Genomic DNA, 55,233 nt, shown 5'->3' with positions numbered 1-55,233 from the left:
GAACTACCGGGTCGTGTGGGTGCACCGGATCGGCGCCGTCGTCGTCGCGGTCATCATCGCGGTGTTCGGCGTCCTCGGCTTCGTCGGCGGCCTGTCCTTCTTCGATACCCAGGGCGCCCCGATCGCCGGCCTGTCCACGAACGGCGCCCTCTCGACGGTCTCCGTGGTCACCGCGGTCGTCCTGATCGCCGCGGCCATCCGCGGCGGGCGGTTGTCGTCGACGGTGATGATCGTGGTCGGGACGCTGTTCCTGGTCTCGGCGTTCGTCAACCTCTGGCTCATCGGCACGCCGTACAACCTGCTGGCCTTCCGCCTGCCCAACGTCTTCTTCTCGATCGGCGCGGGCCTGGTCCTGCTGTTCACCGGCGCCTACGGACGGATCTCGGCGAAGCTGCCGAGCGACAACCCGTACAAGCAGGAGCGGCGTCCCCACGACCCCGAGGACCACGGCGACGCCGCCGAGGCCCCCCAGGACTCCCATCGCCAGCCGCGCCCGTCGTCGCCCGCCGAGGCCGACGCCGACCTGGCCATGGCGCAGGCCGAGCGCGCACTCGTGCAGGGTGCCGCCACCGAGGACCAGCGCCGGCGCCTGGCCGCGGTCGAGCGTGCGCGGACCCACGAGGAGCGCCGCGAGATCTGGATGGGGTTCGACCGGTCCGAGGAGCGTACCGATCGGCGTCCGGGCGACCGCGGCACGACCATGGCGTGATCACCCCGACCTTGACCCGACCTGGCCGCCCGGCCCCTGGTCCCGCCGTCGCGTGACTGATAGACGTGGACGCATGACCGTGAGTGCGCCCGCCGCCGTCCGCGTCGAGGTCGAGGGTTCGACCGCGGTGCTCACCCTCGACAACCCGCAGCGTCGCAACGCCCTGTCGGTGGCGACGATGACGGAGCTGACCGCCGCGCTGCGCGAGGCGTCCGCCCGCGACGGCGTGCGCGCGATCGTCCTGCGCGCCGAGGGCCCCGCGTTCTCCGCCGGGCACGACCTGTCGGAGATGGTCGACCGCACGCTCTCCCAGGAGCGCGAGGTCTTCGCGGTCTGCACCGAGCTCATGACCACGCTGCACGCGGTGCCCCAGCCCGTGATCGCCGCGGTGCAGGGGGTCGCGGTCGCCGCGGGGTGCCAGCTGGTCGCCGCCTGCGACCTCGCCGTCGCCGCCGACGTCGCCGTCTTCGGGACGCCGGGCGTGAAGATCGGGCTGTTCTGCTCGACGCCGATGGTCGCGGTGACCCGCGCGATCGGGCGCAAGCGCGCGATGCAGCTGCTGCTCACCGGCGAGACCATCGACGCCGCGACGGCCGCGGAGTGGGGCCTGGTCAACCAGGTCGTCGCGCCCGACGCGCTCGACGGGGCGGTGCGCGAGCTCGCGGCGAAGGTCGCCGACGCCAGCGCCGTCACCCTGCGCATCGGCAAGGAGGCGTTCTACCGCCAGGTCGACCTGCCCGAGGACGAGGCCTACGAGCAGATGCAGGAGACGATGGCGACGAACGCGATGACCTGCGACGCGCAGGAGGGCATGTCCGCCTTCCTCGCCAAGCGGGCCCCCGTCTGGGCGCACCACGAGTAACCCCACCCCCGAGGCAAAGGAGCCCCGTCATGGCCTTCCCCGGCCTGCAGCACGTCGCGATCACGGTGTCCGACCTGGATCGCAGCACCGAGTGGTACAACCGCCTCCTCGGTGCCGAGCCGGTGCTCACCGAGGACGAGGAGGGCGGGGAGTTCCGCCACGTGGTCTACGCCCTCGACGGCGGGACGCTCTTCGGGCTGCACACGCACATGGGCAAGGAGTCGAAGGACCGCGCCGACGAGCGGCGTACCGGGCTGGACCACGTCAGCTTCGGCCTGTCGGGAACCGCCGAGCTCGAGCAGTGGCGCGACAGGCTCGACGAGCTGGGTATCGAGCACGGCGGCATCAAGAAGGCGCACTACGGCTCGGGCGTCTCGTTCCGCGACCCCGACAACATCGCCCTCGAGTTCTTCATCGCCCCGGGCACCTGAGCCGGCGTGGCCCGCAGCGAACGCGCTGTTCGCTGCTTCTAGGCGCCGGAAGTCCCCGTTGATCACCGAGGGGTGCGCGCGCCCCGAGCGCACGAACGCGCTGTTCGCTGCTTCTAGCGCAGCGAACAGCGCGTTCGTTCCGTGAGGGCCGGTCGTCAGGCCGCGGCGAGCTCCTCGCGGCGGACGCGGGCCGAGCCGCGCCGGACGAGCCGGAGGCCGACGACGATCATCGGCGCGGTCGAGACGAACATGCCGACGATCAGCGCGGCCGGCAGCGGCACGAGGAACGCCGCGAAGCCGAGGACCGACGCCGCGAGCAGCCACCAGCTGACGACGCCGGCGCGGGCCAGGGCCGCGACGACCAGGGGCACGCCGAGGAAGCCCACGAAGCGCCCGGTCACCAGCCACGTCGACACCCACGGGTCGCCGGTCGCTGTCTCGAAGATCGTCGTGGCCTGGTCGAGCGGCACGGTGTTCGCGGCGGCGCTGATGAACCAGTCGTAGAGCAGCAGGCCGGAGAGCTGCATTGCCGAGAACGACGCGAGCACGGCGGCGACGGGCACGGACACCCGGCCGCGGCGCCCGCGCACCAGTCCGATCACCCCGAGCACGCCGAGGGCGAAGGCCACCCACGAGTAGCAAGGGCGTGCTCGACCCGTCCGTCGTCCCGCGCGTGGTCGCCGCCGTGGCGCGCGGCCGCCCGCGTCCCGAGCCGCCGCGGGCGCTCGCGACGCTGACCGCCCGCGAGGCGGAGGTGCTCGCCGAGGTGGCCCGGGGACTGTCGAACGCCGAGGTCGCCGCGCGGCTGCACCTGGGGGAGACGACGGTGAAGACCCACCTCGGCCGCGTGCTCGACAAGCTGGGCCAGCCCGACCGCCCGCGCCTCATCGCCTGGGCGTGGGAGCACGGCGTCGTCGCGGCCGAGCCGTGACGACGTTGGTCCTACGGAACAACTTCCCAGGTCGGTAGACGTATCCGATGGTAAGGTGCGGCTATGGCTGCACGACGGGACTACTTCGACGGCTGCGGCGCCGCCCACGCGCTCGACCTCGTCGGGGAGCGGTGGGCGCTGCTGGTGGTGCGCGAGCTGGTGCTCGGGCCCAAGCGGTTCACCGACCTGCGCGCAGGTCTCCCGCACGCCAGCCCCAACGTCCTCTCCCAGCGCCTGCGCGAGCTGGAGGACGCGGGCGTGCTGCGCCGGCGCCGCCTGCCCCCGCCCGCCGCGTCCGCGGTGTACGAGCTCACCGAGTGGGGCCAGGAGCTCGAGCCCGTGCTCCAGGCCCTCGGGCGCTGGGCCGCGCGCTCGCTCCCGGAGTCCGACAGCATCAAGGTCGACTCGTTCGTCCTGTCCCTGCGCACGATGTTCGACCCGGCCCGCGCGCCCGACGCCGACGTCACCCTGGCGCTCGTGCTCGACGAGCAGCCCTTCCGCACGCGGCTCGCGCACGGGGTGCTCGACATCGAGCGGGGCGAGGTGTCCGGCGCCGACGCGACGGTGCGGTGCTCGCCGACCGTCCTCGCCGGCGTCGTCTACCAGGGCCTGTCGGTGGACGACCTGCGCGCCGACGGCGCCCTCGAGCTCACCGGCGACCCCGCGGCGCTGCAGGCGCTGGTCGACGCCGTGCACCTGCCGGAGCCGCTGCCCGCCTGATCACGGGGTCCGCGGCCATTCCGGCACGAGGTCGGTGTGGTCGCGGGTGCGGCGCAGCGGGAACCGCGGCGGCCGCTTCTCGAGGAAGGCCGTGACGCCCTCAGCGGCGTCGGCGTCGCGGCCGAGCTCGCCGATCGCGCGCGAGTCGAGGACGTGCGCCTCCCACGGCGAGGCGGCCGAGAGCATCGACCACATCATCCGCCGGGTGACCGCCACCGACACCGGCGAGGTGTTCTCGGCGACCTCCCGCGCGAGGCCGTAGGCCGCGGCGAGCAGCTCCTCGTCGGGCACGACGCGCGAGACGAGCCCGCCCTCGAGGGCCTCGCGTGCGGCGAACACGCGGCCCGTCATCGCCCACTCCATGGCCTGCGAGATCCCCACGACCCGCGGCAGGAACCAGCTCGACGCGGCCTCCGGCACGATCCCGCGGCGCGCGAACACGAAGCCGAAGCGGGCCGAGGCGCCCGCGAGCCGCACGTCCATCGGCAGGGTCATGGTGGCCCCGACGCCGACGGCCGCGCCGTTGATCGCGCCGATCACCGGGACCTGCAGCGCGGCGAAGCGCAGCGCCACCACCCCGCCGCGGTCGCGCCCGACGCCGCCCACCTCGCCGTAGCGGGCGGCCTTCGTCTCGGAGGGGTCCCGGCCGCGGTCGTCGAACGTGCTGCCGCCCTCGCCGAGGTCCGCGCCGGCGCAGAACGCCCGGCCCCGCCCGGTGACGACCAGCGCGCGCACCGCGTCGTCGGCGTCGATCGCGTCGCACGCGGCCACCAGCTCGTCGCACATCCGCCCGGTGAACGCGTTCATCCGGTCCGGCCGGTCGAGCACGATGGTGGCGATCCCGTCGGTGACCGAGTACTCGATCTCCGTGCCGTCCTGCACACGACCTCCTCGCCTCGCTGCCTCGGCGCAGCCTCCCGTCGGCGCGCGGAACGGTCAACCCTGACCGGAGACGGCGAGCGCTCGTCCGGGCAACGAGGAGGTCTCGGGCGCCGGGCAGCGTGGACATGACCCGATCGGGGTACAACAGTGAGGAGTCCGGGTCGACGGTGCGGTCGCCCGTTCCCGACCGGCGCTCCGAGCGCCCGAGGAGGGCCCGTGACCACTGCACTGCCGAGGTCGAGCGAGTCGGCCGACATGCCCGAGCACACCGAGCCCACCGAGGTCGTCGTCGCGGTCCCCGACGACGCGGCCACCCTGAGCTGCCGCCTCCACGGCGTCATCGCCGGGGCGGGCGAGGGCGCGGTGCTGACGATCGTCGTCGACGCCGGCGACCGCATCCACGACCCCGATCTCGCGCGCGTGCTCGCGTGCGCCCGCGACGCCGCGGTCGGCCGCGGCCTGGGGTTCGTCGTCCGCTAGCAGGGGCACCTGTCGGACCCCCGTGCTTTCCTGGAGCCATGTCGTTCGTCCACGGCCACCCGCGCGAGTCGGGCTGGGTGGTGAGCCACTACCGGCGTCCCCAGCACGCCGGGGTCGACCAGCTCGATCTCGCCCTCCCGGCGCCGCGTCGCCGCGAGGACGACGCGGCACCGGCTCAGGACGACGGGACCGACGACGCCGAGGGCGCTGCGGGTGCCGAGGGCGCCGAGGGCGCCGACGACGCGGACGACGCCGACCTGGACGAGCGGGCCAGCGTCCGCTCCATCCCGCGCCGCACCGCGTCCACGAGGTAGGGCCGCAGCCGCTCGGGCTCGACGATCGCGTGCACCGAGCCCATCTCCCGGGCCCGGGCCACCGAGTGCTTCGTGTCGAACTCGTCGGCCACCTCGCCGAGCTTCTCCGACCGCACGACGGCCCGGACGTCCGCGAGCTCGGCACGCAGCTCGGCGACGTCCTCGCCGCGCTCGAGGCCCTCGCTGATGCGGCTCTCGAGGTCGGCGACGCGCGGGTCGGCGGCGGTGCGCTTGGCGACCTCGCCGGAGAACACCACCGCCGCGGCGGGCGCCCCGCCGATCACCGAGGCGTAGGAGCCCTCGACCGCGGCGATCTCCATGTCGTCGTTGAGCGTCCCGGAGAACACCACGAAAGCGCCGCCGTGGTAGCGGGAGACGACGCAGAAGACGATCGGGCCGTCGAAGTTCACCACCGCCCGGCCGATCTCCGCGCCGTACTCGAGCTGCAGGCCGCGCAGCGACTCGGGCGAGCCGTCGAAGCCCGACAGGTTGGCGAGCACGACCAGCGGCCGGTTGCCGCTCGCGGCGTTGATGGCCCGCGCGGTCTTCTTCGACGAGCGCGGGAAGAGCGTGCCCGCGGTCCACTGCGCGGGCCCGTCGACCGGGGGCGGCCCGCGGCGGGGGATCGGCTTGGACTCGATGCCGATGAGGGCCACCGGGTGCCCGCCGAGGTGGGCGTCGAACACGACGACCGACTCGGCGGCCTGCATGTCCGCCCACCGCTCGAGCGTCGCGTGGTCGGCGTCGGCGACGCCGTCCATGAGCGAGCGGATGTCGAACGGCTTCTTGCGCTCGGCGTTGACGGCCGGGTCGAAGATCTCGCCGAGCCGGTCGAAACCATCGCCGTGGTGGGGCGCGCCCCGCACGTCGCGGTCCACCGGGTCGTCGGTGGGCGCCGGGCGGGGGAAGCGCTCGCCGGGCACGACGTAGGTGTGCCGGTAGTGGGCGAGCAGGACGTCGACCGCGCCCGAGAGGTCCGGCGCCCAGTACTGGGCCTCGCCGTTCGGGCCCATGATCCGGTCGTAGCCGCCGATGCCGTAGTTGTCCTCGGCCGAGACGCCGCCGGAGTAGTCCAGCGACTGCTTGCCGGTGAGCACCATCGCCGAGTCCGGGGTCATGACGAGGATGCCGCGGGTGTGCATGAGCATCGTGGCCTCGGCGTTCCAGTAGGGCTGGGCGCCGACGTTGATCCCGGTGACGACGACGTTGATCTCGCCGCCGTCCTGGGTGAAGTCGATGATCGCCCGGAGCACCCGGGAGATCCAGTCCATGTTCTCCGTGCCGGAGTCCATGGCGATCTTCGCGCCGGCCGACACCGCGTACCACTCGATGGGCACGCCGTGCTCGCGCGCGAGGTCGATGGCCGCGAGCACCCGACGGCACTCGGGCTCGGCGATCGCCCCGAGCGCGCGGGTCGGGTCGCCGAGCAGCACGACGCGGGTGAGCCCCTCGGGCTGGCGGCGGGTCGGCGTCGACACCATGCCGAGCACGAAGTTGGCCGTGTTGGCGCCGTGGGGACGGTCGACGGGGACGGGCGCCAGGGTGTCCGGGTCGAGGTCGTACTCGGTGAAGGTGCCCGGCTCGCCGTCGGCGTCGGGGCTGCGCGTCATCAGCGGGACGAGCTCGTAGGGGTAGAGCGCGCCGCGCCGCGCCGCCTTGATGACCTTCTGGGTGTAGGCGTCGAGCTCGCCCATCGGGTGGCTCGGCGGGTCGGTGACGCGCAGCGTGAGCCCGGCTCCCGGCGGGCGGCTCATGCGCAGGACCAGCTCCCGCTCCGGGGTGCGGAACCGCACCATGACCTGCTCGATCCCCAGCGATTCGGTGCGCGGCGCCAGCGTGCGCACGATGCCGTCGAGCTCGGCGAGCGGCACCTCGACCACGGGCCAGACGTAGAGCAGCACACGGTTCCACCGCAGCCCCGCGAGGTCGGCGTCGGCGGCGCGCGCCGAGCGCAGGCTGTCCAGCGCCGCGTCGAGGACGGCCTCGACCTGGGGCAGCGCGCGGATCGAGCCGTCGTCGTCGCGCAGGACCGTGAGGTCGCGGACGTCGCCGGTGACGATGAGCCGCTGGTCCTCGGGGACGTGGCGGCCGCGGGCGTGGAACAGGTGCACGTCGGTGGCCGACGGCAGGCGGGTGAGCTCGAAGTCGCGCAGCCGCCACAGGCCGAGCCGCTCGGCGACCATCGGGTGCAGGCCGCGCAGGGTGCGGTCCTCGACCGGCTCGCCGCGGTCGTCGCCGCGGAAGGTGAACCAGCTCGTCGCCGCCCCGCCGTGGTCGCCCTCGCGGACGGTGCCGCGGATGCCGACGGTCACGCGCCCGACGGCGCCGGGGACGGTGCCGATCGAGTCGCGGATCCGCGCCGCACGCTCGTCGGGGCCGTCCGGGGACTCCGGGCCCCGCGGGGAGGTCACGTAGAGGTCGACGAGCACGGTGTCGCCGGCCGGCAGGGCCTCGATGAGCCGGTGCAGGTCGGTCGAGACCGTCGCCGGCGCGGTGGCGCCCTCGGACTCGTCGACGGTGGCGACGGTCGCCAGGACGACGTGCGAGGCGCCGTCGTGGGTGTAGCGGGCGGTCAGCAGCGGGCGGCCGTCGTGCTCGTCGACCCGGACGTCGCCGAGGTCGCGGATGAGCCCGTAGTAGCGGCGGGTCATCACCTCGAGCATTGCCGCGTGGTGGCGGTCGCCGAACACCCCGAGGATCGGCTCGCCGGACGCCACGATGTCGTCGATCTGCGCCGACCGGGTCGCGGGGTCGTCGGACAGGGCGTCCAGCTCGGCCCGCACCCGCTCCTGGGTCTCCTCGCGCTCGCGCTCGATGAGCGGGGCGTCGAAGCAGCGGAACCGCACCTGGCGGGCGAGGTCGCCGATCTGCGGGTGGCGCACCTGCGTCGCGGCCACGAGGTGGTCGAGCTCGGCGCGGTAGGCCTCGCCGCCCCCGTCGCGGTCCTGGCCGACCGATTCGGGGTGGCGCAGCCGCGCGCCCAGCAGCGCGGCGACGACGGGCAGGTGCGCCCCGGCGCGGCGGTGGGCGAGGAACATCCGGTAGAGCGCGGGGCCGAGCAGCTCGGGCGCCGCGGTGAGGTCCGGGACACCGTAGTGCGCGAGCGCGCGGCGCAGGCGCAGCCGGAACGACTCGGGGAGCACCTCGGCGTCGGCGTCGCGCGAGCGCAGGTAGGCGTAGAAGTACTCCTGCGGGTTGCGTGCCGACTCCTCGTCGACGGCGGTGTCGTCGAGCTCGCCCGGCCCGCCCTCCAGGCGGCGGTTGCGCGAGAGCGCGGAGAGGTCGGCGACGATGCGCAGGATGCCGATCTCGTCGTCGAGCAGGTCGGGGTCGTCGGCCGGGAGCTCCTCGCGGGCGCTGTCGAGCGCCTCGAGCAGCGGGCGGGCCTCGCGCTCGTCGACGTCGTAGCCCAGGACGAGCGCGCGCAGGGCCGCGAGCGCGTCGCGCGCCCGGGTGCGGGCGTCGCCCTGCTCGTCCTCGGGGCGGGGCGAGGCCAGGGCGGCCAGGCTGACCCGGCCCCCGCCGCCCGCCGGGGCGGTGTCGTCGGCGTCGGGCTCGAGGCGGACCAGGCGGGTGCCGCCCTCGACCTGGGTGTTCGCGTCCACCAGCACCTCGGCGACCCGTCCCGCGACCGGCGCCCGCAGCGCCGTCTCGAGCTTCATGCTCTCGACGACCGCGACCGTGTCGCCCTCCGCGACCGTGTCGCCCGGGGAGACGGGGATCGAGACGACCATCGCCGGCGCGGGGGCGCGCACCAGCCCGGCCTCGCCGCCCGCGATGCGGTGCACGGCGCCGTCGACCTCGACGAGGTAGTCCGGGCCCTGGGCCACCGAGAGCACGCCGAAGGTCTGCCCGCCCACGGTCAGCCGGCGCTCGAAGCGCCCGGAGCGCTCGACGACCACGTCCACCCCGTCGCCGTCCCCGTCCTGCACCACGCGGTAGTGCGACGGCCGCGTCCGAGCCACCCGCAGCCGGTAGGACTCGCCGACGACGCGGACGTCGACCTGGTGCCACACCTCGTGACCGACCTCGGGCCGGCCCCGCTCGGCGGAGAGGAACAGGCGCCCCTGCTGGCGGAACTCGTGGGCCTCGTGGGCCTCGACGGCCGCCGCGAGGAGCGCGACGTCGACCCGGCGCGGCGGCGTGTAACCCTCGGCCATCATCGTGTCGAGCCACGTCGTGTCCGCGGTGCCCTCGCGGACCTCGGGACGCGAGAGCAGGTCGAGCAGGAACGCCTTGTTGGTCGTGCCGCCCTCGACGACGACCGCGGTCTGGCGGATCGCGCGGGTGAGCCGGGCGCGGGCCTCGTCGCGGGTGCGGCCCCAGGCGATCACCTTGGCGATCATCGAGTCGTACTGCGGCGGGATGACGTCGCCGGTGGCCACGCCCGTGTCGACGCGGACGCCCGGCCCGGCGGGCAGCACGAGGTGGCGGATCGCGCCGGGTGCGGGGGCGAAGCCGTGCTCGGGGTCCTCGGCGGTCAGGCGGGCCTCGATGGCGTGCCCGGAGGCCGGGGGCGACAACGGGTCGGCCATCACCGCGTCACCGAGCACGTCGGCCAGCGAGCCGCCCATCGCGACGTGCAGCTGGAGCTTGACGACGTCGACGCCGGTGACCGTCTCGGTCACCGGGTGCTCGACCTGCAACCGGGTGTTGACCTCCATGAACGTGAGGACCTGCTGGCGCGGGTCGTAGAGGAACTCGACGGTGCCCGCGTTGACGTAGTCGGCCGCGCGGGCGAGGTCGGCGGCGCTGCGGCGCAGCAGCCGCTCCTGCTCCGCGTCGAGCGCGGTCGACGCGGACTCCTCGATGACCTTCTGGTTGCGGCGCTGGACGCTGCAGTCCCGGACCCCGAGCGTCACCACCCCGCCGTGGCCGTCGGCGACGACCTGCACCTCGACGTGCCGCCCGCCGCGCACCGCGCCCTCGAGGAACACCGTGCCGTCGCCGGCGGTGCGCTCGCCCTCGGCCGACGCGCGGGTGACGGCGTCGTCGAGGTCCTCGGCGCGCGCGACGAACCGGATGCCGCGGCCGCCGCCGCCCGCGGTCGCCTTGACCATGAGCGGGAAGCCGATCTTCTCCGCGGCCGCGCGGGCGGCCTTGGCGTCGGCGACCGGCCCGCCGCTCCACGGGGCCATCGGCACGCCGACGCTCTCCGCGATCCGCTTGGACTCGATCTTGTCGCCGAGCCGGCGCATCGTTTCCGAGCCCGGCCCGACGAAGGTGATCCCCAGCCGCTCGCACAGCGCCGCGAACTCCGCGCGCTCCGAGACGAAGCCCCAGCCCGGCCACACGGCGTCGACCCGGCGGGCGACGAGCGCCCGCTCCAGCTCGGCGAGGTCGAGGTAGGGGACCGGCCCCATGTCCTCGGGATCGTCGGGCCCGATGAGGACGGCCTCGTCGGCCTCGCGCACCGCCATCGCGTGCCGGTCGACCGCCGTGTGCACGGCGATGGTGCGGATCGGCGGGAGCTCGTCGGAGTGCTCGGCGTTCCACTCCCGGACGGCGTTGATCAACCGCATGGCGGGCTCGCCACGGTTGACGATCGCGAGACGCCGGAACGGACGAGGGGGCACGCTCACGGTCGCCGACCCTAACGGCGAGGAGCGGTCGCGCGAGTCCTCGCGACGGGCCGCTACGCCGGCAGGCGGAAGATCCGCGTCCCCGGGGCGGGCCGGACCGGTTCAGTCGCGGGCGGGCGTGTCCGGGAACGTGAGCAGACCGGGGACGTGCCCCACGCCCCGGCGCGGGACGACGACCCGCTCCCGCGGTGCCTCGTCGCGCAGCGCCCGCAGGAGATCGGTCACCGACCGGCCCTCGCCGTGGGTGCGGGAGCGGGCTCCGGACTCGGCGCCGGACCGGGCGGGCCCGGTCGCGGCGAGGTCGGTGAAGATCGGCGTGGGCTCCATCGCCGGCGACGCTAGCCGCGGGCCTCGTCCTCCGTCCGGACCTGACCACGATCGTGGGCGGGGTCGTCACCCGGCGGCGTGGCCGGTCGCCGCAGGACCCGGACCAGCCGCACGACGACACCCACCGCCCCGAGCCCGCCGAGCGCGACGAGCACCGCCTCGCCCCATCCGTCGAGCGCGCCCTGGATGATCACCGCGTGGCCCACGCCCAGCACGACGACGAGCCCGGCGAGGCTCCCGTGCACGAACCGCCAGGTGGCCGCGGACCAGGACAGGCGCCGCCGCAGCAGGCCGAGCAGCGTGACGGCGGCGAGCAGCACCGTCGCGAACAGCGCCATCCGCGCCCGCGTCGGTCCGTCCGGCGACATCGAGTAGAGCGCGTCGTCCGGGCTCTCGACGACCAGCGCGACGACGTGCACGGCGACGAGCGCGGCGACGATCCCGCCGACCCGGACGTGCGCGGCGACCCTCCGCCAGGTCAGCCAGGGCTGGACCGCGAGCGCGGCGACCGCGACGCACGCCGCCAGCGTCGACACCACGACCGCCGGCGAGGCCTGCGCGAGGTGCGGGGCGGCCAGCGCGAGGGCGACGAGCAGCGCACCACCGAGCGCGGACACCGCGACGAGGACCCTCACGACACCGGCGCCAGGGTCAGGTCGACGACGGCGAGGGTGTCGTCGGCGCGCAGCACGTGGCGCTGCCAGACCGAGCGCCACGGGCTGTCGTCGGGGTCGTGGGCGACGTGGACGTTGGGCTCCCCGAACTGGGCGACGGCCGGGTCGGTCGTGACGCGGTAGCGGCCGTCGGGTCCGGTGAGCACGGTCGTACGGTTCTCCCGCTCGCTGCCGAGCGCGGTCTGCAGCCACACCTGCACCGGCACGCCGGGCAGCGGGCGGCAGGCCGTGTCGCGGACGAGGCCCGTGATCACCAGCCCGCGCCCCAGGGGCGCGTCGAGCGGGGCGTCCTCGCGGTAGTTGTTGTCCCCGCCGGGGTTGGTGACGGTCGGGGCGCACGACGCGCCGGGCCCGGGCGCGGGGCGCGCGACGACCGGCGCGGCGGCCTCGCCTGCGGCCTCGCCGACCTGGCGCGCGCCGGTCCCGGACTCGTCGGAGTTCCACAGCGCGGCGGCGATCATCGCCACGAGCAGCACGACCGCGCCCACCGCGAGGGGGTGCGGGCCGGTCCGGGTGGTGGGCACGTGACCAGGGTGCCGTGCCCGCGTGTCAGGCGGGGACGCGGGCGAGCACCACGGAGTTGACGACGTCGGTGTGCGGGTGCACGACGGCCAGCGGCTCCAGCCCGCCGAGGCCGTCGTCGCCGTCGGCGACGTCGAGCACGGGGTAGAGCAGGCCGCGCAGGGAGTGCGCGCTGCGGGCCAGCACGGTGGCACCGGGGCGCATCCGCGCCCGCACGTGGGCCAGCGCGGTGGTCTTGGCGTCCGGGTCGAGGCCGACGAGGGCGGCGACGCAGACGAGGTCGTAGCCGGCGAGGTCGTCGAGCTCGAGGACGTCGCCCTCGCGGACGATGACGTCGTCGCCGAGCGCCCGGGCCACCGCGCCGCCGAGGGCGACCGCCTCCGCGTCGACGTCCACCGCGTCGACGGCGACGCCGTGCCGGGCGAGGAGGAGCGCGGAGAGCGGTAGCGGTCCGGCGCCCACGAACAGCGCGCGCCGCGGCGCGAGCGGGGCGTGGCCGGCGACGGCGTGGTACTCGATGCGGGTGAGGTCGCGGTAGTTCTGCAGGTAGGGGAAGCGCTCGAGGGCGGCGGCGGGGTCACCGGCGGCCAGGACACGGTGGGCCCAGGCGCGCTCGAGGGCGTACTCGCCGGCCGAGCACCGCGCGCGCAGGTCGGGGAGCCGCTCGGCGAGCTCCGGGTCGGCGAGGACGGCGTCGACGACGTGCGCCGGGCGCGGCACGACGGCCAGCCCGACGAGGCGGGTGAACAGCGCGTCGGTGCCGGGGCCGGGCTCGAGGGTCGGGGCGGCGACGAGGGCGTCGTGCAGAGCGAGGATCTCGGCGAGGAGGGCGGCGGGCCCGCCGGGTTCCGCCGCGGTGCGCTCGGGGGCGCAGGCGCGCACGGGCAGCCGGGCCGGGAGGTCGAGCGGGCGCTCGGCGCGGCCGCGGGCGGCGGGTCGGGCGGCGGGCCTGGCCGTGGGCCGGGCAGGGGACGGGGCAGCGGACGGGGCAGGGGCTGGGTCGGACGGGGTGCTCATCGGGGAGGACCTCCACCGGTCAGGGCGTCGTCGGCCGGTCACCCATGGAACTCGATCTGTCGCCCTGGCACGATACGTAAACGTGTACGCAACCGACAACCTCGACGAGACCCGGGCGTTCGCCCAGCTACCGGATCCGGCGCACGTCGACGTCGCCGTCGAGGGGCTGCGGATGCTCGCCGACCCGACCCGGTTGCGGATGTTGTGGCTGCTCTGCGGCGCGGAGCTGGACGTCTCGACGCTCGCCGAGCGGCTCGGGGCGACGCGGCCGGCCATCTCGCAGCACCTCGCGAAGCTCCGAATGGCGGGCCTCGTCACCCAGCGCCGTGCGGGACGTCACGTCCTCTCGCGTGCGCGGGACCACCACGTCGGCGAGCTCCTCGACGTGCTCGTGCACGACGCCGGACACCGTCGGGCGATGACCGCGCACCCGGTGGCGGGCGCGCCGTAGGGTCCGGCGCCGTGGGGGAGGCAGCACCGGACGCGCCGGACGCACCGGACGGGCGGCTCGGCGAGGTCGTCGCCGCGCTGGCCGCGGGGCGCACTGCCGCGCAGGTCGTCGACGCCGAGGGCCGCCTGGCGTGGGTGTCCGAACAGATGCAGCTCCTGGCCGGCCTCGACGGGACCGAACTCGGCCTCGGGCAGCACGTCGACGAGGTCCTCGAGCGCGACGTCTGGCACGACCTGCTGACCGCCGAGGCCGCCGAGACGCTGCGCCGCGAGCTGCACCCGCGCCTCGCCGACCCCGCGAGCACGCCGCTGTGGGTGCTCGCCCTGGACCTGCGGGTGGGCGGGCGTCAGCGGGGCGTCGGGATGCTCGGGGTGACGCTGCGCCATCCCGACGGCAGCCCGCTGGGCGCGGTGCTGATCTACGCCCCGCTGCTGCCGGCCCGGGTGCTGGCGCTGGTCAGCGAGGGCGACGAGGCGATGTTCGAGCGGATGGCGGACCTCTCCGCCCCCGCGCAGCGCCCGGCCGCCGTGGTGTTCGCCGACATCGACGGCTCGGGCCCGCTGTCGCGGCGGCTGCCGACGTCGGTCTACTTCGAGCTGGTCCGCGGCGTGACGACGGCGTTCGACGAGCTCGTCGGGCGCCACGGCGGCATCGTCGGCAAGCACGCGGGCGACGGCGCGAGCGCCTACTTCCTCAGCGACTCCCACGGCGGCGACGCCGCGGCGGCGAGCGCGGCGCTGCGGACGGTCCAGGAGCTGCCGGGGGTCGTCGCCGACGTCGTCGCGGACCTCGCGGAGAGCGGCGCGGAGATCCACCGCGAGGACTGCCTGATGAACATCGGCGCGCACTGGGGCGCCGACCTGTTCATCGGCCAGATCGTCACCGGGGGGCGTCTGGAGGTGACGGCGCTGGGCGACGAGGTCAACGAGTGCGCGCGGGTCGAGCAGGTCGCGACCGGGGGCCAGCGGCTGGTGACCAAGAACCTGGTGGAGCGCCTCGACCCCGACGCCGCGCACGCCCTCGGTCTGCGCCCGCGGAGCCTGATCTACCGGATGCTCGCCGAGCTCACCCGCGACGGCGACGCGGCGGGCGGGAAGGCCGAGCGCGACGCCGGGTCGCTCGCGGTCCACGATCTGGGCCCGAGCGGGCTACGGTGACCGTCGTGAGCGCCGCCGAGAAGTCGTCGTTGATCAGCGAGGAGGAGCGGCTGCGGCTGACCACCGCCCGCGACCGCATCCGCGAGGAGTTCCTGTTCTCCCGGGAGCACCGGCCGCCGTCGACCGGCAAGGGCATCCACCACACGGCCCTGATCTGCCGCGACGTGCGCACGACCGTGGAGTTCTACCAGAACGTGGCCGGCTTCCCGGTCACCGTGCTGTTCGAGAACCGCGACCTCGCGGGCTCGACGCACTTCTTCTTCGACGTGGGCAACGGCAACTGCCTGGCCTTCTTCGACCTGCCCGGCGTCGACCCCGGTCCCTACGACGAGGTGCTCGGCGGGCTGCACCACATCGCCATCTGCGTGCCCGGCACCCAGTGGTACGGGATCAAGAGCCGCCTCGACGAGCGCGGGATCGAGTACATGGTCGAGTCGCAGGTCTCGATCTACACGCGCGACCCCGACGGCGCCCGCATCGAGTTCATCATGGACCCGCTCGGCGAGATGTATGGCGAGGACACCGTCTGACCCACGGGTTGGTCGGCGTGGCGGCCACGCCGTCACCGGAAGCCAGGCAAGCCCCCCACGACCACGGGGTTCAGGAGCCTGACACCGCGCCGCCCGACAGGTCCTCGCGGGCGGCGGCGGTGCCGTCGCGCAGGCGGGCGAGGTGGTCGCCGACGAGCCGGGGGTCGGCGGGACGGGGCGGGCGCGTCCGCGCGGGCGGCCGGATGGTGCCGGGCGCGAGGCGGGCGGCGGGCTCGCGGATCGGGAGCCCGGCGGCCGTGAGGTCGGGCGTCGGCGCGTGCAGGGCGCTGCGCGCGGCGTCGTACCCGCCGTCGGCGGGGGAGCTCCAGGCCGGGTCGTCCGTCGCCGGCGTCGCGGCGACGTCGAGGAACCACGCGGAGAGCTCGTCGAAGATCGGCTCGTCGTCCGCCGCGCGGCGGTGGGCGCCCCGGGAGCCGTCCGGCGCCGCGCCCGGCGGTGGCGCCGCCGGACCGCCGTCGAACAGCGGCGACGCCCGTGGTGCCCGGGCGACCGGCTGCTCCGGGATCGTCGGCTGGTCGAAGGCCGCCGCCGGCTCGGGGACGACCGGGCCCGGGGCCTCGCGCGGCGGGGGCGGTGGCGGGACCGTCGGGATCTCGCCGGACGGGGGCGGGAGAGGGACGGCCACCTCGGGCCGGGGCGCCGCGTGTGGCCGGGCCTCGGGCTCCGCGGGCGTCTCGGGCCTTGCGGGCCTCTCGGGCGCCGTCGGTCCCGCCGTCGTGGTGGGACGCGAGGCGCCCCAGCGCGACATCAGCTCCTGCACCTCGGCGTCGTCGGCGGCCGGCACCCGCAGCACGGGGACGCCGTAGCGGCGCAGCCGCCGGCGGAACCTCTCGGGGAGCTGGGCGTGGCGCATCCCGTCGAGCTGCTCGAGGTACTCGCCCCCGGGTGTCGGCCGGCCGGCGAACGTCAGGTCGTCCTGGACGAACCGCCACAGCGCGCGCAGGCGCTCGCGGCCGTCGAGGACGACCTCGCGCTCCTCCCCGCCGGCGACGACGAGCGGGGGGATCGGCCAGTCCCGCACGACGGTGTCGACGAGGAGCTGCTGGCGGCGCGTGTCCCAGGTGCCCGTGTCGGACCAGCCCGGGTCGAGCTCCCCACGGGCGATCCGCGCGAGCAGCACCTCGAGCTCGACGACGGTGTGGTGGAGCTCCATGGCTGATCTCCGGGGCTGGCGGGTCCCGATCACGCGAGGTCCGACGCCCGGGAGGTCGAGCGTTCTCGCGCATCGTAGGAGGTCAGGTGCCCCGCGCGGGCGGGAAGGACACCACTGGGCCGTCCGCACGAAGGTCACCGGCGCGTCGCCCGGCGAGGATGTGGCGATCCTGGCGACTGACGCCAGGGATGCCGCATCGCTCGCACGGGGACCGGCGTCGGGGTCAGCGGCCCTGCCAGACCGGCGCGCGCTTCTCCGCGAAGGCCGCGGCGCCCTCGCGGGCGTCCTCGCTGTTCAGCACCGGGCCCAGGATCTCGCCCTGGCGCGCCCAGACCTCGTCCGCCGGCCAGGTCGGGGACTCGACGATGACCTGCTTGCTGGCCCGCACTGCGAGCGGCCCGTTCGCGCCGATCCGCCCGGCCAGCTCGCGGGCGCCGTCGAGCGCGCCGCCCGGGGCGGTCAGGTGGTTGACCAGGCCCCAGCGGTGGGCGTCCGCCGCCGACATCGGGTCGCCGGTGAGCGCGAGCTCCATCGCCACGGTGCGCGGGATCCGCGCCGGCAGGCGCAGCAGCCCGCCCGCGGCGGCCGCGAGCCCCCGCTTGACCTCCGGGATGCCGAAGCTCGCCTCCTCCGACGCGACGACGAGGTCGCACGAGAGCGCCAGCTCGCAGCCCCCGGCGAGCGCGGGGCCCTCGACGGCGGCGATCAGGGGCTTGACCGGCGGGCGCTGGGTGATGCCGGCGAAGCCCCGGTCCCCGATGTGCGGGCGCTCGCCGCGGAGGAACGCCTTGAGGTCCATGCCGGCGCTGAAGAACCCGCCCGCGCCGGTGAGGACGCCGGTGACCAGCGCGTCGTCGCCGTCGAGCTCGTCGAGGGCGTCGGCGATGCCCTGCGCGACCGCGGTGTTCACCGAGTTGCGGGCCCTTGGCCGGTCGATCGTGATGACCAGCGTCGTGCCCTCGCGCTCGGTCCGCAGGACGGTCTCCTCGTCGCCCGCCCCGCCCGCCCCGCTCATCGGGGTGCCATCCGGATCGCGCCGTCGAGCCGGATCGTCTCGCCGTTGAGCATCGGGTTCTGCAGCATCGAGACCGCCATCTGCCCGTACTCGGCCGGGTCGCCGAGGCGCCGCGGGTGGGGCACCGAGTCGCCGAGGGCCTTGCGCACGTCCTCGGACAGCGTCGCGAACAGCGGGGTGTCGAAGAGCCCCGGCGCGATCGTGTTGACGCGGATCAGCTTGGAGGCGAGGTCGCGCGCGGCGCACAGCGTCATCGACACGACGCCGCCCTTCGACGCCGAGTAGGCCATCTGCCCGATCTGGCCCTCGAACGCGGCCACGGACGCCGTCATGATCATCGCTCCGCGCTCGCCGTCCACCGGCTCGGTGCGGGCGATCGCCGCCCCGCCGAGGCGCAGGGCGTTGAACGACCCGAAGAGGTTGACGCGCACGACGCGCTCGAAGGCCTCCATGTCGCCGGGTTCCCCGTTCTTCTCGACGACCCGGGTGAGGCTGCCGATGCCGGCGCAGTGCACGAGCGCGCGGAACGGCCCGGCGGCCTCGGCCGCGGCGACCGCCTGGCCCAGGGCGTCGGCGTCGGTGACGTCGGCGGCCACGAACTCGCCGCCGAGGTCCGCGGCGACCTCCTTGCCGTTCGACGACGGCAGGTCGGCGACGACCACGCGCCCGCCAGCCGCGGTGATCGCCTTCGCGGTGGCCAGGCCGAGGCCGGACGCGCCGCCGGTGACGAGGGCCGAGACGCCCTGCAGGTCCATGATCGAAGTCCTCCCGTGGTCCCGTGGTGTGGGACCGCACCGTAACCAGTCAGGGCTGACCGTGTCACCGGGTCGGGCTGCCGGCCCGCGTCCCGGTCACCGCGGCCGCGACGCCCGCCACCACCAGCACGAGCAGCGACGCCCCGACGACCGCCGCCCCGGGCGCGACCGTCTCGATCAGCAGGCCCGCCAGGGGCGAGGCGATCGTCGCCCCGACCATGAGCGCCGAGCTGTGCAGGCCGGTCGCCACGCCGCGCGCCGCGTCCGGCGCGAGGCGCCCGACGGTCTCGGCGGCCGCGGCCAGGGCGGGCGCGCAGAAGGCGCCGGCGGGCACGAGCAGCAGCGTGATCGTCCACCACGGCCCGCCGAGGGCCACCGGCAGCGACCCGACCGCGAGCAGCCCCAGCAGCGCCGCCGTCGGCGGGGTCCGCCGCGCGGCCCCGTAGATCCAGCCGCCGAGCAGCGACGCCGCGCACCAGACGGTGTTGGCGAGCGCGAACCATGCGGTCTCGTCGCGGGCGGTGAGCATCGCGACGACGGCGAGCTCGGTGGCGGAGAGCATGAGGATGGCCGCGCCCGTGGACGCGAGCGCCACGAGCATCGGGCTGCGCAGCCACGTCCGCAGCCGCGGCGGCGTCCCGCCGTGGGCGACGCCGGGCGGGCGCACGGGCGGGTCCAACCGGGCCAGCGCCGCGGTGGCCAGCACGAACGCGGCGCCGACCACCCACGGCCCGGTGTCGGGCAACGTGAGCGCCACCAGCGTCCCGAGTGCCGGCCCGACCGCGTAGGTGACCTCCACCGACATCGCGTCGAGCGCGAACGCGGGCCGCTGGTGCCCGGCCGGCACCGACGCGGCCAGCGACTGGCGCACGATCGAGAACGCCGGCGGCATGAGCAGCCCGGCCACGAGGGCGGCGGGCACGAGCGCGGTCGCGCCGAGCAGCGGCACGAGCGCCCAGAACCCCGCCTGCACGACCCCGCACAGCGCCAGCACCGGGCGCAGCCCGTGGCGGTCGATCAGCCGGCCCAGGAGCGGCGCCCCGAGCGCCACGCCCGCGGTGACCGCGCCCCCGACGAGCCCCGCGGCCGCGAAGCCGCGGTCCATCCCGACCGCCACGTGCAGCGTGAGGAACACCCCGACCGCGGTGACGGGCAGCCGCGCCGCGAACCCGATCGCGACCAGCGGCGCGAGCCCGGGCAGGCGCAGCACCGCCCGGTAGGTGGCGAGGCTCCCGACCGCCGTGTCCACCACCCGTCCATCATCACCCGCGGACGCCGCCGCTCTCCCGGCGACGATCACCCCGGGCACGTCTGCCCGCCCCCGCGCGTGGGCACACTGCCGACCATGACCGACCCGACGACCGCCCCGACCGAACCGCCCGTCCTGCCCACCGCGAGCTACGCCGTCACCGCCGCCACCGGGCACCTCGGCCGCCTCGCGGTCGACGCCCTCCTGCGGCGCGGGGTGCCGGCGCGCAACGTCTTCGCGCTCGTGCGGCACCCGGACAAGGCGGGCGACCTCGCCGATCTCGGCGTCGGGGTGCGCGAGGCCGATTACGACCGCCCCGACACCCTCGGCCCGGCCCTCGAGGGCATCGAGCGCCTGCTGCTCGTCTCCAGCCCCACCGTCGGCAGCCGCCTCGAGCAGCACACGAACGTCCTGCGCGCCGCCGACGCCGCCGACGTCGGCTTCGTCGTCTACACGAGCGTGCTGCACGCCGACGACTCCGAGCTGGCGCTCGCCCCCGAGCACGCCGCGACCGAGGACGTCCTGCAGGGCTCGGGCGTGCCCTTCGCGGTGGCCCGCAACGGCTGGTACGTCGAGAACTACACCGGCCGGCTCGACGAGTACCTCGCGCGCGGGGAGATCGTCGGCGCCGCGGGCGAGGGCCGCGTCTCCGCCGCCACCCGCGCCGACTACGCCGAGGCCGCCGTCTCGCTGCTCACCGGCGACATCGCCGACCAGCAGGGCTACTGGGAGCTCGGCGGTCCCGCCTTCTCCATGACCGAGCTCGCCGCCGCGATCACCGAGGTCACCGGCACCGAGGTCACCTACCGCGACCTGCCCGCCGAGGAGTTCACCGACGTCCTGCGCAGCGCGGGGATGGACGAGGACACCGCCGCGTTCGTCACCGGACTCGAGCTCTCGACCGCCCGCGGCGAGCTGGAGACCGACAGCCCGGCCCTCGAGAACCTCCTCGGCCGCGCGCCGACGTCGCTGCGCGACGCGATCCGGGCGGCGCGGTTGTAGCTTCGCCGCTCATGGAGACCTTCCACGGACGCGAGGAGCTGGTCGCGTCGCTGGGTCGCGAGCTCGGGCCGGGGGAGTGGCTGGAGATCGGCCAGGACCGGATCGACGGGTTCGCCGACGTCACCGGCGACCACCAGTGGATCCACGTCGACCCCGAGCGCGCGGCCGGCGGGCCGTTCGGCGCGACGGTGGCGCACGGGTTCCTCACCCTGTCGCTGGTGCCGCTGCTCCTCGACGGCCTGCGCCGCGTGGAGGGCACGCGGATGGGGCTGAACTACGGTCTGGAGCGCGTGCGCTTCCCGTCCGCGGTGCGCTCGGGCACCCGGGTGCGGGCGCGCTCCACGCTCGTCGACGCCACCGACGTCGGCGAGGGCGGGCTCCAGCTCGTCACGCGGGTGACGATCGAGGTCGAGGGCTCGGCCAAGCCGGCGTGCGTCGCCGACCTCGTGACCCGGGCCTATTTCTGAACGCCCTCAGCCGGCGACGGGCCACGCGGGGCGCCCGGTGCGACGAACGGGCCCTGCGACGTGCCCGTTCGTGGCCCGTCGCCGGGGGCGGCGGCATGTGGCGCAGCGTCGCCGGGTAAACCTCCGTTCACACCGGCCCGCGTCGTGGCGGCCGGCGCGAGGAGGTGGTCGTCATGGAGGCCCCCACACCGATCTGGCGGTCGGCCGACCCCGGTGCCGACATGTTGCCGTTCCCTTCCTGGTGGCTCACGGCCACCGATCTCGCCCGAGCCTCGGTCGAGACGGCCGCGTGGCACACGGTGCGGCACGTGCTGCCGAAGGGCGGACGCGGCGACGGGCGCCCGGTGCTCGTCATCCCCGGGTTCTGCACCAGCGACATCGCCACCCGGGCCCTGCGCGCACACCTGCGCCGCCGGGGCTTCCACACCCACCGCTGGACTCTCGGGCTCAACCGCGGGTTCACCGACGACATCCTCGACGGCCTGCTCGAGCGCTTCGACGAGATCCACGCCCGTCACGGGCGGAAGATCGCGATCGTCGGCTGGAGCCTGGGCGGGCTCATGGCGCGCTGGCTCGCCCAGCTGCGTCCCGACGCCGTCGAGCGCATCATCTGCCTCGGCTCGCCGTGGCGCGCCGAGGCCGAGGAGAACCGGGTGTCCGGTGCCTTCCGGGCCGCCGAGCGTCACTGGGGCTTCTCGGTCGACACCGCCGCGGTCATCGACCTCATCCGCCGTCCCGTGCCCGTGCGCTCGATCGCCGTGTACTCGCCGTTCGACGGCCTGCTGCACGGCGCGGGCTGCCGGCAGGACGACGGCGACCTGTGCGAGAACGTCGTCGTCCCGGGCAGCCACTGCGGGCTGACCCACAACCCCGCGGCGGTCGTCGCCGTCGTCGACCGGCTCGAGGTGCCCCTGGACCGCTGGCGGCCCTTCCGCTGGACGGCGGCGGTGTCGCACGGGCTCGCGGGGGACGGCCGGACCCCCGAGCAGCGGGCGGCGGCCGTGCCCTCCGTCCCGGACGCCACCGCCGCCTGAACCGCCGCCTGAACGGCCGCCTGAGCGACCGACCCAACGGTCGCCCGAACCGGATCGGTTGCCCGCGTCCGACCGCCCCGACGCGGGCGGTCCGGGGAGACGGGGATCTCACAGCCGCTGATCGGCCGGAGGTGTACGACGGTCGGTAGGAGGTGAGCATCAATGGCTGATGTCTCCCGGCTGCCGTGGGCGATCACCGACCACTGGGACTGGCAGCGCCACGCCGCGTGCCGCGGCATGAACTCCGAGGTCTTCTTCCATCCCGACGGCGAGCGCGACCCCCGGCGCAGCCAGCGTGTCGAAGCAGCGGCGCGCGTCTGCGCGGGGTGCGCCGTCCGCGAGCCCTGCCGTGACTGGGCCCGGCGGGTCGCCGAGCCCTACGGCGTGTGGGGCGGCGAGAGCGAGCAGGAACGCCGCGAGCACCTCGCCCGCGTCCACCCCCACCGGAGCGCCTGAGCACCGCTGCTCCCGTCGCGGTGGCAGGCTGGTGACCATGGACGCGCCGACGGTGTGGGCCCGTGGTCACCTCGCCGACGGGGACGGGCGGGTGGTCCACGTCGACGTCAACGGACTGTCCGTCGCGTGCACCGTCCCCGCCGACGACGACGTGCCGGAAGGGGCCACCTCCTACGGCCTGCTCGCCGCCTCCCTGTCCTCCTGCACCGCGATGTCGGTGCGCACGTTCCTCCAGCGCTGGGAGTGCGACGGCAGCGCCGTCGAGGTGGAGGTGGCGTTCGAGTACGGGTCCCCGCCGGTGATGCACCGCTACGTCCACCTCACCGCGGACCTCGACGAGGACGTCCGCCGCCAGCTCGCGTCCGTCGTCGACAGCACGCCGGTGACGATCCTGCTGCGCGACGCCCTGGTGATCGTCACGCAGCTGGACGTGCGGGCGCCGTGAGAGGTCAGGCGCCGCCGTCCAGCAGCGTGTGGAGCCGGACGATGCGCCCGTCCTGCGTGAGCGCGATGTCGGTGCCGGTGACGACGGGCTCGCCGCCCTCGGGGCCGAGCGCCCAGGACAGGACGCCGAGGTCCCCGCTGACCCGCACGGGGGCGGTGGTGCGGAAGGCGAACGCCGGCGGCGCGTCCGCGAGCAGCGCGGACACCTTGGCGTCGATCGCGTCGCGCCCCCTCACCGCGCCCTCGGGGTCCTGGAACAGGACGTCCGCGTCGTAGAGCTCGTCGATCACGACACGGCGGCGCGCCTGGTCGCGCTCGCCGAACACCTCGAGCAGGTTGCGGGTCAGGATGTCCTCGACAGCGGCCATGGCGTGATCATGCCCCGTTCAGGACCGCGGGAGCACGCTGGTGAACGCGCGGTGCGCGGCGGCCTTGACCTGGTCGGGCAGCAGCCCGTTCACCGCGGCCTGGGCCTTCACCCACGGTGAGCCGCCGACGACCGCCGTCCGCCCCTTCATCATCGCCGCGTAGCCCTGCGCCGCGACCGTCGCGGGGTCGTCGACGGCCGAGCGGGCGAGCAGCGTGCCCTCGAGGCCCGCGCGGCGGAAGAAGTCGGTGTCGGTCGGGCCGGGCATCAGCGAGGTGACGGTGACGCCGGTGTCGCGCAGCTCGTCGGCGAGCGCCTCGGCGAGCGACTGCACGAACGACTTCGCGGCGTTGTAGACCGGCTGGCCCGGTCCCGGCATCGTCGAGGCGATCGACGACGTGATCAGCAGCTTGCCGTGGCCCCGCGCGGTCATGTCGGTGAGCAGCAGGTGGGCGAGGTGCACGACGCCGCGGACGTCGAGGTCGACCACGCGGAGCTGGTCGGCGACGGGCGCGTCGAGGAAGGCGCGTCCCTGACCGACGCCGGCGTTGAGCGCGGCGGCGGCGAGGGGCCGGGGGAGGGCCGCGTGGAGCGCGCGCACGCCGTCCTCGGTCGCGAGGTCGGCCTGCACGACGTGGACCTCGACGTCGTGCCCGCGCAGCTCCCGGGCGGCGTCGGAGATCGCGGCGTCCTCCGCGTCGACGACGAGGTCGTGGCCGTGGCGGGCGAACTCGTGGGCGAGCGCGAGACCGATCCCGCGCGAGGCGCCGGTGACGAGGGCGAGGGGGCGTGCCATGCGGGCAGGCCTACCCGCCGGGCCGCGCCGGCGCACGCGTCGGCGGCCGGGTGGAATACCCGTAGCCACTTCAACGCTTGTAGCAACTATCGAGCACGAGTGATGGGGTGACGAGATGACCGAGCTGCTGCTGGTCCCCGTCGACGACAACGTGGTCTTCCCGGGGATGACCGTGGTGGTACCGGCCGCCGAGGTGGGGCCGGTCGAGGCGGGCGAGCAGGTCCTGCTCGTCCCGCGTCACGAGGGGACGTTCGCCGCGGTCGGCACGGTCGCCGACGTCGGCGGGCGCACACGCCTGCCGAACGGGGTGACGGCGGTCCAGCTGACCGGCGTCCACCGCGGGCAGGCGGGCACGGGCCGGACCGACGACGAGGGCCGCCTCCGCGTGGAGGTGATCGCCCACCCGGACGCGGTGGAGCGCGACGGCCGGATCCGCGAGCTGGAGAGCACGTACCGCGCCGTGGTCGAGGAGGTCCTCGAGCTGCGCGGTGACGACGGACGGGTGTCGGCGGTGCTGCGCGGCATCGACGAGCCCGGGGCGCTGGCCGACACGTCCGGCTGGGCGCCGGAGATCCCGTACGACGACAAGGTGTCGCTGCTCGCGACCCTCGACGTCCGCGAGCGCCTGGAGCTCGCCCTGCGCCTGCAGCGCGAGCGGCTCGCCGAGCTGCAGGTGCGCAAGTCGCTGCGCGAGGACGTCGAGTCCGGCGCGGCCCGCCAGCAGCGCGAGTACGTGCTGCGCCGCCAGCTGGAGGCGATCCGCAAGGAGCTGGGGGAGTCCGACGCCGCCGACGGCGGCGACGACTACCGCGCGAAGATCGCCGAGGCCGGCATGCCCGACCACGTCCGCGAGCAGGCCGAGCGCGAGCTCGCCCGCCTCGAGCGCGCCGGCGACCAGTCCGGCGAGTCCTCGATGATCCGGACCTACCTCGACTGGCTGCTCGCCCTGCCGTGGGCGCAGCGGTCGGCCGAGCAGCTGGACCCGACCGCGGCCCGCACCGTGCTCGACGCCGACCACACCGGCCTCGAGGACGTGAAGGACCGCATCGTCGAGTACCTGGCCGTCCGCAAGCTGCGCCGCGACCGCGGCGTGGAGGACGAGAAGAAGGCAGGCACGATCCTGACGCTGGTCGGGCCCCCGGGCACCGGCAAGACCTCGATCGGCGAGTCCGTGGCCCGCGCGATGGGTCGCGAGTTCGTCCGGATGTCGCTCGGCGGCGTCCGCGACGAGGCCGAGATCCGCGGCCACCGGCGCACCTACGTCGGCGCCCTGCCCGGGCGTCTGGTGCGGGCGCTGCGCGACGCGGGCACGATGAACCCGGTGATCCTGCTCGACGAGGTGGACAAGGTCGGCGCCGACTGGCGCGGCGACCCGTCCGCCGCGCTGCTGGAGGTCCTGGACCCGGCGCAGAACCACGCGTTCCGCGACCACTACCTCGACGTCGAGATCGACCTCTCGCAGGTGGTGTTCCTGGCGACGGCCAACCAGCTCGACACGATCCCGGGCCCGCTGCTCGACCGCATGGAGGTCATCTCCTTCGACGGCTACACCGTCGAGGAGAAGGTCGCGATCGCGCGGGACCACCTGCTGCCGCGGCAGATCCGGTCCGCGGGGTTGACCGTGGACGACGTGACCGCCGACGAGTCGGCGCTGCGCCTCGTGGTGTCGGAGTACACCCGCGAGTCCGGCGTCCGCCAGCTCGACCGCGAGCTGGGCAAGCTGACCCGCAAGATCGCGACCGAGGTCGCGTCGGGCTCCGGCCCGGTCGTCGTCGACACCGAGGTCATCCGCCGGCACCTCGGCCGGCAGCGGGTCTTCACCGAGGCCGTCGAGCGGACCGCGGTCCCCGGCGTCGCGACCGGCATGGCCGTGACCGGTGCGGGCGGCGACGTCCTGTTCATCGAGGCGGCGAGCATGGCGGGTGACGAGGGCCTGGTCCTGACCGGGCAGCTCGGCGACGTCATGAAGGAGTCGGCCCGGATCGCCCTGTCGTGGGTGCGCTCGCACGCCGCGGAGCTGGGCATCGCCGAGGACGCGTTCACGGGGCGCTCGTTCCACGTGCACGTCCCCGCGGGCGCGATCCCGAAGGACGGGCCGTCGGCCGGCGTCACCATGGCGACGGCGCTGGTCTCGCTGCTCACCGGCCGCCCGGTGCGGCACACGGTGGCGATGACCGGCGAGCTGACGCTGCAGGGTCGCGTGCTGCCGATCGGCGGCGTGAAGCAGAAGGTGCTGGCCGCGCACGCGGCGGGCCTGACGCAGATCGTCGTCCCGGAGCGCAACCGCGCCGACCTCGACGACGTCCCCGCCGACGTCGCCGGGCAGCTGGAGTTCCACCCGTCGATGACGATCAGCGAGGTCCTCGACGTGGCCCTGGAGCCGGTGGCCCAGGGTCTCGAGGTGGCCGCCTGACATGTGCTCACGGGAGCCGGTACCGCCCGAGGTGCGCGCGCTGACCGCACTGCTGGAGCGACGCTGGTCGCTCTCGGTGCTCTACGCCGCGCACCTCGGTGCGGTCCGGTTCTCGGAGTTCGAGCAGGCCCTCGGCCAGGTGCCGCCCGCGACGCTCGCGGCGCGCCTGGCCGATCTCGAGGCGGCGGGGCTCCTCGAGCGGCGGGTGCTCGACACCCGCCCGCCCCGCACCGAGTACGCGCTCTCCGCGGAGGGCCGGCGCCTCGCCCCGCTGCTGGAGGCGCTCACCACCTGCAGCCGGGACCGCCGACCTCGCTGAGGGCGCGACGCATCGTCAGCTCCCCGGCGTCCGGTAGGCGCCCTGGACCGTGCCCGCCCTCTCGAGGACGGCGGGGATCTCGGTGGGCGCGATGAGCTCGTGGGTCGAGAGGTTCCGGACCGCTCCGCTGCTCGACACCGCGATCGAGATGGCGGCGGCGGAGGCGGAGTCGGGCATGTCGGCGATGACGAACCCGTCGTGCTCGCCGAACATGTAGTACACCGAGTCGACGTCGCCGCCGAGCGACTGCGCGGCGGCGCGGACGGCCGCCACCCGGTCACCCGGGTTCGCGATCATCTTCGCCCAGCTCTCCTCGGTGTAGTTGAAGAAGACGATGAACTTGGCCATGGCGCACCCCCGGCGGTCGCATCCCGGACGTCCGTGTCGGACGTCACGTCGGGTCACTGTCCCACCGGCGAGGTGGCGGCGTGCTGGGCCACACGGGTGGCCCGGGGCCGCAGTGTCGTCACGTGGATGTCACGACCTGCAGCCGGGACCGCTGTCCACGTTGACGCACGGGCCTACCCTTCACCCCGTGAAGGTGCTGCTCCTCGAGAACATCCATCCGGACGCCGCCGAGGCCTTCCGGTCCCGGGGCTTCGAGGTCGACGTGCGCTCGTCCTCCCTCAGCGGGCCCGAGCTCGCCGACGCCCTGCCCGGCGTGTCCCTGCTCGGAATCCGCTCCAACACCACGATCACCGCCGACGTCCTCGACGCCGGCAAGGACCTGCTGGCCGTCGGCTGCTTCTGCATCGGCACCAACCAGGTCGACCTCCCCGCCGCCGCCGAGCGCGGCGTCGCGGTCTTCAACGCGCCCTTCTCCAACACTCGCAGCGTCGTCGAGCTGGTGCTCGGCGAGATCATCGCGCTGGTGCGGCGGCTGCCGGAGAAGACCCAGCGCATGCACGAGGGCATCTGGGACAAGTCGGCGCGCGGCAGCCACGAGTTCCGCGGGCGCACCCTGGGCATCGTCGGCTACGGCAACATCGGCACCCAGCTGGGGAACATGGCCGAGGCCGTCGGGCTGCGCGTGATCTTCTACGACACCGCCGACCGCCTCACCCACGGCAACGCCCGCCGCGTCGACTCGCTCGAGGCGCTGCTGGCCGAGGCCGACATCGTGAGCCTGCACGTCGACGGCCGGCCCGGGAACGCCGGCCTCTTCGGCGCCGAGCAGTTCGCGCAGATGAAGCCGCGCTCGATCTTCATCAACGCCTCGCGCGGGATGGTGATCGACGACGCGTCGCTGCGCGAGCACATCCTGTCCGGCCACATCGCCGGCGCCGCGATCGACGTCTTCCCGATCGAGCCCAAGGCCCAGGGCGACGTCTTCGAGTCGCCGCTGCGCGGGCTCGACAACGTCATCCTGACCCCGCACGTCGGGGGCTCCACGCAGGAGGCGCAGGAGGAGATCGGGCGGTTCGTCTCCGGCAAGCTCATCGGGTTCGTCGACGGCGGCATCACCGCGCTGTCGGTGAACCTGCCCGAGGTCGCCCTGCCCGCCGCGCCGGGCGCCTTCCGCACCGGTTACCTGCACACCAACACCCCGGGCGTGCTGGCGGGGATGAACCAGGTCATCATCGACCACGGCGTCAACGTCGTCAGCCAGGCGCTGGCGACCCGCGGCGAGCGCGGCTACGTGCTCACCGACACCGAGAGCGCCATCCCGGACGAGGCGCTGTCGGACCTGCGCCGGTCGTCCCACACGGTGTGGTTGCGGTCCTGGGCGTCCTAGTACTTCGGTCCGACGACCTCGTCGAGCTTCGCGACGGCCTCCCGGCGTGCCACGGAGACGGAGTCCCAGCGGGAGCGCCGATGAGCGACGTCGAGTCGGTCCAGGGCCGCCTCGCAGATGGCGAGGACGTCGAGTGACTTGTTGGAGAAGAAGTAGCGGGGGTACTCGTAGCGGACCACCCCGGACGACGTCTTCTTCAGCGTCCAGTTGGTGACCCGGCAGCCGTCGGAGTGGATGAGCCCGCGGACGAGCGGGCCGGGGTGCTGCTCGGCGATGAGCTCTTGCCACGGCTCCAGCACGATCGCGCGGGTGTGCTTCATGCCCGGCCCGTACTGCGGGAAGAAGCAGAGCCAGTGGTTGGAGTAGCTCGTGACGACGTGGCAGCCGGTGCGACGAACGAGGTGTACCGACGACGCCGGCAGGGTGATCCGCATCGCCTCCTGCACCTCGGCGCGCACACCGGGCCAGACGTCGGCGCACGACACTCCCAAGGCCGCGACCGAGCGACGGGGCACGTTGATGTGGCCGTCTCCGAGGTACTGGCCGAGGAGGTACGCGTACCGGGGCTCGTCGAGCGGTAGACCGTGGCACCGGGGGCAGGACGAAGCCGGCACCCGGGCGAGAGCCCGTCGCCCTCCTCGACACCAGTACTGCACCGTGCTCTTGGCGACCCGCAGGCGTCGACCGATCTCCGTGGCGTCGAGGCCCTCCGCGTGGAGGTCCAGGGCAGCGTCGACCGTCTCGTCCGGATGCACAGCAACAGGGTGCCGGGGCCCCCCGACGTTCCTCCGGGCCGCGAGGTGCCGCCGGAACCGCGTCCTAGCCGGCGTCTATGCTCGGGTCAGCGGCGGGCCGTCCCGCGCCCTGTACGCCGAACAGACCACGCCCCCGTAGCCCAATCGGCAGAGGCCGCGGCTTCAAAATCCGTCCAGTGTGGGTTCGAGTCCCACCGGGGGCACCAACAGATCCGTTTCCACGCGCGTTACCCCGCGCTCGGGAGGCAAGCGTCACCGTCGGGGTGGGGCGATTCGGCAGGTACGCTCCTGAATCGACACGGCCTGCTCCGACGGTCGTCGCCGGCCCACCGGCCGCGGCCCGGACAGGCCGGCCGTTCCTCCCAGGTCTCACCGGGGCGGCCCGACGAGGGCGGCGCGACGAGGCGATCACCGAGGAGCCGCTCATGAGCCAGTCGGCCGACACCATCACCGAGACCGCGAGCGCTCCGGACCAGGCGGAGGACCAGGTCCCCGCCGGGCTGCGCGTCGTGGTCGCCGAGGACGAGGCGCTCATCCGGCTCGACCTCGTGGAGATGCTCCGCGAGGAGGGCTACGAGGTCGTCGGCGAGGCCGGCGACGGCGTGGAGGCCGTGCGCCTCGCCCGCGAGCTCCGCCCGAACCTGATCATGATGGACATCAAGATGCCCGGCACCGACGGGCTCGAGGCCGCACGCACGATCGCGGGGGAGCGGCTGGCGCCCGTCGTCATGCTCACCGCGTTCAGCCAGCGCGAGCTCGTCGAGTCCGCACGTGACGCGGGCGCGATGGCCTACCTGGTCAAGCCGTTCTCCAAGACCGACGTCGTGCCGGCCATCGAGCTCGCCGCCTCGCGGTTCGCCGAGGTCACCGCGCTGGAGGCCGAGGTCGCGGGGCTGACCGAGCGGCTCGAGACCCGCAAGGCCGTCGAGCGCGCCAAGGGCCTGCTCATGGCCAAGAAGAAGATGTCGGAGCCCGACGCCTTCCGCTGGATCCAGCGCACCGCCATGGACCGGCGCACGACGATGAAGGCCGTCGCGGACGCCGTCGTCGAGACGTTCGGCTGACAGTACGCAGCGTGAGTGCCCCGACCGGGTGACAGGCACTCGCCCAACCGTGCGCCAGGCCGCTGACCAGGACAGACGCGTCCCTACCGTCCCCTGCGCGGCCGTCACTCCGCCGTGACCTACCGTGGGCCCTCGCCACGCACCGGACGGCGAGGGGTTGAGGCGAGTGGGCGCGCGACGGCGACGTCGGTTCGGCACGGTCGCGGCGCTCACGGCCGCCGTCGTCCTCCTCGCCGGGTGCGGGGGTGCCGGCGGGTCGTCGGGCGACGGCGGCGACTGCGACACGAGCCGCGGCACGCTCGTCGTCGGCCTGGTGGCGCCGCTGTCCGGCGAGCTCGCCGCGGTGGGGCTCGGCATGAAGAACTCCGCCGACCTCGCCGTCAGCCAGGCCAACGCGCGCTGCGCGGTGCCCGGCTACCACCTCGCCGTGCAGAGCCAGGACGACCGCGCCGACCCGGCGACCGGCGCCGCGGCCGCCCGGACGCTCGCCCAGGACCCGTCGCTCCTGGGTGTGCTCGGCCCCTTCAACTCGTCGGTGGCCCAGGCGATCCAGCCCGTGCTCAGCGACGCGGGCATCGTGCAGATCTCGCCCGGTAGCACCGCGACGTCGCTGACCCGCGGCGCCAACGCCGTGACCGCCCCGCTGCGGCAGTACCGGACGTTCTTCCGCACCGTCGCGACCGACGCCGTGCAGGGACCGGCCGCCGCGACGTACCTGACGCGCGTCGAGGACCGGCGCCGCGTCGCCGTCGTCTCCGACGGCAAGACCTACGGCGAGGGCATCGCCGAGGAGTTCGCCAAGCAGCTCGTCACCGAGGGCGGCCAGGTCGCGGTCCGCGTCACCGCCCCGCCCGGGTCGGCGCGCGACGGGGTCGTCGCGCGCGTGGCCGCCGCGCGGCCGGACGCGGTCTTCTACGGCGGCGAGTACCCCGAAGGCGGTCCGCTGTCGGCGGCGCTCGCGGCGGGGGGCGTCACCGCGCCCGTGATGGGCGGGGACGGCATCGTGAACCCCGGCTACGTCACCTCCGGGGGCCGGGAGGGCGATCTCGGCACGTCGGTGGGCCCGCCGCCGGAGACGCTGCCGGCCGCGCGGGAGTTCGTCGACGCCTACCGCCGCGCCGGCTACCCCGAGAGCATCGGCTCGTACGGCGCCTTCACGTTCGACGCGGCGAACGTGGTCATCGACTCCGCCGTCCGAACCCTGGGCGACGACGGCGAGTGGACCCCGGCCGTGCGCCCGGAGATGGTCCGGGCGGTGCAGGGCTTCCACGGCGACGGCGTCACGGGGCCGCTGTCGTTCGACCGCTTCGGCGACGTCAGCCGCGACGCGGTCACGGTCTACCGGGTGCAGGCCGGCGGCTGGTCGGTCGTCGGCCCCGCCGACTGAGTCCGCTGACCGAGCCCGCCGACGGAGCCCGACCAGCGGATCTCCGTCCCGATCACGAGCGGGTCCGCGGCTGATCGGACGTCACGGTCCGACCACGAGGGCCTTCCGCTTGCGCGAGTGCCTTCACGCGCCCTATACCTTCCACACCCGACAGGGCGAGCGATCACGCGGACCCGACGTCGACATCTGACCGCAGGTGACGGAGGTGGACGTGATCCGACGACGGCTCGCAGCCGCGGGTGCGCTCGTGGCGGCGGTGGCCCTGGTCCTCAGCGGCTGCGCCAACCAGGGGGGCGGTGAGCAGCAGGGCGGGGGACCGGCGGCGGGTGCACCGAGCCAGCCGACCGACGCGGTGCTGCCGGCCGGTGACGGCCAGGGGCGCTGCGCGCCGGGCACGTCGATCGCCTACGCGGGCACCATCGCCGGGCAGAACGCGGCGCTCGGCATCGCCATCGTCAACGCGGTCCAGCTGGCGGTCGACCAGCACAACGCGGCGAACCCCAACTGCCAGGTCACCCTGGTGCGTGCCGACACCGGCGGCACGCCGGACACCGCCGTCGGCCCGGTCACCGCGGTGATCAACAACCCGCAGGTCCTCGGCGTCGTGGGCCTGCCGTTCTCCGGCGAGTCGCGTGCGGTCGGCCCGGCCCTCAACGCCGCCGGCCTCGTGAACATCACCCCGTCGGCCACCAACCCGGCGCTGACGACGAACGGCTGGACGAACTTCTTCCGGGGCCTCGGCAACGACGCGGTCCAGGGTCCGGCGGTCGCCCGCTACATCCAGCAGCGACTCAACGCGCAGAACGTCTGCGTCATCAAGGACGACTCCGACTACGGCATCGGGCTCGCCCAGCAGGTGACCCAGGCGCTCGGTCCGGCAGCCAGCTGCCAGGCGGACGTCCGCACCAACCAGCGCGAGTTCTCCGCGGTGATCGGCCAGGTCCAGCAGGCCAACCCGCAGGCGATCTTCTACTCGGGCTACTACCAGGAGGCCGCGCCGCTGGTCCAGCAGCTGCGGGACGCCGGTGTGCAGACCCCCTTCATCGGCCCCGACGGCGTGAAGGACGAGCAGTTCGTCGTCAACGCCGCCGGCGCCGCCGACGGCGCCCTGCTGTCCTGCCCGTGCGTGCCGCAGGAGGGCTTCACCGACTTCACCAACGCCTACACCCAGGCCTTCGGCGTCCCGCCGCAGACCTACTCGGCCGAGGGCTACGACGCCACCACGATCCTGCTCCAGGGCATCGACCGTGGCGCGGCCGACCGGGCGGCGCTGCTGAACTTCGTGCGCACCTACAACGGTCAGGGCCTCACCAAGCGGTTCCAGTGGAGCCCGACCGGCGAGCTCTCCCAGACCCCGGTCTACATGTACCGGGTGCAGGGCAACCAGATCGTCACCGACAGCCAGATCTGATCGACCCCGCCGGCCGCGCCTCCTCCGCACCGTCGCGGAAGGGGCGCGGCCGGCGGCCGTCGGCGCCCCGGCGCGCGCGCCCGGCACCGTCCCGCCACACCGAACACTCCCGCGCCCAGCGGCGCCCGACGCTCTCGGGGAGCGCGTCATCTCCTCCTTCGCGGTACTCGCACACGCGGCGCCGTTGGCCGCGAGCACCGAACCCTGGATCAACTTCGACGTCGGTCTGATGATCGACCGGTTCTGGGCCAACACGATCAACGGTCTGGCCTACGGCAGCATCTACGCGCTGGTCGCCCTCGGGTACACGCTGGTCTACGGCGTGCTCCAGCTGATCAACTTCGCGCACTCCGAGATCTTCATCCTCGGCGTGTTCGGGGTGTACCTGACGTTCCTGGCCCTCGGCTTCGAACCCGGAGCGATCCCGAACCTGCCGCTCGGGTTCATCATCGTGGACCTCGTCCTCGCCGGGCTGGTCGGCATGGCCGTCTCGGGGCTCGCCGCGATCCTGTTGGAACGCACGGCCTACCGGCCGCTGCGACGGCGCAACGCGCCCCGGCTCGCGTTCCTCATCACCGCGATCGGCGCCTCGTTCGTGCTCCAGCAGGTGATCCGGATCTGGCGGGGCTCGAACCCCGAGGGCACGATCCGGCTGCTCCCCCCGTCCCCGGTCTTCACGGTCTTCGGTGCCCCGGTGACGAACCTGCAGATCATCATCTTCGTGGCGTCGCTCGCGATGTTCTTCGTCGCGGACGCCTTCGTGAACCGCAGCCGCCTCGGCCGCGGCATCCGCGCGGTCGCGCAGGACCCGAACACCGCGACCCTCATGGGCGTCAACCGCGAGCGGGTCATCACGATCACGTTCCTGGTGGGTGGGGTGCTCGCCGGTGTCGCCGGGCTCTTCTACCTGATGACGATCCCGCAGGGCGCGGTCTACAACGGCGGCTTCCTGCTGGGCATCAAGGCGTTCACCGCCGCGGTCCTCGGCGGGATCGGCAACCTGCGCGGCGCGCTGCTCGGGGGGCTGATCCTGGGCGTGGCCGAGAACTACGGACAGAGCCTGTTCGGCGGCGACTGGCGTGACATCGTGGCCTTCGTGCTCCTGGTGGTCGTGCTGATGTTCCGCCCCACCGGCATCCTCGGCGAGTCGTTGGCGAGGTCGCGGGCATGAGGGAACGGATGTCGCAGGTCTCGACGTTCTGGAACGCGCGCAGCCGGTTCCAGCAGTGGGGTCTGCTGATCCCCGTCGTGGTGTTCCTGCTCTGGCTGCCGGTGCTCAACCCGCCGATCATCACGACCGAGCCGGCCACCGACTTCCCGATCGCGCTGTTCAACGCGGCCGTGCTCGCGCTGATCGCCATCGGGCTCAACGTGGTGATCGGGCAGGCGGGTCTGCTCGACCTCGGCTACGTGGGCTTCTTCGCGATCGGCGCCTACACCACGGCGCTGCTCTCCAGCCCCGACTCGATCCTCGGGGTGCGCTACCCGTGGCTGGTGATCGTCCCGATCGCCATGCTGGTCACGATGATCTCCGGGGTGATCCTGGGGACGCCGACGCTGCGGCTGCGCGGCGACTACCTCGCGATCGTGACGCTGGGTTTCGGCGAGATCGTGCGGCTGCTGGCGGACAACATCGACCCGCTGCGCGGCAACCGCGGCTTCCAGAACATCGCCCGCCCGGAGGCCTCGTACCCGGACGGGTCGCCGGTGTTCACGCAGACGGACGTCCTCGGCTTCTACTGGTTGGCGGTCTGCCTGATCGTCATCGTGCTGATGTTGATGGGGAACCTGGAACGCTCCCGGGTCGGCCGCGCCTGGATCGCGGTGCGCGAGGACGAGGACGCCGCCGAGCTCACCGGTGTCCCGACCTACCGTTTCAAGATCTGGGCCTTCGCCATCGGCGCCGCGGTCGGCGGCCTGTCGGGAGCGCTGTTCGCCGCGCAGGTCGGCTACGTGAACAACCAGCGCTTCGACGTGGCCACGTCGATCCTCTACCTCGCCGCCGTCGTGCTGGGGGGTGCGGGGAACAAGGTCGGCGTCATCGTCGGCGCGTTCCTCGTGTCCTACATCCCCGACCGGTTCCAGTTCGAGCCGCAGTACCGCTTCCTGGTGTTCGGGGTCGCGCTCATGGTCCTCATGGCCTTCCGCCCGCAGGGTCTGCTCGGGATGCGTCAGCACCTGCTGGCCTACGGCCGCGAGGCGTACCAGAAGCTGTTCGGCGCGCCCACCGGCGTCGCCCCCTCCGGGATGTCGGCCTCGAGCAGGGCCACCGGGGACCTGCCCGAGGTGACGCCCGACGACCACGCCGGCACCTCGCCGCGCGGGGGTGGTGAGTGATGACGGCCGGGGAGCCGACCAGGGAGGGCCTGCTCACCGACCTCGAGCACATGGACGCGACGACCCGGGCCGATCACGAGGCCGACGTGTCGAGCGCCGTCGCCCCGGCCCGCGAGATCACGGTCGGCATGGGCGAGACGCTGCTCGCCGTGGACGGGCTGACGGTCCGCTTCGGCGGTCTGACCGCGCTCGACGACGTGTCGTTCGACGTGCGGCGCGGTGAGATCCTCGGCCTGATCGGGCCGAACGGTGCCGGCAAGACCACCTGCTTCAACGTCATGACGGGGGTCTACCGGCCGTCCGAGGGCGACATCCGCCTGGAGGGCCGCTCGCTCGCGACGATGAAGCGCTACCGGATCATCCAGACAGGCATCGCGCGCACGTTCCAGAACATCCGGCTCTTCGGAGCCATGACGGCCCTGGAGAACGTCGTCGTCGGCACCGACGCGCGCCACCGGACGTCGATCCCCGGCGCGCTGCTGCGCCTGCCCCGGCACCGCCGCGAGGAGCGGGAGGGCATCGAGAAGGCCATGGCGCTGCTGGAGTTCGTCGGGATCGCCCACCGCGCGGCGGACAAGGCGACGGCGCTGCCCTACGGCGACCAGCGTCGTCTGGAGATCGCGCGGGCCCTGGCGACCGAGCCGAAGGTGCTCTGCCTCGACGAGCCGGCGGCGGGCTTCTCGGCCACGGAGAAGGACGCGCTCTCCGAGCTCATCCTGAAGATCCGCGACGACGGCTACACGGTGGTCATCGTCGAGCACGACATGCGCGTGGTGCTCGGCGTGACCGACCGCCTCGTCGTGCTCGACTTCGGCCGCAAGATCGCGGACGGCCTGCCCGACGAGGTCCGCCGCGACCCCGCGGTGATCGCGGCGTACCTGGGCGGCGCGGTCGACGAGGCCCCCGCCGGCACGCGGGAGGAGGACGCATGAGCATGCTCGAGCTGGAGGACGTGCACGTCGCCTACGGGCGGATCCAGGCCCTGCGCGGGATCTCCCTGCGCGTCGAGGAGGGCCAGATCGTCGCGCTCATCGGCGCGAACGGCGCCGGCAAGACGACGACGATGAAGGCGATCTCGGGGATCCTCGGCCTGCAGTCGGGGTCGATGCGCTTCGAGGGCGAGGATCTCACCGCGATCCGCGCCGACCGGCGGGTGGGCAAGGGCATCAGCCAGGTGCCCGAGGGTCGCGGGATCTTCCCGGGCATGACCGTGGCCGAGAACATCGACATGGGCGCCTACCTGCGCGACGACCGGCGCAGCCCGGAGTTCGCCGCCGACCTCGAGCGGGTCTACGAGCTCTTCCCGCGCCTGGCCGAGCGCCGCTCCCAGGCCGGCGGGACGCTGTCGGGCGGCGAGCAGCAGATGCTCGCCATGGGCCGCGCGCTCATGGCCCGCCCGCGCCTGCTGCTGCTCGACGAGCCGTCGATGGGGCTCGCGCCCCAGTTCATCGCGCAGATCTTCCGCGTCATCGAGGAGATCAACGCCCAGGGGACGACGGTGCTGCTCGTCGAGCAGAACGCCACCCAGGCGCTCGGGCTCGCGCACGAGGCCTACGTCATGGAGACCGGCGAGGTGACGCGCTCGGGCACCGGGGCGGAGCTCCTCGCCGACCCGACGATCCAGGACGCGTACCTCGGGGTGAGCTAGCCCGTCCCGCCCGGCGGGCGGGAGCGATAGACGCAGGTCAGCTTCGCGGTGCAGACGCGCCGGCCCTCGTCGTCGCTGATGACGATCTCGAAGGTGCCGATCGTGCGCCCGACCGACAGCGGCGTGCAGACGCCGGTGACCTTCCCGTCCAGCGCCGAGCGGTGGTGGGTGCAGCTGAGCTCGAGGCCGACGGGCGCGCGCTCGGGCCAGCCGTGCAGCGCGGCGGCGGTGGAGCCGAGGGTCTCGGCGAGCACGCCGTTGGCGCCGCCGTGCAGCAGGCCGAAGGGCTGCCGGTTGCCGGTCACGGGCATGGTCCCGACGACCCGGTCGGGGTCCCACGCCGTGATCTCGATGCCCATCCGCGCGGCGAGCTGCTCATCGGGGTACTGGACCTCGATGTCGGGCACCGCAGCGGACTCGGGGGCCGAGGAGCTGGTCATCCCCGCAGGGTAGGGCGGGCCCGGGACCGGGGCTGCCCGGGCGGCCGGGGTGTGTCGGGGGTCGCGCCTAGACTCGGCGTGTGGCTCCGACCAGCACGGCAGCGCCGACCTCAGGCCAGCTCGAGACGACCCCGGACGCGCCGGCGGGCGGGCGCGGGCGGCTGCTGCTGCTCGACGGGCACTCGCTGGCCTACCGGGCGTTCTTCGCGCTGCCCACCGAGAACTTCAACACCACCACGGGGCAGACGACGAACGCCGTCTACGGCTTCACGTCGATGCTCATCAACCTGCTGCGCGACGAGGAGCCCACGCACGTCGCGGTCGCGTTCGACGTCTCGCGCCAGACGTTCCGCGCCGAGACCTACGCGGCCTACAAGGCCAACCGCAGCTCCACGCCCGACGAGTTCCGCGGCCAGATCGACCTGATCAAGGACATCCTGGCCGCGCTGGCGATCCCGGTCCTCGCGGTGGAGGGCTACGAGGCCGACGACCTCATCGCCACGCTGACGACGCAGGCGGTCGCGCAGGGGATGACGGTGTCGATCTGTACCGGCGACCGGGACGCGTTCCAGCTGGTCTCCGACGACGTCACGGTGCTCTACCCGCGCAAGGGCGTGTCGGACCTGGTGCGCTACACCCCCGAGCAGGTCATGGAGCGCTACACGCTCACCCCGGCGCAGTACCCGGACTTCGCGGCCCTGCGCGGCGACCCGAGCGACAACCTGCCGAGCATCCCGGGCGTGGGGGAGAAGACGGCGCAGAAGTGGATCCGCGAGTTCGGGTCGCTCGACGCGCTGGTCGACCGGGTGGACGAGGTGCGGGGCAAGGCCGGCGACGCGCTGCGCGAGCACCTGTCGTCGGTGGTGCTCAACCGCCAGCTCACCGAGCTGGTCCGCGACGTCGAGGGCATCGGGATGGGCCCGGACGACCTGGTGGTCCGGCAGTGGGACCGCGACGCGGTGCACCAGCTGTTCGACAACCTCGAGTTCCGCGTGCTGCGCGAGCGGCTGTTCTCCACGCTCACCGCGGCGGAGCCCGAGGCCGAGGAGGGCTTCGAGGTCCGCGGCGCGGCGCTGGAGACCGGCGCGGTGGCCGACTGGCTGGCCGACCACGCCCGTGACGGCAGCCGCGTCGGCCTCGCCTTCCGGGGCACCTGGGCGCACGGCACGGGCGACCTCGAGGGCATCGCGCTCGCGGCCGCCGACGGCGAGTCGGCGTACGTCGACGTCAGGGCGGTCGACGAGGCGGACGAGAAGGCGCTCGCCGCCTGGCTCGCCGACGTCGACGTGCCGAAGGCCGGTCACGAGGTCAAGGGGCCGAGCCACGCGGTGCGCGCCCGGGGCTGGCGGCTCGACGGGGTCACCAGCGACACCGCGCTCGCGGCCTACCTCGCCCGGCCCGGCGAGCGCAGCTTCGACCTCGCCGACCTCGCGCTGCGCTACCTGCGCCGCGAGCTGCGCGTCGAGGACAGCAGCGAGGGCGGCGACCAGCTCACCCTCGACGGCGGCGAGGAGGAGGCCGACACCGCGCTCGCCCAGGCCGAGATGCTGCGCGCCCGGGCGGTGTACGACCTCGCCGACAAGCTCGACGCCGACCTCGCCGAGCTCGGCGGCACCGCGCTGCTCACCGAGCTGGAGCTGCCGCTGCTCGCGGTGCTCGCCGACCTCGAGGCCGCCGGGGTCGCGGTCGACGTCAGCGCGCTGCACGACCTCGAGTCGCAGTTCTCCGCGCGCGTGCAGTCGGCGGCGCAGCAGGCGTACGACGTCATCGGCAAGGAGATCAACCTCGGCTCGCCCAAGCAGCTGCAGGTCGTGCTGTTCGACGAGCTGGAGATGCCGAAGACCAAGCGCACCAAGACCGGCTACACCACCGACGCGGACGCGCTGCAGACGCTCAACGAGTCGAACCCCCACCCGTTCCTCGAGCACCTCCTCGAGCACCGCGACGCCACGCGGCTGCGGGTGACGGTCAAGGGCCTGCTCGAGTCGTGCAGCGACGACGGGCGCATCCACACGACGTTCAACCAGACGATCGCGCGCACCGGGCGGCTGAGCTCCACCGAGCCCAACCTGCAGAACATCCCGGTGCGCACCGCGGAGGGCCGGCGCATCCGCGACACGTTCGTCGTGGGGTCGGACTCCGCCGACGGCGCGTTCGCCGAGCTCATGACCGTCGACTACTCGCAGATCGAGATGCGCATCATGGCGCACCTCTCGCGCGACGAGGCGCTGATCGAGGCGTTCCAGTCGGGGTACGACTTCCACTCCGCCACGGCGGCGCGGGTGTTCGCCGTCGGCGAGGACGAGGTGTCCCCGGCCCAGCGCGCCAAGATCAAGGCGATGAACTACGGCCTCGCCTACGGGCTCTCGGCCTACGGGCTCTCCGCCCAGCTCCGGATCTCCACCGACGAGGCCAAGGAGCTGATGGAGGAGTACTTCGCGCGGTTCGGCGGGGTGCGCGACTACCTGCAGCAGGTCGTCGGCCAGGCGCGCAAGGACGGCTACACCAGCTCGATCCTCGGCCGGCGCCGCTACCTGCCCGACCTCACGAGCGACAACCGCCAGCGTCGCGAGATGGCCGAGCGGATGGCGCTCAACGCCCCGATCCAGGGCAGCGCGGCCGACATCATCAAGGTCGCGATGCTCGGGGTGCACCAGGCGCTGCGCGACGAGGGCCTGCGCTCGCGGATGTTGCTCCAGGTCCACGACGAGCTCGTGCTCGAGGTCGCGGCGGAGGAGAAGGAGCAGGTCACCGAGCTGGTGCGCCGCGAGATGGGCGCGGCCTTCGAGCTCGACGTGCCGCTCGAGGTGTCGGTGGGCTTCGGGCGGTCCTGGGACCAGGCGGCGCACTAGCCGCAGCCGCCGGGCCGGAGCGGAGGTCCGCGGCGAGGAGCCGCCGCACTGGTACGCGACGGTACCGCGCGCTACGGTGGTACGCGTGAGTACCGAGCACCTCGACGTGGTCATCGTCGGCGCGGGCCTGTCCGGCATCGGGACGGCCTGCCACCTCGAGCGCGAGCTGCCCGACCACTCCTACGCGGTGCTCGAGGCCCGCGAGGACCTGGGCGGCACCTGGAGCCTCTTCCGGTACCCGGGCATCCGGTCCGACTCGGACATGCACACCCTCGGCTACCGGTTCCGCCCGTGGAGCAGCGCGACGGCGCTCGCCGACGGCCCGTCGATCCTCTCCTACGTCCGCGAGACGGCGCAGGAGTTCGGCGTCGACCGCAGGATCCGCTACGGGCACCGCGTGACCCGCGCGTCGTGGGACTCCGAGGCCCAGCGCTGGACGCTGGAGATCCCGGGGCAGGCGCCGCTGACGTGCTCGTTCCTGCTCATGTGCTCGGGCTACTACCGCTACGACCACGGCTACACCCCGGACCTGCCCGGCATCGACCGCTTCGGCGGCACCGTCGTGCACCCGCAGCTGTGGGACCCCGAGCTCGACCACGCGGGCCGGCGCGTCGTCGTCATCGGCAGCGGGGCCACCGCCGTCACGCTCGTCCCGGCGATGCTCGAGGGCGACGGCGCCGCCGCCCACGTCACGCAGCTCCAGCGCTCGCCGAGCTACGTCCTCTCGATCGGGCGCACCGACCCCGTCGCCGCGACCCTCTCGCGCTGGCTGCCCCGCGCGATCGCCGACCCGCTCACGCGCGCGAAGAACATCGCCCAGATCATCGCGCTGTACCAGATCAGCCAGCGTTTCCCGCGGTTCGTGCGGGGGCTGCTGCGCAAGGCCACGCAGGCGGCACTGCCCGCGGGCTACGACGTCGACACGCACTTCAACCCGCGTTACGACCCGTGGGACCAGCGCATGTGCATGGTCCCCGACGGCGACCTGTTCCGGGCGGTCCGGCGCGGCGACGCGGAGATCGTCACCGACACGATCGACACCTTCACCGAGACGGGCATCCGGCTCGCCTCCGGCCGCGAGCTCGAGGCCGACATCGTCGTCACCGCGACCGGGCTGACGCTGCAGATGTTCGGCGGCGCCGAGATCGTCGTCGACGGCGAGGTGCTGCACCTGCCCGACATCATGGCCTACAAGGGCATGATGCTCTCCGGCGTGCCCAACCTCGTGTACATGATCGGCTACACGAACGCGTCGTGGACGCTCAAGGTCGACCTCGTGGCCGAGTACGTCGTGCGGCTCCTGCGCCACCTGCGGAGGAGCGGCCTCGGGGTCGCGGTGCCCGAGCGCGACCCGTCGGTCGACGAGGCCCCGTTCCTCGACTTCGGTGCCGGCTACGTGCAGCGCTCGATCGACGAGCTGCCCAAGCAGGGCACGCGCGCGCCCTGGCGGCTGGCGATGAACTACGCCGTCGACGCCGTGTCGCTGCGGCGCAGCCGGGTCGACGACGAGGTGATGCGGTTCGTGCCGGCGAGCGCCGCCCGGGTGCCCGCCGAGGACCGCGCCGCGGGCTGACCGCGCCGGCCCCGGCCGGGCGGTGCGGGACCCGTCCGCGACGCGCGAGTCGGCTCACCCTTCGTGGTCGTCCGTGCACGGCGCGTGCGGCGGCCGACGAACGACCTGATGCAAGCGTCGATGCCGCCGTTCACGCGGCGCCGTTCCTCTGTGCGGCCGTCGAGGCGCCCCGATCGGCGCAGAGCGGGAATCTTTCGTATGCTTTCCGCCCACTCGGGTCGGGACGGCCGCGTCGCCGAACGGCGCACCGGGCAGGGGTCCGCCCGGCCCTCGACCTCCCCCTCGTCCGGAGGCTGACGGCCCGACCGACATCGACGCAGCGTGACGAGCTGGTCGGTCGGCGGCCGTCTCATCAGCGCTTCGGGGCTTCTCTGCGCGGCCATGGTCAACGCTGCGTGTACGGTTCGGCACCCTCACCACCGATGTGGCAACGAGGAGGGCGACCCGCAGCACATGGTCCCTGTCCTGGACTATCTCCCTCGCGGGGACACGCTGGACGCCGCTGCCCGGTCCGGCCGGCACCGTGTCCTGAACGGGTTCCTGCTCGCCGTCGTGCCGATCGCGGCCGTCGTCGGCCTCGCGGCCGGCGCCCCGGCGCCGGAGACGGCGCTCGCCGTCGTCGTACCGCTGCTCGCCGGACTCGTGGGTCTCCGGGTCGGCGCGGACCACCGGGGCGGTCCGCTCGTCGTCGCCGGCGGTCTCGGGGCCTCCTGCGCCGGGCTGGTGGCCCTCGGCGAGGGCGCCCCTGCCGCGCAGTTCTCCTTCTTCGTGCTCGTCGCCGCGGTGGCCCTCTACCGCTCGTGGATCCCGTTCGCCGGGTTCGCCGGGGCGGCCGTGGCGGGCACCGGGCTCGCCGTCGCGACGTCCTCCGCCGGACCGCTCGGTGGGGGATGGTGGCTGGTCCACGGCGTGGCGGTCGTGGCGGCGTGCGCCGGGGTGGCCGTCGTCGCGCGACTCGGTGAGGACGAGCAACAGCACCTGGTGGCCCGGGCGGAGGCGCTGTCGCGGGAGCAGGTCCGTCGACGGGAGTTCACCTCGGAGCTGCTGCTCAACCTGGCGCGCCGCAACCAGAGCATGTTCCACCGCCAGCTGGAGATCATCAACGACCTCGAGGAGCGGGAGCGCGACCCGGACGTCCTCGCCGACCTGTTCCGGCTCGACCACCTCGCCACCCGGGTGCGGCGCAACGCCGAGAGCCTGCTCGTGCTCTCCGGCGAGCAGCCCGCCCGCGTGTGGTCGGCCCCCGTCGCGCTGCGGGACGTCGTGCGCGCCGGGGTCGCCGAGACCGAGGAGCTCGACCGGGTGACCCTCGTGGTCGACGAGCGCCTGCGGGTCGTCGGGAGTGCGGTGGCCGACCTGACCCACGTGGTCGCCGAGCTGGTCGAGAACGCGGTGCGCTCCTCCCCGCCGTCCGCGCCGGTGGTGGTGCAGAGCCGCGCCGACCGGCGCCGGCCAGGCGCGTTCCTGGTCGTCGTCGAGGACACGGGCGCCGGGATGCCGCCGCCGGAGCTGGCGGCGGCCAACGACCTGCTCGCGCGCCCGCAGGAGGTCGACGCGCTGGCGGCGACGCGGCGGCTCGGCTTCCACGTGGTGTCGCGCCTCGTGGCGCGGCACGGGATCGAGGTCTCGCTGACGCCGACGCCCGGGTGCGGTGTCACCGCGGTGGTCGTGCTGCCGCCCGCCCTCTTCGCGGAGCCGGCTGCGTCGACGCCGGGTCCGGGCCCCGGCTCCTCCGCGGACTCCGCGGTCCCGATGCCACGACGCGGCGCCGACGACGACGGCCACCCGGGGCGCGACCCGGTGGGCGCGGGTGGACGCCACGCCTGGCCCGGAGGTGGCCCGACGTCCGGGCGGGCGGGCGGGCCACCGGCGCCGCCCGGAGCGCACGCGGCCGCCTCGGGTGGGGAGCCGCCCGGGCCCCCCGAGTCCCGCGAGGTGGGCGAGGCCGGCGGCCACGAGCACGGGGCGGGCGGGGACGGGCACACCACCGTCGAGCACCCGCCACCGACGCCGCCGCCGCCCGCGCCGCGTCCCGGGCTGATCCACCCGATCGTCGTACCGCCGCCGCCCTCGCCCGCCGTCACCGGGGACGGTCCGGAGGTCCGGGCGGCCCGCCCGGATCGCTCACCGGGTCATCCCCCCGGTCGCATGCCGGCGGCGGCCCCGCCGCCGCGCCGGGTGCCGGGGCAGGCCCCGGGGACCCCCGGGCGGTCGGGGGTCGTCCTCGCCCGGCGCACACCGCAGACCCATCTCGCGCCCGAGCTCGTGCGTCCGGGCGGAGCGCCCCCCGGCTCCGACGACGAGCCGGGGCCGGCGCCGGCGCCGGCGGGCGCGACCCCTCCCGACGGCTCTGGGCCCGGGGGCCTCGGGGCGGTGCAGGCCCTGTCGGCCTACCAGGCGAGCCGCGCCGTCGCCCGCTCCGAGATCGACGGGGGTCCCGCCGCGGACCGCGGCGCCGACGAGGTGGACACCGAGGGCCGGCGCGGCCCGTCCGGCGACGGCGAGACGACGAGGAGGCAGCCATGAGCACCCCGACCGACGACGGGCTGGACTGGCTGCTGTCCGACTTCGCGACCGCCACGCCGGGCGTGCGGCATGTGCTCGTCGTGTCCGCCGACGGGCTGCGCCTGGCGGTGAGCAACGGGGTCGATCCCCGGCTCGCCGACCAGATGTGCGCGGCGGTGTCGGGCCTCGTGAGCCTGGCGCGGGGCACCGCCACCCTCCTCGACGGGGAGCCCGTCACCCAGACCATCGTCGAGATGGCGGGCGGGTACCTGTTCGCGAGTGCGATCAGCCTCGGCTCGACGCTGGCCGTGGTGACCACGCGCGCCGCCGACATGGGGCTCGTGGGCTACGAGATGACGCTGCTCGCGGCACGGGTCGGGCACGCCCTGACGCCGTCGCCCGCGAGGTCGCCGGGAGGCCCCGGCCGGGGAGCCCCGTGAGCGTCGACGGCCGGGAGGACACCCGCAGCGACGGCGGGCGGGTCGTCCCGAACTACGCGTTCACCGCCGGCCGCACGCGATCGGCGCGCGGTGCCGACATGCCGATCGAGGCCCTGGTGACCGCCACGGAGTCCGGCCTCGCCGCGGCGGCGGGCCTGCCGCCGGAGTCGCGGGCGATCATCGAGGCGAGCACGGGGCCGCAGTCGCTGGCCGAGATCGGGGCGCTGCTCGAGGTCCCCCTCGGCGTGGCGCGGGTGCTCGTCAGCGACCTCGCCGCCGACGACCACCTCGCCGTCCACCTGCCCCTCGTCGGGACCGACGGCCGCCCCCGTCGGGAACTCCTGGAAAGGCTCCTCGATGGTCTCCGTGCACGATGACCACGCCCCCGACGGTGGCGTGGCGCGCGGCGGGCCGGAGGCGGCGCAGGCCGAGCTGCTCCCGCTGAAGATCCTCGTCGCCGGCGGGTTCGGGGTCGGGAAGACGACCCTCGTCGGAGCCCTGTCGGAGATCCCGCCGCTGTCCACCGAGCAGGAGATGACCAGCCTGTCGGAGGGGATCGACGACACGAGCGCCGTGCCGGAGAAGACCACGACCACCGTGGCGATGGACTTCGGTCGCGTGACGATCGACGACGCCCTGGTGCTGTACCTGTTCGGCACGCCGGGCCAGTCGCGCTTCTGGTTCATGTGGGACGAGCTCGCTCGCGGTGCCGTCGGAGCGGTGATCCTCGTCGACCTGCGACGCATCGACGAGTGCTTCGCCGCCGTCGACTACTTCGAGAACCGCGGCGTGCCGTTCGTCGTCGCGCTCAACGACTTCCCCGGCACCGAGGGGATCGACGACCACGCCGTGCGGGACGCGCTCGCCGTGCCGCCGGGCTGCCCGCTCGTGCACGTCGACGCGCGCGACGGCACTTCCTGCACGGCGGCCCTGATCTCGCTGGTGGAGCACGCCCTCGCGGAGGCCGCCTGACCGTTGCGGGACCGGGCGACTCAGCCCGAGCGATCGCCGCGCAGCGCCTCGAGGAGATCGTCGAGTGCGTCGAGGCGGTGGGCGCTGACCACGGCGTCGCAGTGTGGCCACGCCGCGGCGATCCCGCGGGCGAGCGGCTGGAAGTGCGGCCGGGCGGTGCGCGGGTTGGCCCACACGACGCGGTGGGCGAGGCGATGGAGGTGGGCCATCTCGCGGCCGAGCAGCGCCGGGTCGCCGGTGTCCCAGCCGTCGGAGACGACGAGCAGGACCGCGCCGCGGGCCATGCCGCGCCGCCCCCACCGGCGGGTGAACTCCGCGATCGACTCGCCGATGCGGCTGCCGCTCGACCAGTCCGTCGCGAGGCTGCCGGCGCGGGCGAGGGCGTCCTCCGGTCCGCGCCGGGCGAGGGCCGGGGTCAGCCGCGTCAGGCGGGTGGCGAAGGTGAAGATCTCGGCGCGTGACGAGACCCGGGCGCACCACAGCATCTGGAGCAGGGCGCGGGCGTACGGCTCCATCGAGCCGGAGATGTCACACAGCACGACCAGCCGCCGCGGGCGCGGGCGCCGGGTCCGCCGGGCGAGCGTCACCGGGTGTCCGCCGGTGCGACGGGCCCGGCGTAGCGTCGCCCGCAGGTCGACCGTGTCGCCGCGCGGCGAGGCCCGGTTGCGGCGGGACGGGCGCGAGGGGGTGGCCACGCGGAACCGGCGCATCGCCACCGTGAGGGCGGCGAGCTCGGCGGGGGAGAGGTCGGCGAAGTCGCGGGCGCCGAGACGCTCCGCCGCGCTGGCGGCCATCGGCACCGGCCGGGGGTCGTCGTCCGCGGAGGCCTCGCCGGTGGCGGGGTCGACCCGGGGGACGCCTCCGGTCGCGGCGGTGCCCCGGGCCGGGTCGGCGACGGGCGGCGGCGCGTGCTCGTCACCGCGGGCGTCCGCGGGATCGGTGGGGCCGGCCGTCTCGGTGGGGTCGCCCGCCCCGAACACCGCCCCGAACACCGCGTCGAAGGCGGGGAGGAGGGCGAGGTCGGTGAGCAGCGTGACGCGTGCGACCCAGTACAGCTCCCGCGTGCTCGCCGGGTCCGCCGCGACGACACCGGCCGCGAACCGTGTCGCCTGCCCGACGTCGACGGGCACACCCACGCGCCGCAGGGCGGTGGCGAACCGGGCGGCGAGGGTCGCCAGGTCGGGGCCGGCGCGGTCAGGGGCCACCGACGACCGACTCCAGCCCCGCCCGCAGGACCAGCTCGCGGTCCTCGTCGTGCTTGACGACGGCGCCCAGCGTGCGGCGCGCCTGCTCGGCGTCGAGCCGTTCGACGCCGAGCGCGTGCAGGGCGCGCACCCAGTCGATGGCCTCGGCGAGGCCCGGCGGCTTGAGCAGGGCGGCGGCCCGCAGCCGGGCCAGCGCGTGGGCGACCTGGTCGGCGAGGACGTCGCCGACCTCCGGGACCCGGACGCGGATGATCGACTCGACCGCGGCGGTGTCGGGATGCGGGATCGCGTGGTGCAGGCAGCGCCGGGTGAGCGCGTCGTGCAGGTCCCGGGTCCGGTTCGAGGTGAGGACGACGACGGGTCGGTGCACGGCGCGCCGGGTGCCGAGCTCAGGGATGGTCACCGCGCCCTCGGCGAGGAGCTCGAGCAGGTGGGCCTCGAACTCGTCGTCGGCGCGGTCGACCTCGTCGATCAGCAGGACGGCCGGTCGCGGCCCGGGGTGGGTGACCGCGGCGAGGAGCGGTCGCGCCAGCAGGAACTCCTCGCCGAACAGGTCGTCGTCGTCCAGCGGCTGACCTCGGCTCTCGGCGAGCCGGATGGCGAGCAGCTGGCGGGGATGGTTCCACTCGTAGAGCGCCTCGGCCGCGGTGAGCCCCTCGTAGCACTGCAGACGCACCAGCGGCGTGTCGACGACCTCGGCCAGGGCGAGGGCGGCGCGGGTCTTCCCGACGCCCGGCTCGCCCTCGAGCAGCAGCGGCTGGCGCAGGGCGACGGCGAGGAACAGCGCGGTGCCCAGCCCGTCGTCGGCGAGGTAGCCGGTCGCGGCCAGCGCGGACCGCAGCGACGCGACGTCGGTCGGGAGCGCCGTCACGAGCGGCCCGCCGCGAGGTCGACGGCCGTGAACCGCGCCGGGTCGTCGAGGAACGCGCGCCGGCAGCCCGGGCCGCAGAACCACCACGTCCGGCCGTCGACGACCGCGGACGGGTCGGCCGCGGCGCCGGCCACCGCCATCCCGCACACCGGGTCGACCACCGGTCCGGCGCCGTCCCCGTGGTCCACGGCCGCGGGCGGCCGGGCCACCCGTTCCCGGCCGGCGACCATCTCCGCGTAGATCGAGAGGGCGATCTCCGCCGGCGTCGTGGCGCCGAGGTCGAGACCGGCCGGGGTCCGCACCCGGGCGCGCTCCGACGGCGTGAGGTCGAGCGCGTCGAGGACGGCCGTCCCTCGTGTCCGGCTCGCGACCAGCGCCACGTAGGGCACGCCGGCGCGCAGCGCGGCGTCCAGCGCCTCCTCCTCGTCGCGCCCGTGCGCGGCGACGACGACGGCCGCCGGGGGGAGGAGGTCGCCCACGTCGACGAGGCCGACGACGGGTCCCCGCCGGCGCGGACGTCGAAGTCCATGGCCTCGCCGATCCGCACCAGGGCCCGCGCCACCGGGCCGTCGCCGTACACGTGCACCACGGTCGGCGGCACCATGGCCTCCAGGAAGATCTCGAGGGTGCCGCCGGACAGGCACGGGTTGTCGACCGTGATGACCCCCTCGCGCTCCGCCGGCCCACCGCCGGCCGGTCCGGTCGCCGCGTCCCCGTCGGTCGGGACGATCCGCAGCAGGGTCGAGCTGCGGTCGCGCAGCAGGCGCAGCCCCTCCACCCGCACCGTCGTCTCGGCGCAGGCCCCGCCCACGAACCCCTCGAGGGTGCCGTCGGGCAGGACGAGCGCGCTGTCGCCGGCCCGGGCGCTCGTGGGGCTCTGGGCCCGGACGACGGTGGCGAGCACGAAGGGCGTCCCGGCGTCGCGCAGCGCCCCGGCACGACGGAGGACGTGCGCGGTGGTCACGTGATCGCGAGGTCGGTGCGCAGGGGACGGCCCTGGGCGGCGCACCAGACGGCGGCCGGGGTCAGCGGCATGTCGGCGTGCCGGACCCCGTAGGGCGCCAGCGCGTCGATCACCGCGTTCACGATCGCGGGCGGCGAGCCGACCGTGGCCGACTCCCCGATGCCCTTGGCGCCGATCGGGTGGTGCGGTGACGGGGTCACGGTCTCGCCGAGCTCCCAGGACGGGCACTCCAGCGAGGTCGGCAGCAGGTAGTCCATCATCGACCCGCCCAGGCAGTTGCCGTCGAGGTCGAACGCGATGCCCTGCATCAGCGCCATCCCGACCCCGTCGGCGAGCCCCCCGTGGATTTGCCCCTCCACGATCATCGGGTTGATCCGCACGCCGCAGTCGTCGACGGCCACGAACCGCCGGACGTCGACCGCGCCCGTGCCGGGGTCGACGTCGACGACGCAGACGTAGGCGCCGCACGGGTAGGTGAGGTTGGGCGGGTTGTAGACGCACGTGGCGTCGAGGTGGCCCTCGACGCCCTCGGGCAGCTCGAGGTTCGAGTGCGCCGCCATGGCGATCTCGGCCATCGACCGCGACGCCTCGGGGTCACCGGCGACCTGCCAGCGCCCGTCGTGCCACTCGAGGTCCTCGGGCGCGACCTCCAGCATGGCCGCGGCCACGATGCGCGCGCGCTCGCGGACCTTGCGGGCGACGACCGCGGTGGCGGCTCCCGAGACCGGTGTCGAGCGCGAGCCGTAGGTGCCCAGCCCGAACGGCGTGAGGTCGGTGTCGCCGTGCACCACCTCGACATCGTCGGGGGAGATCCCCAGCTCCTGCGCGACGATCTGGGCGAACGTCGTCTCGTGCCCCTGTCCCTGGCTCTGCGCGGAGATGCCGAGGACGGCCTTGCCGGTGGGGTGGACGCGGAGGTCGGCGCCGTCGGCCATCCCCAGGCCGAGGATGTCCATGGTGCGGCGCGGACCGGCGCCCACGGCCTCGGTGAAGAAGCTCAGCCCGATGCCCATGAGGCGCACGCGTTCCCCGGCCTCGTGGCGGCGGCGCCGGTCGGCCTGCTCGGCGCGCAGCGCCTCGTACCCGGCCTTGTCCAGCGCGACCTGCAGGGTGTGCGGGTAGTCGCCGGAGTCGTACTCCCACCCCGTGGCGCTGCGATAGGGGAACTGGTCGGGGCGCAGGAGGTTGCGCATCCGCAGCTCGGCGGGGTCGACGCCGAGGTCGTGGGCGACGACGTCGACCATCCGCTCGACGAGGTACACGGCCTCGGTGATCCGGAACGAGCACGCGTAGGCGACGCCGCCGGACGCCTTGTTGGTGTAGACCCCGGTCACCGCGCAGTGCGCGGCCTCGAGGTCGTAGGAGCCGGTGAACACCCCGAAGAAGCCGGCCGGGAACTTCGTCGGCTGGGCGGTGGCGTTGAAAGCGCCGTGGTCGGCCAGCACGTCGACCCGCACCGCGCGGATCGTGCCCTCGTCCGTCACCGCCACCTCCCCGCGCATGTGGTAGTCGCGGGCGAAGGAGGTGCTCATGAGGTTCTCGGAGCGGTCCTCCATCCACTTGACCGGCTTGCCGGTGACGATGGAGGCGACGATCGCGCACACGTAGCCGGGGTAGATGCCGACCTTGTTGCCGAAGCCCCCGCCGATGTCCGGGGACACGACGCGGATCTTGTGCTCGGGCAGGCCGGCGACCAGCGCGTAGAGCGTCCGGTGCGCGTGCGGGGCCTGCGTGGTGGTCCAGAGCGTGAGCTTGCCGGTCACCGGGTCCATGTCGGCGATCGCGCCGCAGGTCTCCAGGGGCGCCGGGTGCACCCGCGGGTAGAGGATGTCCGCGGTGACGACGCGCTGGTCGGGCGCGGCCTCGGCCTCGGCGAACACCCGGTCGGTGGCCGCGGAGTCGCCGGACTCCCAGTCGAAGATGTGGTTGTCGGCCTGGCCGTCCTTGTCGTCGCGCACCACCGGGGTGCCCGTCTCGAGGGCGCGTCGGGCGTCGATGACCGGCTCGAGCGGCTCGTACTGCACGTCGATGAGGTCCAGCGCGTCCCGCGCGGCGTACTTGTCGTCGGCGACGACGAAGGCGACCTCCTGGCCCTGGAACCGGACCTTGTCGGTGGCCAGCACCGCCTGCGTGTCGTTCGACAGCGTCGGCATCCACGCCAGGCCGAGCCCGGTCAGGGTCTCGCCGGTGATCACGGCGTGGACCTTCGGGTGCGCCTCGGCGGCGCTGGTGTCCACCGAGGTGATGCGAGCGTGGGCCAGCGGGCTGCGCAGCACCGCGCCGTGGAGCATGCCCGGCAGCACGACGTCGTCGACGTAGCGGCCCCGGCCGCGCACGAAGCGGGCGTCCTCCTTGCGCTTCATCGAGCCGTAGCCGCGCGGCGTCTCGGCCTCGGCGTGGATCTGGACCGCCGGGTCCTGCACACCGGGGATACGGCTGTCGTCGATGCTGGTCACGGGGCCACCTCGCTCTGCTGCTCGGCACGGTTCTTCTCGGCAGCCCACCGCACGGACCGCACGATGTTCTCGTAGCCGGTGCATCGGCAGATCTGCCCGGAGATCGCCTCCCGGATGGTCGCGGGGGAGGGGTCGGGGTCGCGGTCGAGCAGGGCGCGGGTGGTCATGAGCATCCCTGGGGTGCAGAAGCCGCACTGCAGGCCGTGGCAGGTCACGAACCCCTCCTGCACCGGGTCGAGCTCGGCGCCGTTCGCGAGGCCCTCCACGGTGTCCACCGCGGCCCCGTCGGCCATGACCGCGAGGACGGTGCAGGACTTGACCGGGACCCCGTCGAGGCGGACCACGCAGGCACCGCAGTTGGTGGTGTCGCAGCCCCAGTGGGTGCCGGTCAGGCGAAGCTCGTCGCGCAGGAAGTGGGTGAGCAGCAGGCGAGGTTCGACGTCACGGGTCTGCGGCACCCCGTTGACGCGGACGGTGATCTCCATGTCAGGCCTCTCCTCGGGCGCGCGCGGTGGCGCGCTGGAGCGTGCGGGTCACCAGCTCGCTGACGAGGTGGCGCTTGTAGTCGACGGGTCCGCGCTGGTCGGCCGACGGCGAGCAGTGCTCGGCCGCGAGCCGGGCGGCCGCGGCGAAGGCGTCGTCGGTGGCGGGGCCGCCGCGCAGGGCGTCCTCGGCCTCCGGGGCGACGAAGTGCGGGGCGCCCACGGCGGTGAGGCCGATGCCGACGTCGACAACGGTGTCGCCGTCGAGGGTGACCACCGCCCCGGCCGACGCCACGGCCCAGTCCCCGGCCCGACGCTCGATCTTCTGGTAAGCGCTCCCGGTCGCCGCACGGATCGGGACCCGCACCTCGAGCAGCAGCTCGCCGTGGGCCACGGCGGTCTCGTAGGGACCGTGGTGGAACTCGCGGACCGGCACGACGCGCTCGCCGTCGGCCGAGCGGATCACCACCGAGGCGCGGAGCGCGGAGAACGCCGCCGAGAGGTCCTCCGACGGGTCGGCCTGGCAGAGCGAGCCGCCGACCGTGCCGCGATTGCGGACGACCGGGTCGGCGATGAGGCGCTCGGCGTCGGCGAGGATCGGGAAGTGCTCGCGCACGATGGGGGAGTCGAGGACCTCGCCGTGGCGCACCATGGCGCCCAGGCGCACCTCGTCGCCCTCGACGGCGACGCCGGTGAGCTCGGAGAGCCCGTTGATGTCGATGAGCGCGGTCGGCTCGGCGAGGCGGAGCTTCATCATCGGGATGAGGCTGTGCCCGCCGGCGACGACGAGGGCGTCGGGTCCGTGGCGGCGCAAGAGCGCGATGGCCTCGTCGACGCTGCCGGCCTTCGCGTAGGCGAACTGGGCGGGGACCTGCATGGGTTTCCCCTCGGTGGTGGGAGTCGGAGCGGGGCCGGCGTGGTCGGCCCCGCCGCGACGCGTGTGGGCTCGGTCACCCTCGCCGACGCCCGATCGTTGGGACAGTCGGAGTTGAGCGATCGCTCAACCGGGCGCTGGCCGCTCCCCTGGGGCTGCACAAGACTCGTGTGGGTGACGTTGACCCAGCTGCACACCTTCGTGCTGGTGGCTCGCCTGGGCACGGTGCGGGCGGCGGCCGAGGCGCTCGGCGTCACCGACTCGGCGGTGTCGCAAGCCCTGTCGGTGCTGCGCAAGCACCTCGACGACCCCCTCGTGGTGCGGGTCGAGGGCCGGATGGAGCCGACCCCGGCCGGCGTCCGCCTGCTCGGGCTGGCGTCGCAGATGGTGGCCCTGGGTGCCGAGGCGGAGGCCGCGGTGCGCACCGCGCAAGGGCGCGCCGAGGAACTGCGGGTGGTGACCACCTCGGTCACCGCGGAGTTCGTCGCCGGGCCCGTGACCGCGGCGTTCGACGCCCGCGGTGGCGGCTTCGACGTCTCGACCGGGGTGGCGTCCACCGCCGAGCTGGAGGTCCTCGTGGCCAACCGGCTCGCCGACGTCGCCCTCGGCCCGGCGCTCGGCGCCGACCCCGGTCTCCGGCTGGCGTCCGAACCGGTGCTGCGGACCCAGTTGGTCGCCGTCGCCGCTCCCGGGCTGCGTCTCGCGGGCCGCCCCGCGGGCTGGCCCTGGCTGGCGGACCCGAGCGCGGGTGACCCGGACAGCGAGACCAGCGAGCTGTTGCGCCGCCTCGGCGTGCCGGAGGACCGGGTGCGGGTGTTCGGCTCCCACGCCGGCGCCTGGGACGCGGCGGTGGCCGGCGGTGGTGTCGCCGTGGCGACGGCGCACCTCGTCAACCCGCAGGTCCGCCGGGGCGATCTGCGGGTCGTGCCGACCCCGTCCACCCCGCTCGCGGGAGCCTGGCACGCCACGACCCTCCGCCCGGAGCTGCGCGGCGCGGGGGCCGCGGCGTTCCTGCGCTTCCTCACGACACCCGAGGCGATGGCGTTGATGCGGTCCCCGCACGGTGGAGTGGTGCCCTCACGGTTCCGCCCGCCGGTGTACGTCACGATCTGGAACTAGCCACCGGGGGATCGCGCGAGGCGGAGGCTGCTGGCGACCACGAGCGCCGACGAGGCGGCCATCGCCCCGCCCGCGACGAGCGGGCTGAGCAGGCCCGCCGCGGCGACGGGGAGGGCGGCGACGTTGTAGGCGAAGGCCCAGGCGAGGTTGCGGCGGATCGTGCGCCGGGTGGCGCGCGCGAGACCGAGCGCCGCGGGGACGACCCCGAGCCCGTCCCGCACGAGCACCATGTCGGCGGCTCCGATCGCGACTTCGGTGCCCGAGCCCATCGCCAGCCCGAGGTCGGCCCGGGCCAGCGCGGGGGCGTCGTTCACCCCGTCCCCGACCATCGCCACCGACACCCCCTCGGCGCGCAGCCGGTCGATCTCAGCCGCCTTCCCGTCGGGGGTGACGCCGGCGATCACGTCGTCCACCCCGACCGCGTCCGCGACCCGCCGGGCGGCTGCGGCGTGATCGCCGGTGAGGAGCACGGTCCGCACGCCGAGTGCCCGGAGGGTCTCGATCGCGCGGGCGGCGTCCGGCTTGACGCCGTCCGCCAGCGCGAAGGCGCCGACCACGGCGGAGCCGCGGCCGACCAGCACCGTGGTGTACCCCGCGCGCTCCCACCGTGCGGTGCACGCGGCGATGTCCCGGGGAGGTGCGAGGCCCTCGGCGGCGAGCAGGCGCGGCGAACCGACGGTGACCACCTCCCCGCCCACGCGACCCCGGGCGCCCGACCCTGCGAGGGTCACGGCGTCGTCCGCGCGGGGCGGCTCGCCGCTCGTCGCGCGGGCCAGCGCGACGAGCGCGGTCGCCAGCGGGTGCTCGGAGTGTGCCTCCACGGCGGCGGCCCACCGGGCGACGTCGAGCGGGGACACGGCGACGACGCAGGTGGCGTCGACGACCGCCATCCGGCCGTCGGTCACCGTGCCCGTCTTGTCGAGCACCACCACGTCGACGGCGTGCGCGGCCTCGAGCGCGCGGTGGCCGGTGAGGAAGACGCCCAGGCGGGCGCCGCGATCGGTGGCGACGAGCAGGGCCATCGGGGTCGCGAGGCCGAGGGCGCACGGGCAGGCGATGACGA

General features: G+C 74.5%; 54 protein-coding genes, 1 tRNA gene and 1 pseudogene (2 of these 56 cut by a window edge). 32 read left to right on the top strand and 24 right to left on the bottom strand.

Annotation, left to right across the window (positions count from 1 at the left end):
* The 3 genes from ACYX4T_RS07150 to ACYX4T_RS07140 form a co-directional block, all read left to right on the top strand.
* On the top strand, positions 1-709 hold the 3' portion of the coding sequence (locus ACYX4T_RS07150; protein WP_476013859.1) for a DUF4383 domain-containing protein. It extends 38 nt beyond the left edge of the window; the window shows 709 of its 747 coding nt (coding positions 39-747); its start codon lies off the left edge, out of view; it ends in the stop codon at positions 707-709.
* 73 nt (positions 710-782) lie between these two features.
* Entirely contained in the window at positions 783-1,571 is a 789-nt protein-coding gene (locus ACYX4T_RS07145; RefSeq protein WP_476013858.1) for an enoyl-CoA hydratase, read from the top strand.
* Between the two features lie 29 nt (positions 1,572-1,600).
* Positions 1,601-2,002 carry a VOC family protein gene (locus tag ACYX4T_RS07140; protein ID WP_476013857.1) on the top strand — a complete coding sequence of 134 codons (402 nt, stop codon included), beginning with the start codon at positions 1,601-1,603 and terminating at the stop codon, positions 2,000-2,002.
* Positions 2,003-2,157: 155 nt separating this feature from the next.
* Here the strand turns inward: ACYX4T_RS07140 and ACYX4T_RS07135 are convergent, their stop codons facing one another.
* A complete protein-coding gene (locus tag ACYX4T_RS07135; protein WP_476013856.1) occupies positions 2,158-2,631 on the bottom strand; it encodes a hypothetical protein in 474 nt (157 codons plus the stop codon).
* A gap of 17 nt (positions 2,632-2,648) precedes the next feature.
* Between ACYX4T_RS07135 and ACYX4T_RS07130 the strand changes: the two genes are divergently transcribed.
* Both ACYX4T_RS07130 and ACYX4T_RS07125 read left to right on the top strand, forming a co-directional pair.
* Entirely contained in the window at positions 2,649-2,933 is a 285-nt protein-coding gene (locus ACYX4T_RS07130; RefSeq protein ID WP_476013855.1) for a response regulator transcription factor, read from the top strand.
* 63 nt (positions 2,934-2,996) lie between these two features.
* Positions 2,997-3,653 (top strand): winged helix-turn-helix transcriptional regulator, encoded by a 657-nt coding sequence (locus ACYX4T_RS07125; protein WP_476013854.1) that lies wholly within the window; start codon positions 2,997-2,999, stop codon positions 3,651-3,653.
* Here the strand turns inward: ACYX4T_RS07125 and ACYX4T_RS07120 are convergent, their stop codons facing one another.
* A complete protein-coding gene (locus tag ACYX4T_RS07120) occupies positions 3,654-4,535 on the bottom strand; it encodes an enoyl-CoA hydratase-related protein (RefSeq protein ID WP_476013853.1) in 882 nt (293 codons plus the stop codon).
* A 216-nt stretch (positions 4,536-4,751) separates the two neighbouring features.
* Here ACYX4T_RS07120 and ACYX4T_RS07115 point away from each other — a divergent pair, with 216 nt between their 5' ends.
* Positions 4,752-5,015 carry a hypothetical protein gene (locus ACYX4T_RS07115; protein ID WP_476013852.1) on the top strand — a complete coding sequence of 88 codons (264 nt, stop codon included), beginning with the start codon at positions 4,752-4,754 and terminating at the stop codon, positions 5,013-5,015.
* A 175-nt stretch (positions 5,016-5,190) separates the two neighbouring features.
* Here the strand turns inward: ACYX4T_RS07115 and ACYX4T_RS07110 are convergent, their stop codons facing one another.
* The 5 genes from ACYX4T_RS07110 to ACYX4T_RS07090 form a co-directional block, all read right to left on the bottom strand.
* Positions 5,191-10,911, bottom strand: coding sequence for an ATP-binding protein (locus ACYX4T_RS07110; RefSeq protein WP_476013851.1), 5,721 nt, complete (start codon positions 10,909-10,911; stop codon positions 5,191-5,193).
* 102 nt (positions 10,912-11,013) lie between these two features.
* The gene (locus ACYX4T_RS07105; protein WP_476013850.1) at positions 11,014-11,238 is read right to left on the bottom strand and encodes a hypothetical protein; all 225 of its coding nucleotides are present in this window, start codon (positions 11,236-11,238) and stop codon (positions 11,014-11,016) included.
* A gap of 11 nt (positions 11,239-11,249) precedes the next feature.
* On the bottom strand, positions 11,250-11,873 hold the full coding sequence (locus ACYX4T_RS07100; protein WP_476013849.1) for a hypothetical protein: 624 nt from the start codon (positions 11,871-11,873) through the stop codon (positions 11,250-11,252).
* Complete coding sequence (locus ACYX4T_RS07095) at positions 11,870-12,436, bottom strand: hypothetical protein (protein ID WP_476013848.1); 567 nt, start codon at positions 12,434-12,436, stop codon at positions 11,870-11,872. Before ACYX4T_RS07095 ends, ACYX4T_RS07100 begins: the two co-directional genes overlap by 4 nt.
* 25 nt (positions 12,437-12,461) lie before the next feature.
* Positions 12,462-13,451 (bottom strand): nicotianamine synthase family protein, encoded by a 990-nt coding sequence (locus ACYX4T_RS07090; RefSeq protein WP_476013847.1) that lies wholly within the window; start codon positions 13,449-13,451, stop codon positions 12,462-12,464.
* 82 nt (positions 13,452-13,533) lie between these two features.
* Between ACYX4T_RS07090 and ACYX4T_RS07085 the strand changes: the two genes are divergently transcribed.
* Genes ACYX4T_RS07085 through ACYX4T_RS07075 form a run of 3 tightly spaced genes read left to right on the top strand, consistent with a single transcriptional unit; the run spans position 13,534 to position 15,589 of the window.
* Complete coding sequence (locus tag ACYX4T_RS07085; protein WP_476013846.1) at positions 13,534-13,902, top strand: ArsR/SmtB family transcription factor; 369 nt, start codon at positions 13,534-13,536, stop codon at positions 13,900-13,902.
* An 11-nt stretch (positions 13,903-13,913) separates the two neighbouring features.
* The gene (locus tag ACYX4T_RS07080; RefSeq protein WP_476013845.1) at positions 13,914-15,059 is read left to right on the top strand and encodes an adenylate/guanylate cyclase domain-containing protein; all 1,146 of its coding nucleotides are present in this window, start codon (positions 13,914-13,916) and stop codon (positions 15,057-15,059) included.
* Between the two features lie 5 nt (positions 15,060-15,064).
* The gene (locus ACYX4T_RS07075; RefSeq protein WP_476013844.1) at positions 15,065-15,589 is read left to right on the top strand and encodes a VOC family protein; all 525 of its coding nucleotides are present in this window, start codon (positions 15,065-15,067) and stop codon (positions 15,587-15,589) included.
* 70 nt (positions 15,590-15,659) lie between these two features.
* On the opposite strand, the gene ACYX4T_RS07070 is transcribed toward ACYX4T_RS07075, so the two are convergent.
* The 4 genes from ACYX4T_RS07070 to ACYX4T_RS07055 all read right to left on the bottom strand — a co-directional run bounded on the left by ACYX4T_RS07070 (position 15,660) and on the right by ACYX4T_RS07055 (position 19,785).
* Positions 15,660-16,763, bottom strand: a complete 1,104-nt coding sequence (locus ACYX4T_RS07070) for a DUF262 domain-containing protein (RefSeq protein ID WP_476013843.1) — start codon at positions 16,761-16,763, stop codon at positions 15,660-15,662.
* 223 nt (positions 16,764-16,986) lie between these two features.
* Positions 16,987-17,778, bottom strand: a complete 792-nt coding sequence (locus ACYX4T_RS07065) for a crotonase/enoyl-CoA hydratase family protein (protein ID WP_476013842.1) — start codon at positions 17,776-17,778, stop codon at positions 16,987-16,989.
* Complete coding sequence (locus ACYX4T_RS07060) at positions 17,775-18,533, bottom strand: SDR family NAD(P)-dependent oxidoreductase (RefSeq protein WP_476013841.1); 759 nt, start codon at positions 18,531-18,533, stop codon at positions 17,775-17,777. Before ACYX4T_RS07060 ends, ACYX4T_RS07065 begins: the two co-directional genes overlap by 4 nt.
* 64 nt (positions 18,534-18,597) lie before the next feature.
* Entirely contained in the window at positions 18,598-19,785 is a 1,188-nt protein-coding gene (locus ACYX4T_RS07055) for an MFS transporter (RefSeq protein WP_476013840.1), read from the bottom strand.
* 93 nt (positions 19,786-19,878) lie between these two features.
* Between ACYX4T_RS07055 and ACYX4T_RS07050 the strand changes: the two genes are divergently transcribed.
* From ACYX4T_RS07050 to ACYX4T_RS07030, 5 genes are all read left to right on the top strand, one after another.
* Positions 19,879-20,784, top strand: a complete 906-nt coding sequence (locus ACYX4T_RS07050; protein WP_476013839.1) for an SDR family oxidoreductase — start codon at positions 19,879-19,881, stop codon at positions 20,782-20,784.
* A gap of 11 nt (positions 20,785-20,795) precedes the next feature.
* The gene (locus ACYX4T_RS07045; RefSeq protein ID WP_274199416.1) at positions 20,796-21,251 is read left to right on the top strand and encodes a MaoC family dehydratase; all 456 of its coding nucleotides are present in this window, start codon (positions 20,796-20,798) and stop codon (positions 21,249-21,251) included.
* Positions 21,252-21,424: 173 nt separating this feature from the next.
* Complete coding sequence (locus tag ACYX4T_RS07040; RefSeq protein WP_476013838.1) at positions 21,425-22,285, top strand: esterase/lipase family protein; 861 nt, start codon at positions 21,425-21,427, stop codon at positions 22,283-22,285.
* Between the two features lie 162 nt (positions 22,286-22,447).
* Positions 22,448-22,741, top strand: coding sequence for a WhiB family transcriptional regulator (locus tag ACYX4T_RS07035; protein ID WP_476013837.1), 294 nt, complete (start codon positions 22,448-22,450; stop codon positions 22,739-22,741).
* Between the two features lie 37 nt (positions 22,742-22,778).
* Entirely contained in the window at positions 22,779-23,186 is a 408-nt protein-coding gene (locus ACYX4T_RS07030; RefSeq protein WP_476013836.1) for an OsmC family protein, read from the top strand.
* Positions 23,187-23,190: 4 nt separating this feature from the next.
* Here the strand turns inward: ACYX4T_RS07030 and ACYX4T_RS07025 are convergent, their stop codons facing one another.
* The gene (locus ACYX4T_RS07025; protein ID WP_476013835.1) at positions 23,191-23,553 is read right to left on the bottom strand and encodes a nuclear transport factor 2 family protein; all 363 of its coding nucleotides are present in this window, start codon (positions 23,551-23,553) and stop codon (positions 23,191-23,193) included.
* 18 nt (positions 23,554-23,571) lie between these two features.
* Positions 23,572-24,348: an SDR family NAD(P)-dependent oxidoreductase gene (locus ACYX4T_RS07020; RefSeq protein WP_476013834.1), complete on the bottom strand. Its 777-nt coding sequence runs from the start codon at positions 24,346-24,348 to the stop codon at positions 23,572-23,574.
* 115 nt (positions 24,349-24,463) lie between these two features.
* Between ACYX4T_RS07020 and lon the strand changes: the two genes are divergently transcribed.
* Together lon and ACYX4T_RS07010 are read left to right on the top strand one after the other, a co-directional pair.
* Complete coding sequence (gene lon, locus ACYX4T_RS07015) at positions 24,464-26,761, top strand: endopeptidase La (RefSeq protein WP_476013833.1); 2,298 nt, start codon at positions 24,464-24,466, stop codon at positions 26,759-26,761.
* A gap of 1 nt (position 26,762) precedes the next feature.
* Complete coding sequence (locus tag ACYX4T_RS07010; protein ID WP_476013832.1) at positions 26,763-27,080, top strand: winged helix-turn-helix transcriptional regulator; 318 nt, start codon at positions 26,763-26,765, stop codon at positions 27,078-27,080.
* A 15-nt stretch (positions 27,081-27,095) separates the two neighbouring features.
* On the opposite strand, the gene ACYX4T_RS07005 is transcribed toward ACYX4T_RS07010, so the two are convergent.
* Positions 27,096-27,428, bottom strand: coding sequence for a GYD domain-containing protein (locus tag ACYX4T_RS07005; protein ID WP_476013831.1), 333 nt, complete (start codon positions 27,426-27,428; stop codon positions 27,096-27,098).
* Positions 27,429-27,615: 187 nt separating this feature from the next.
* Between ACYX4T_RS07005 and serA the strand changes: the two genes are divergently transcribed.
* Positions 27,616-28,815: a phosphoglycerate dehydrogenase gene (gene serA, locus ACYX4T_RS07000; RefSeq protein WP_476013830.1), complete on the top strand. Its 1,200-nt coding sequence runs from the start codon at positions 27,616-27,618 to the stop codon at positions 28,813-28,815.
* Here the strand turns inward: serA and ACYX4T_RS06995 are convergent.
* The gene (locus tag ACYX4T_RS06995; protein ID WP_476013829.1) at positions 28,812-29,570 is read right to left on the bottom strand and encodes a hypothetical protein; all 759 of its coding nucleotides are present in this window, start codon (positions 29,568-29,570) and stop codon (positions 28,812-28,814) included. The two genes, serA and ACYX4T_RS06995, sit on opposite strands and share 4 nt — an antisense overlap.
* 129 nt (positions 29,571-29,699) lie before the next feature.
* Between ACYX4T_RS06995 and ACYX4T_RS06990 the strand changes: the two genes are divergently transcribed.
* The 8 genes from ACYX4T_RS06990 to ACYX4T_RS06955 all read left to right on the top strand — a co-directional run bounded on the left by ACYX4T_RS06990 (position 29,700) and on the right by ACYX4T_RS06955 (position 37,417).
* Positions 29,700-29,776: transfer RNA gene (locus ACYX4T_RS06990), tRNA-Leu, on the top strand.
* A 219-nt stretch (positions 29,777-29,995) separates the two neighbouring features.
* Entirely contained in the window at positions 29,996-30,634 is a 639-nt protein-coding gene (locus ACYX4T_RS06985; RefSeq protein ID WP_476013828.1) for an ANTAR domain-containing response regulator, read from the top strand.
* A 166-nt stretch (positions 30,635-30,800) separates the two neighbouring features.
* A complete protein-coding gene (locus ACYX4T_RS06980; protein WP_476013827.1) occupies positions 30,801-32,021 on the top strand; it encodes a branched-chain amino acid ABC transporter substrate-binding protein in 1,221 nt (406 codons plus the stop codon).
* A 211-nt stretch (positions 32,022-32,232) separates the two neighbouring features.
* Positions 32,233-33,432, top strand: coding sequence for a branched-chain amino acid ABC transporter substrate-binding protein (locus ACYX4T_RS06975; protein WP_476013826.1), 1,200 nt, complete (start codon positions 32,233-32,235; stop codon positions 33,430-33,432).
* Between the two features lie 229 nt (positions 33,433-33,661).
* Complete coding sequence (locus ACYX4T_RS06970; protein WP_476015208.1) at positions 33,662-34,603, top strand: branched-chain amino acid ABC transporter permease; 942 nt, start codon at positions 33,662-33,664, stop codon at positions 34,601-34,603.
* Positions 34,600-35,769, top strand: coding sequence for a branched-chain amino acid ABC transporter permease (locus ACYX4T_RS06965; protein ID WP_476013825.1), 1,170 nt, complete (start codon positions 34,600-34,602; stop codon positions 35,767-35,769). The genes ACYX4T_RS06970 and ACYX4T_RS06965 overlap by 4 nt, the downstream gene beginning before the upstream one ends.
* Positions 35,769-36,701 carry an ABC transporter ATP-binding protein gene (locus tag ACYX4T_RS06960; RefSeq protein ID WP_476013824.1) on the top strand — a complete coding sequence of 311 codons (933 nt, stop codon included), beginning with the start codon at positions 35,769-35,771 and terminating at the stop codon, positions 36,699-36,701. The genes ACYX4T_RS06965 and ACYX4T_RS06960 overlap by 1 nt, the downstream gene beginning before the upstream one ends.
* Positions 36,698-37,417, top strand: a complete 720-nt coding sequence (locus ACYX4T_RS06955; protein WP_476013823.1) for an ABC transporter ATP-binding protein — start codon at positions 36,698-36,700, stop codon at positions 37,415-37,417. The genes ACYX4T_RS06960 and ACYX4T_RS06955 overlap by 4 nt, the downstream gene beginning before the upstream one ends.
* Here ACYX4T_RS06955 and ACYX4T_RS06950 read toward each other — a convergent pair.
* A complete protein-coding gene (locus ACYX4T_RS06950) occupies positions 37,414-37,857 on the bottom strand; it encodes a PaaI family thioesterase (RefSeq protein WP_476013822.1) in 444 nt (147 codons plus the stop codon). The genes ACYX4T_RS06955 and ACYX4T_RS06950 overlap by 4 nt on opposite strands.
* 161 nt (positions 37,858-38,018) lie before the next feature.
* On the opposite strand from ACYX4T_RS06950, the gene polA reads away from it, so the two are divergent.
* The 6 genes from polA (at position 38,019) to ACYX4T_RS06920 (ending at position 46,199) form a co-directional block, all read left to right on the top strand.
* Positions 38,019-40,709 carry a DNA polymerase I gene (polA, locus tag ACYX4T_RS06945; RefSeq protein ID WP_476015207.1) on the top strand — a complete coding sequence of 897 codons (2,691 nt, stop codon included), beginning with the start codon at positions 38,019-38,021 and terminating at the stop codon, positions 40,707-40,709.
* Between the two features lie 85 nt (positions 40,710-40,794).
* Entirely contained in the window at positions 40,795-42,282 is a 1,488-nt protein-coding gene (locus ACYX4T_RS06940) for a flavin-containing monooxygenase (RefSeq protein WP_476013821.1), read from the top strand.
* 453 nt (positions 42,283-42,735) lie between these two features.
* On the top strand, positions 42,736-44,808 hold the full coding sequence (locus ACYX4T_RS06935) for a sensor histidine kinase (RefSeq protein WP_476013820.1): 2,073 nt from the start codon (positions 42,736-42,738) through the stop codon (positions 44,806-44,808).
* Positions 44,805-45,227, top strand: coding sequence for a roadblock/LC7 domain-containing protein (locus ACYX4T_RS06930; RefSeq protein WP_476013819.1), 423 nt, complete (start codon positions 44,805-44,807; stop codon positions 45,225-45,227). Before ACYX4T_RS06935 ends, ACYX4T_RS06930 begins: the two co-directional genes overlap by 4 nt.
* The gene (locus ACYX4T_RS06925) at positions 45,224-45,604 is read left to right on the top strand and encodes a DUF742 domain-containing protein (RefSeq protein ID WP_476013818.1); all 381 of its coding nucleotides are present in this window, start codon (positions 45,224-45,226) and stop codon (positions 45,602-45,604) included. Before ACYX4T_RS06930 ends, ACYX4T_RS06925 begins: the two co-directional genes overlap by 4 nt.
* A complete protein-coding gene (locus tag ACYX4T_RS06920) occupies positions 45,594-46,199 on the top strand; it encodes a GTP-binding protein (protein ID WP_476013817.1) in 606 nt (201 codons plus the stop codon). The genes ACYX4T_RS06925 and ACYX4T_RS06920 overlap by 11 nt, the downstream gene beginning before the upstream one ends.
* A gap of 20 nt (positions 46,200-46,219) precedes the next feature.
* Here the strand turns inward: ACYX4T_RS06920 and ACYX4T_RS06915 are convergent, their stop codons facing one another.
* From ACYX4T_RS06915 to ACYX4T_RS06885, 7 genes and pseudogenes are all read right to left on the bottom strand, one after another.
* Positions 46,220-47,404 (bottom strand): vWA domain-containing protein, encoded by a 1,185-nt coding sequence (locus ACYX4T_RS06915; RefSeq protein WP_476013816.1) that lies wholly within the window; start codon positions 47,402-47,404, stop codon positions 46,220-46,222.
* Positions 47,394-48,275, bottom strand: a complete 882-nt coding sequence (locus tag ACYX4T_RS06910) for an AAA family ATPase (protein ID WP_476013815.1) — start codon at positions 48,273-48,275, stop codon at positions 47,394-47,396. Before ACYX4T_RS06910 ends, ACYX4T_RS06915 begins: the two co-directional genes overlap by 11 nt.
* The gene (locus tag ACYX4T_RS06905; protein WP_476013814.1) at positions 48,272-48,754 is read right to left on the bottom strand and encodes an XdhC family protein; all 483 of its coding nucleotides are present in this window, start codon (positions 48,752-48,754) and stop codon (positions 48,272-48,274) included. The genes ACYX4T_RS06910 and ACYX4T_RS06905 overlap by 4 nt, the downstream gene beginning before the upstream one ends.
* 311 nt (positions 48,755-49,065) lie before the next feature.
* A pseudogene (locus ACYX4T_RS06900) lies at positions 49,066-49,179 on the bottom strand (XdhC family protein); the annotation flags it as partial.
* 56 nt (positions 49,180-49,235) lie between these two features.
* On the bottom strand, positions 49,236-51,602 hold the full coding sequence (locus ACYX4T_RS06895) for an aerobic carbon-monoxide dehydrogenase large subunit (RefSeq protein ID WP_476015206.1): 2,367 nt from the start codon (positions 51,600-51,602) through the stop codon (positions 49,236-49,238).
* Between the two features lie 89 nt (positions 51,603-51,691).
* Positions 51,692-52,180: a (2Fe-2S)-binding protein gene (locus ACYX4T_RS06890; RefSeq protein WP_476013813.1), complete on the bottom strand. Its 489-nt coding sequence runs from the start codon at positions 52,178-52,180 to the stop codon at positions 51,692-51,694.
* Position 52,181: 1 nt separating this feature from the next.
* Positions 52,182-53,054, bottom strand: coding sequence for an FAD binding domain-containing protein (locus ACYX4T_RS06885; protein ID WP_476013812.1), 873 nt, complete (start codon positions 53,052-53,054; stop codon positions 52,182-52,184).
* 171 nt (positions 53,055-53,225) lie between these two features.
* On the opposite strand from ACYX4T_RS06885, the gene ACYX4T_RS06880 reads away from it, so the two are divergent.
* Entirely contained in the window at positions 53,226-54,170 is a 945-nt protein-coding gene (locus tag ACYX4T_RS06880) for a LysR family transcriptional regulator (protein ID WP_476013811.1), read from the top strand.
* Here the strand turns inward: ACYX4T_RS06880 and ACYX4T_RS06875 are convergent.
* Positions 54,167-55,233: the 3' end of a heavy metal translocating P-type ATPase gene (locus tag ACYX4T_RS06875; RefSeq protein ID WP_476013810.1), read on the bottom strand. 1,159 nt of this gene lie beyond the right edge of the window; only the last 1,067 of its 2,226 coding nucleotides appear in the window; its start codon lies beyond the right edge, outside the window — the gene reads right to left on this strand; the stop codon is at positions 54,167-54,169. The two genes, ACYX4T_RS06880 and ACYX4T_RS06875, sit on opposite strands and share 4 nt — an antisense overlap.

This window comes from Actinomycetospora sp. ABD4_176 (genome assembly GCF_056311855.1).
Note: the sequence above shows the minus strand (reverse complement) of the source record. Positions and strands in the feature narration are given on the sequence as shown.

What these genes read in the sequence shown, in the direction of transcription:
- ACYX4T_RS07145 (WP_476013858.1), top strand. Translation starts at nt 783, where the DNA reads ATGACCGTGAGTGCGCCCGCCGCCGTCCGCGTCGAGGTCGAGGGTTCG.
- ACYX4T_RS07140 (WP_476013857.1), top strand. Translation starts at nt 1,601, where the DNA reads ATGGCCTTCCCCGGCCTGCAGCACGTCGCGATCACGGTGTCCGACCTG.
- ACYX4T_RS07125 (WP_476013854.1), top strand. Translation starts at nt 2,997, where the DNA reads ATGGCTGCACGACGGGACTACTTCGACGGCTGCGGCGCCGCCCACGCG.
- ACYX4T_RS07105 (WP_476013850.1), bottom strand. Translation starts at nt 11,238, where the DNA reads ATGGAGCCCACGCCGATCTTCACCGACCTCGCCGCGACCGGGCCCGCC.
- ACYX4T_RS07090 (WP_476013847.1), bottom strand. Translation starts at nt 13,451, where the DNA reads ATGAGCACCCCGTCCGACCCAGCCCCTGCCCCGTCCGCTGCCCCGTCC.
- ACYX4T_RS07070 (WP_476013843.1), bottom strand. Translation starts at nt 16,763, where the DNA reads ATGGAGCTCCACCACACCGTCGTCGAGCTCGAGGTGCTGCTCGCGCGG.
- ACYX4T_RS07065 (WP_476013842.1), bottom strand. Translation starts at nt 17,778, where the DNA reads ATGAGCGGGGCGGGCGGGGCGGGCGACGAGGAGACCGTCCTGCGGACC.
- ACYX4T_RS07060 (WP_476013841.1), bottom strand. Translation starts at nt 18,533, where the DNA reads ATGGACCTGCAGGGCGTCTCGGCCCTCGTCACCGGCGGCGCGTCCGGC.
- ACYX4T_RS07050 (WP_476013839.1), top strand. Translation starts at nt 19,879, where the DNA reads ATGACCGACCCGACGACCGCCCCGACCGAACCGCCCGTCCTGCCCACC.
- ACYX4T_RS07045 (WP_274199416.1), top strand. Translation starts at nt 20,796, where the DNA reads ATGGAGACCTTCCACGGACGCGAGGAGCTGGTCGCGTCGCTGGGTCGC.
- ACYX4T_RS07040 (WP_476013838.1), top strand. Translation starts at nt 21,425, where the DNA reads ATGGAGGCCCCCACACCGATCTGGCGGTCGGCCGACCCCGGTGCCGAC.
- ACYX4T_RS07035 (WP_476013837.1), top strand. Translation starts at nt 22,448, where the DNA reads ATGGCTGATGTCTCCCGGCTGCCGTGGGCGATCACCGACCACTGGGAC.
- ACYX4T_RS07030 (WP_476013836.1), top strand. Translation starts at nt 22,779, where the DNA reads ATGGACGCGCCGACGGTGTGGGCCCGTGGTCACCTCGCCGACGGGGAC.
- ACYX4T_RS07025 (WP_476013835.1), bottom strand. Translation starts at nt 23,553, where the DNA reads ATGGCCGCTGTCGAGGACATCCTGACCCGCAACCTGCTCGAGGTGTTC.
- ACYX4T_RS07020 (WP_476013834.1), bottom strand. Translation starts at nt 24,348, where the DNA reads ATGGCACGCCCCCTCGCCCTCGTCACCGGCGCCTCGCGCGGGATCGGT.
- lon (WP_476013833.1), top strand. Translation starts at nt 24,464, where the DNA reads ATGACCGAGCTGCTGCTGGTCCCCGTCGACGACAACGTGGTCTTCCCG.
- ACYX4T_RS07010 (WP_476013832.1), top strand. Translation starts at nt 26,763, where the DNA reads ATGTGCTCACGGGAGCCGGTACCGCCCGAGGTGCGCGCGCTGACCGCA.
- ACYX4T_RS07005 (WP_476013831.1), bottom strand. Translation starts at nt 27,428, where the DNA reads ATGGCCAAGTTCATCGTCTTCTTCAACTACACCGAGGAGAGCTGGGCG.
- ACYX4T_RS06985 (WP_476013828.1), top strand. Translation starts at nt 29,996, where the DNA reads ATGAGCCAGTCGGCCGACACCATCACCGAGACCGCGAGCGCTCCGGAC.
- ACYX4T_RS06970 (WP_476015208.1), top strand. Translation starts at nt 33,662, where the DNA reads ATGATCGACCGGTTCTGGGCCAACACGATCAACGGTCTGGCCTACGGC.
- ACYX4T_RS06965 (WP_476013825.1), top strand. Translation starts at nt 34,600, where the DNA reads ATGAGGGAACGGATGTCGCAGGTCTCGACGTTCTGGAACGCGCGCAGC.
- ACYX4T_RS06960 (WP_476013824.1), top strand. Translation starts at nt 35,769, where the DNA reads ATGACGGCCGGGGAGCCGACCAGGGAGGGCCTGCTCACCGACCTCGAG.
- ACYX4T_RS06955 (WP_476013823.1), top strand. Translation starts at nt 36,698, where the DNA reads ATGAGCATGCTCGAGCTGGAGGACGTGCACGTCGCCTACGGGCGGATC.
- ACYX4T_RS06950 (WP_476013822.1), bottom strand. Translation starts at nt 37,857, where the DNA reads ATGACCAGCTCCTCGGCCCCCGAGTCCGCTGCGGTGCCCGACATCGAG.
- ACYX4T_RS06935 (WP_476013820.1), top strand. Translation starts at nt 42,736, where the DNA reads ATGGTCCCTGTCCTGGACTATCTCCCTCGCGGGGACACGCTGGACGCC.
- ACYX4T_RS06930 (WP_476013819.1), top strand. Translation starts at nt 44,805, where the DNA reads ATGAGCACCCCGACCGACGACGGGCTGGACTGGCTGCTGTCCGACTTC.
- ACYX4T_RS06895 (WP_476015206.1), bottom strand. Translation starts at nt 51,602, where the DNA reads ATGAAGCGCAAGGAGGACGCCCGCTTCGTGCGCGGCCGGGGCCGCTAC.
- ACYX4T_RS06890 (WP_476013813.1), bottom strand. Translation starts at nt 52,180, where the DNA reads ATGGAGATCACCGTCCGCGTCAACGGGGTGCCGCAGACCCGTGACGTC.
- ACYX4T_RS06885 (WP_476013812.1), bottom strand. Translation starts at nt 53,054, where the DNA reads ATGCAGGTCCCCGCCCAGTTCGCCTACGCGAAGGCCGGCAGCGTCGAC.